Source organism: Pseudomonas neuropathica, from assembly GCF_015461835.1.
Classification (GTDB): domain Bacteria; phylum Pseudomonadota; class Gammaproteobacteria; order Pseudomonadales; family Pseudomonadaceae; genus Aquipseudomonas; species Aquipseudomonas neuropathica.
The window spans coordinates 1-56586 of the sequence record NZ_JACOPX010000027.1; the positions used below are offsets into that span (position 1 = coordinate 1).

The following is a 56586-nucleotide window of genomic DNA, read 5'->3' on the forward strand; positions in this document are numbered from 1 at the left end:
GAACATAGGCGAAAATCGAGTCTGAAAAACCTGATTATTGCTCAGGAAGCAGGCACAGCAAGGGGGAGCAAGCTCCCCCTTCAGTTTTTACCGGACACTAGTGACGCTCTGCGTGGGAATGCCTCAAGGGACGCAGAGCGTCCCCGGCTGCATTCCCACGCAGAGCGTGGGAACGATCCTTCTCTCAGGGTTAAACCCAGCCACTGCTCTGCATCGCCTTGTACACCGCAACAATCGCCAAAATCATGAATGCCGAAGCCGCGAGGCGACGGATCAAGGTCAGTGGCAGTTTGTCTGCGGCGAAGTTACCTGCCAGCACCACCGGCACGTTGGCAATCAACATGCCCGCCGTGGTACCGATAATCACCAGCCACAGATCCGGGTATTGTGCCGCGAGCATCACTGTCGCGACCTGAGTCTTGTCACCCATTTCTGCGAGGAAGAACGCAATCAGCGTGGTCAGGAACGGCCCGAACTTGCGCGCGGTGCTGGTTTCATCGTCATCCATTTTGTCCGGAACCAGTGTCCACAGCGCAGTGGCCGTAAAGCTTGCGGCGAGAATCCAGTGCAGCGTGGCATTCGAGAAGAAACTGCCGAACCAGGCGCCGACCGCACCGGCTGCTGCGTGGTTGGCCAAGGTCGCAGCGACAATACCGGCAATGATCGGCCAGGGTTTGCGAAAGCGAGCGGCGAGAATCAGCGCGAGCAGTTGCGTCTTGTCGCCGATTTCGGCCAAGGCAACGATTGCGGTGGGAACGAGTAACGAGTCCAGCATCAGGATTTCCTAAGGGGCGGGTCGACACGGCTATGACACGTACAGCCTTCCCGCCCCGGGTAAGGTGTGCGTGTCATAGGTCTTGTCAAACCCTGCGATCCGTCTGCTGCGGACGCTTGGGTCGCATACGCCATGATCTGAGGATCAAGTATGTTGACGTATGCCGGACGAGCTTGGCGCTCGTGGGAGACTACTCCCCTAGGACGGAGCGGATTCTGCCTTCGCAAATCCGATTGAGCAAGAACAAATTTTCAGCCGCGCTTGGCCCGGTAGATGCGGAAACCATTGCCTTCAGCCTTGATTGCACAGACGCCCAGATGCTCTTCGATCAGTGGTTGATACTTGAGGAAGCTGTTCGCCACCAAGCGCAGTTCGCCGCCGTTTTTCAGATGTTTCGCTGCTTTTCGCAGCAAGTTCTCGGTGGCGAAGTAATCGGTGTGCACGCCGACATGGAACGGTGGGTTGCTCAGAATTGCGTTCAAACCCATCGGCGCAGCGTCGATACCGTCACCGGTCAGCACTTCAGCTTCCAGACCATTGGCCGCCAATGTCAGGCGACTGCTGGCGGCGGCAAACGCGTCCACATCCAGCAACGTGACCTGATTGTGTGGGTAGCGACGTTTGACCGCAGCCCCCAACACGCCCGCGCCGCAACCGAAGTCGAGCAAATGGCCACTCGGCAGTTTGTCCAGATGCTCCAGCAGCAGGGCGCTGCCGCGATCCAGGCGACCGTGGCTGAACACGCCCGGCAGGCTGATGACTTTCAGCGGACCCTCGGCCAAAGGCAATTCATAGGTCTGCGCCAGGCTTTCCAGGGGTTTCTCTTCAGGGGCGTTGGCCACAGTCACTTGCCACAACTGGCAGTGGCGCGCGCTGTCGAGTTTGCGCGGCTTGCCGAACGGGTTGAGCTGCTTGGATGCGCCTTCGATGCCGCTGCGCTTTTCCCCGACCAGAAATACTTCACGCCCGGCCAGACGCGAAGCCACGGCGTTGAGGATGTAGTCGGTGAGGTCTTTGGACTTGGGCAGAAACACCACGGCGCTGTCGAACTCGCGCTCGGGAATGTTCACGCCGAAATGGCTGCGCCCTTCGAAACGGGCATCCAGTGCGGCCTGGTCGCCGGCATGCCAGCACCAGCCGAATGCGTTGGGCAGGCGTCCGAGCAAATCATCGGCGGGCAAACCGGCCAACAACAACGAACCTTGAAACAACTCGGGCTGACGAAGCAGTACTTCACTGCGCGGATCCATAACTGCTCCTCAAAAAAAAGTGCCGCAGTTTATCAACTGACGACCCGCAGCGCCTTACCGCTGAAGAACGCCTGAGCGTTTTCGGTCAATTGACCGACGATGCGCTGGCGTGCCTCACGGCTGCCCCAGGCGTTGTGTGGCGTAACGATCAGGCGTGGGATGTCCGCCGCGAGCAACGGATTGCCTTGGGTCGGTGGCTCGACGCTCAACACATCGGTAGCCGCGCCGCCGAGGTGGCCATTGCGCAAGGCATCGGCCAGCGCCTGTTCATCGATCAGACCGCCACGCGCGGTGTTGACCACGAACGCACCGGGCTTCATCGACGCCAACTCGCGAGCACCGATGAAGTGGCGGGTGTGCTCGTTGAGCGGGCAGTGCAGGGTGAGGGCGTCGATTTGTGGCAGCAGTTCATCCAGCGGCAAACGATCCGGGCGAGCTGGGCGCCCGGGAATCTGCCCGAGCAACACGCGCATGCCGAACGCTTCGGCCAATCGCGCCACGGCGCCGCCGAGTTCGCCATGACCGAGCAGGCCGAGGGTTTTGCCTTCCAGCTCGACAATCGGATAGTCGAGCAAACAGAACTGTTTCGCCTGCTGCCAGCGACCTTCGCCAACGGCTTTCTGGTAATCGGCCAGACGCGTGGCGAGGTTGAGCAGCAGCATGATCGTGTGCTGCGCCACCGACGGCGTGCCGTAACCCTGACAGTTGCACACGGTGATGCCGTGAGCACGGGCGGCCGCGAGGTCGACGTTGTTGGTGCCGGTGGCGGTGATCAGGATCAGCCTCAGGTCGGGGTTGGCGGCCATGGCGGCGGCGTCGATCAGGATCTTGTTGGTGATCGCTACGGTGGCGCCTTGCAGGCGTTCGGCGACTTGCCCGGGCAACGTTTGGGCGAACAGTTGCAGATCGCTGAAACACTCGCGCAACGGACTGAGGTCGAGGTCGCCGAGATCCAGCGAAGGGTGATCAAGGAATACCGCGCGGTGCGTGTTGGTCATCAACTGTACCTTTCGTGCTGTGAGCGTAGGGCGTAATCTGCCGAGCCTACCAGATGAAACAAATTGATACGCTTGGCCGAAAGGAGCCCCCATGTACTGGACCGAGTTCTTGACCGTTGCACTGATCCACTTGCTGGCTGTCGCCAGCCCCGGCCCGGACTTCGCGGTGGTGGTGCGCGAGAGCGTAACCCACGGTCGTCGCGCCGGTACCTGGACCGCACTGGGCGTGGGCACGGCGATTTTCCTGCACGTTGGTTATTCGCTGCTCGGTATCGGCCTGATCGTGTCGCAATCGATCGTGTTGTTCAACGCGTTGAAATGGGCGGCGGCGGCTTACTTGCTGTACATCGGCTTCAAGGCATTGCGCGCGCAACCCGCCAAAGCCGTGGCCGATGACTTGCACAAAGAGGCCGGCGTACGCACGGCTCGCGGCGCGTTCACGTCGGGCTTCGTCACCAATGGCCTGAATCCGAAAGCCACGCTGTTTTTCCTGTCGCTGTTCACTGTGGTGATCAACCCGCACACGCCACTGGCGGTGCAGGCCGGTTACGGGATTTACCTGGCGGTCGCGACTGCGTTTTGGTTCTGTCTGGTGGCGATGTTGTTCAGTCAGCAGCGGGTGCGTGCCGGTTTCGCCCGCATGGGCCACTGGTTCGACCGCACCATGGGCGCGGTGCTGATCGCTCTCGGCGTGAAAATCGCGTTCACCGAGATGCACTAAGCGCTGAAACGCGATCAACCTGTGGGAGCGAGCTTGCTCGCGAAGGCGTCGGATCAGTCGACATCACAGGTGACTGGAAGATTGCTTTCGCGAGCAAGCTCGCTCCCACAGGGGGTGGGAAATTCCTACACGAGTGCGCTGAGCTTGCTCAGGGTATTCAGGTAATCGCGGGGATTTTCCCCAAGCAAACGGCGAAACATCGCGCTGAACGCCCGCGCGCTGCCGTAACCCAAGTCCTGCGCCACACGCTGCACGCTGTCCCCGGCGAGCAGGCGGGGCAGGGCTTCCATCAGGCGCAGTTGCTGGCGCCAGGCGTTGAAACTCATCTGCACTTGTTGCTGAAACAGCCGCGCCAGCGTGCGTGAGCTGGCGCCGACCTGCTGCGCCCAGTCTTCCAGCGTATTGGTGTGATCGGGGGTGTGCAGCAGTGCCAGACAGATATTTTGCAGACGCCGGTCGGTTGGCATCGGAATGTGCAGCGGCAGGTTTTCCAGACCGGCGAGTTCTTCCAGCATCAACTGCTGAATCAGCGGATTGTCGGCATGCGGCGGCCCTTGCACGGCACGCAGGATCAGCTCGCGCAGCAGCGGTGTCACCGCCAAAACGCAGCACTGTTGCAGGCTGGCGGGTGACAGTTCTGGCGCGATGAACAGCGAGCGCATCTGCACGTCGCCGCTCATGAAAATCTCGTGCGCCACTTCTGGCGGAATCCACACCGCGCGACTAGGCGGAATCACCCATGCACCCGAGTCCGTGACCACGCGCATGATCCCGCTGACCGCATACAACAACTGCGCCTCACGATGCAGGTGCAGCGGCTGGTGCGCGCCATCCAGATAATCCCGGGGGTAGGCGCTCACCGGGCCGTGTTCGAAATGGCTGATCAACATGTCTGATTCGATGACTTGTCTGGCAGGAATGCGCTTTGTGGCCAACTTAGCATAGCGCCACACAACAACGTAAAGCGTGCCGCCATGAATCAATCCAGAAACGTCATTCGCTATATCAACGCCGCCCATGTGATCGATCACATGTTCATGCTGATATTTCCCGCCGCCGTGCTCGGTATGACGCAGGCCTTCGGTCTCGACTACGCCACGCTGATCGGCCTGTCACTGGGCGGCTTCATTGCCTTCGGCGCGTGTTCGCTACCCGCTGGTTGGCTGGGCGACCACTGGAGTCGGCGGCAGATGATGCTGGTGTTTTTCTTCGGTATAGGCGTCTCGGCGATTTTTACCGGCCTGAGTAACAGTCCGACGATGCTGGTGATCGGCCTGACCCTGATCGGTATTTTTGCGGCGATTTATCACCCGGTCGGCACGGCGATGTTGGTCGCTTATGCACAGAATCGCGGCCGGGAAATCGGCATCAACGGTATGTGGGGCAATCTGGGTGTGGCGTTTTCGGCGCTGATCACCGGTTTGCTGGTGGCGCAATTCGGCTGGCGCTCGGCGTTTCTGATACCGGGCGCAGTGGCGATTGTGCTGGGAGTCGGCTTCGCCTTGCAGGTGCGTGAAGAGCCGATTCCGAAGCGTGCACACACGCCACTCAAGGGGGCCGCTGGCCAGCGTATTTCCATGCTCATGGTGTTCGGCGTGCTGGCGCTGGCGACGGCCACTGGCGGCGTGGTGTTCAACGCCACCACCATGACCTATCCGAAGCTGTTTCAGGAGCGTTTGCATGAGCTGTTTGCCTCGCCGCAAACCCTTGGTGTGGTGGTCAGTCTGGCCTATGCCTTCGGTGCGGTTGCACAGTTGAGCATTGGTCGGGTGTTGCATCGGCTCAGCCTGAAATGGCCGTTCATTGTCCTGACGCTGTGCCAGGCACCGCTGTTATTTGCGCTGGCCTATGCCGACGGCTGGGCCGTGATCGCCCTCGGCGCAGCGTTTATGTTCGTGGTGTTTGGTCAGGTCACCGTCAACGATGCGATGGTCGCCAACTTCGTCGCCCCGCAATGGCAATCACGGGTGTTCGCTCTGCGTTACTGTTTATCGTTCGGTGCCAGTGCGACGGCGATTCCGCTGATTTCCTATGTCGAACCGCGCCATGGTTTTGTAGGCCTGTACTTGATTCTTGCGGGTTTCGGCGCTTTGACCTTCCTTGCAGCAGTCGTATTCCCACGGACGCCTTCCGAGGAGGCTGTAGGGCAAACAGCCTGATCAATAGCGAAAACCGGCAAATGCTGGCGCAAAGCTAGCATTTGTACGGCTTTGCAAATCATTCCTTTGGCTGATTTGGCTGGCGTATAAGGGTTCTAGAGTACCGATCTCTACGCCAACACCGTGCAGTCAGAAAAGGGATTCTTATGTTGCAGACTCGCGTCATTCCCCCGGCCGATGGGGCCTACCAGTATCCATTGCTGATCAAACGGCTGCTGATGTCCGGCGCCCGTTACGAGAAAACCCGCGAGATCATCTACCGTGACCAGTTGCGCTATAGCTACCCGACATTGATCGAGCGCGTGGCGCGGTTGGCCAATGTGCTGACGGCCGCCGGTGTGAAAGCCGGTGACACCGTGGCGGTGATGGACTGGGACAGCCATCGTTACCTGGAATGCATGTTTGCGATTCCGATGATTGGCGCGGTGATTCATACCATCAACGTGCGCCTGTCGCCGGAACAGATCCTCTACACCATGAACCACGCCGAGGACCGCTTTGTGCTGGTCAACAGCGAGTTCGTCGGTCTTTACCAGGCAATCGCACCGCACCTGACCACGGTCGAGAAAACCCTGCTGCTGACTGATTTGCCGGAAAAAACCGCCGACCTGCCGAATCTGGTCGGCGAGTACGAACAACTGCTGGCCGCCGCGAGCCCGCAGTACGACTTCCAGGACTTCGACGAAAACTCGGTCGCCACCACGTTCTACACCACCGGCACCACGGGCAATCCGAAAGGCGTGTATTTCACCCATCGGCAACTGGTCCTGCACACCATGGGGGTGTCGACGATCATGGGCGCGATCGACAGCGTGCGCCTGCTCGGCACCAACGACGTGTACATGCCGATCACACCGATGTTCCATGTACACGCCTGGGGCCTGCCGTACGTGGCGACCATGCTTGGCCTCAAACAGGTTTATCCGGGGCGCTACGATCCGGAGTTTCTGGTGGAGTTGTGGCGCAAGGAGAAAGTTACCTTCTCCCACTGCGTACCGACCATTCTGCAGATGCTGCTCAACGCCAAAGGCGCGCAAGGCACCGATTTCGGCGGCTGGAAAATTGTCATCGGCGGCAGCGCGCTCAATCGCACCTTGTATGAAACCGCCAAGGCGCGGGGCATTCAGCTCACCGCTGCGTACGGCATGTCGGAAACCGGGCCGCTTGTATCCTGTGCGCATCTCAATGATGAGTTGATGGCCGGCACTGAAGACGAACGCACCACCTACCGGATCAAGGCCGGCGTGCCGGGGCCGCTGGTGGAAGCGGCGATTGTCGACGCCGAGGGTCACTTTCTCCCGGCCGACGGCGAGACCCAGGGCGAACTGGTGCTGCGTGCGCCATGGCTCACCGAAGGCTATTTCAACGAACCGCAGAAGGGCGCCGAGCTCTGGGCTGGCGGCTGGCTGCACACCGGCGACGTCGCCACGCTCGACAGCATGGGCGTGATCGACATCCGCGATCGCATCAAGGACGTGATCAAGACCGGCGGCGAGTGGATCTCCTCGCTGGACCTCGAAGACCTGATCAGCCGTCACGTCGCGGTACGCGAAGTAGCAGTGGTGGGCATCGCCGATCCGCAGTGGGGCGAGCGTCCATTTGCCTTGCTGGTAATCCGCGAAGGGCATGTGATCGGGGCACGCGAGCTCAAGGAACACCTCAAGCCGTTCGTGGAATTGGGACACCTGAGCAAGTGGGCGATTCCGAGTCAGATCGCCCTTGTTACCGAAATTCCCAAGACCAGTGTCGGCAAGCTCGACAAGAAGCGCATCCGTCTCGACATCACCGAATGGCAGGCCAACAACAGCACCTTCCTCTCGACACTTTGAGTGTCTGCTGGCGCGCCGAAACCGGCGCGCCAGACCCACCAAGCAAGCGCTTGGCTTGTGAAATCGAAAAAATCAGCCATCCTTGCCGTGCCGACATGCGTCGGACTGGCGAAAGGACTGTTCCAGAGTGGCCGGCAGCTGCAAATCACACTTTAGAGGGATCAAGCAGTACCACCTGCTGGCTATAGTCCGCTCAAGGATTTTTAAGAACGGGGCACACGCACAAAACGGGGCGATGCATCTTTGGAGTGATTTCGGGTTGTCTCTGGCACCCGGTCCTTCAGGCGTTTTTAAAAGTACTCACTGCCATAACAATAATGCACATGGAGTAGCGTCGATGACCTCAGTAAACCAGTTCTGGCGCCGGGCGAAACTGCCTCTGGCGGTCAGTCTTGCCTCTTCGCTCGCCGGGCCCGCATTCGGCGTCAGTTTCAACGTCGGTGAAATCGAGGGCCAGTTCGACTCTTCCCTGTCGATCGGTGCCAGTTGGTCTACCCAGAGCCCGAACAAGAACCTCATCGGCGTCAACAACGGCGGCCATGGTCTGTCGCAGACTTCTGACGATGGCCACGCCAACTTCAAGAGCGGCGAAACCTTTTCGAAGATCTTCAAGGGCATCCATGACCTTGAACTGAAATACGGCGACACCGGCGTGTTTGTCCGTGGCAAATACTGGTACGACTTCGAACTCAAGGACGAAAGCCGCGAGTTCAAGGACATCAGCGATTCGGGCCGTAAAGAGGGCGCCAAGTCGTCCGGCGGGCAGATCCTCGACGCCTTCGTCTACCACAACTACGCGATCGCCGATCAGCCAGGTTCCGTGCGTCTGGGCAAACAGGTGGTGAGCTGGGGTGAAAGTACCTTTATCGGTGGCGGCATCAACTCGATCAACCCGATCGACGTTTCCGCGTTCCGTCGTCCGGGCGCCGAGATCAAGGAAGGCCTGATCCCGGTCAACATGTTCTACGTGTCCCAGAGCCTGACCGAAAACCTTTCGGCCGAAGCGTTCTATCAGCTGGAATGGGACCAGACCGTCGTCGATAACTGCGGCACGTTCTTCTCGCAGCCGGACATCGTTGCCGACGGTTGCAACGACAACCTGCGCGTGCTGAACAAGCGTTCGCAAATCCCGGCCATCGCCCTGGGGCCGTTGGCGGCCAACGGTGTCAACGTCAACGAAGAAGGTGTTCTGGTGCGCCGTGGTCCGGACCGCGATGCCCGTGACAGCGGCCAGTGGGGCGCGTCCTTCAAGTACATGTACGAACCGCTGGACACCGAGTTCGGCGCCTACTTCATGAACTACCACAGCCGTGCGCCGATCTTCAGCGCCACCGGTGCTCCGCAATCGGTCTACAACACTGCGCGCGCGCTGCCGGGGCCGTTTGCGGCGCTTGCACCGTTGCTGGTCGCGGGTAACTCGAACTACTTCATTGAATACCCTGAAGACATTCGCCTCTACGGTCTGAGCTTCTCCACCACCCTGCCTACCGGTACCGCGTGGAGCGGTGAGATCAGCTACCGGCCGAACGCCCCGGTACAACTGAACTCCACCGACATTTTGTTCGCCGGTGTGCGTCCGATCGGCGGGGCACTGACCAACGCTTCGATCCTCAATGGCGTGCCGGGTCAGGACCTGCACGGTTACGAGCGTAAGGAAATCACCCAGATCCAGACCACGTTCACGCACTTCTTCGATCAGGTCATGGGCGCCAGCCGGCTGACCCTCGTCGGCGAAGTCGGCGCGACCTACGTCGGCGGTCTGGAAAGCCGTTCCGACAAGCGCTATGGCCGCGATCCGGTATACGGCCCGGGTGAGTTGCCGGCCACTGGCGGTGTGAATACCTGCGCCAATATTCTCAACGCCAGCACCATCAATGGTGCCGGGCCGGGTTCACCGCAGAACAACCGCAGCCGCAACTGCGACAACGACGGCTTCACCACCTCGATGTCGTGGGGCTACCGCGGTCGCGCCATCTGGGAATACAACGACGTCTTCGCCGGTGTGAACCTGAAGCCGAACGTGGCCTGGTCCCACGACGTCAGCGGTTACTCGCCAGGCCCTGGCGGCAACTTCGAGGAAGGTCGCAAAGCGGTCAGCCTGGGCGTCGACGCTGAATACCAGAACACCTACACCGCGAGTCTGGCGTACACCAACTTCTTCGACGGCAAGTACACCACTGTGGATGACCGCGACTTTGTTGCGCTCAGCTTCGGCGTGAACTTCTAAGCACTGCATTTCAGGACGAACGAATTTATGAAAATAACAAAGAGTCTGTTCCACGCCGGTGTTCTGGGCCTGTCGCTGCTGGCGACCGGCGTCATGGCCGCCGTGCCCGCTGCCGAAGCCGACAAACTGGGCAAGAGCCTGACGCCGATGGGCGCGGAAATGGCCGGTAACGCCGACGGTTCGATCCCGGCGTGGAAGCCGCTGCCGAAGAATGCCGGCTCGGTCGACAGCAAGGGTTTCCTGTCCAATCCATACGCCAGTGAGCAACCGCTGTTCACCATCACTGCGAAAGACGTCGACAAGTACAAGGACAAGCTGGCGCCAGGTCAGTACGCGATGTTCAAGCGTTACCCGGACACCTTCAAGATGCCGGTCTACCCGTCCCATCGTGGTGCGACCGTGCCGGATGACGTGTTCGCAGCGATCAGGAAAAACGCCACCACCACCAACTTGGTGTCCGGCGGCAACGGTCTGGAAAACTTCGATACCGCTGTACCGTTCCCGATTCCAAAAACCGGTGTGGAAGTCATCTGGAACCACATCACCCGCTATCGCGGCGGCAGCGTGACCCGTCTGGTGACCCAGGCCACACCTCAGCCGAACGGCTCGTTCAGTCTGGTGTACTTCCAGGATCAGTTCGTGTTCCGCGACAAGATGAAGGACTACGACCCGAAAAACCCGGGCAACATCCTGTTCTACTTCAAGCAGAAAGTGACTGCGCCGGCCCGTCTGGCCGGTGGTGTGCTGCTGGTGCACGAAACTCTCGATCAGGTGAAGGAACCTCGTTCGGCCTGGGTCTACAACGCCGGCCAGCGTCGTGTGCGTCGTGCGCCACAAGTGTCCTATGACGGTCCGGGTACTGCGGCGGATGGCCTGCGTACCTCCGACAACCTCGACATGTTCAACGGTGCTCCGGATCGCTACGACTGGAAGCTCGAAGGCAAGAAAGAGATGTACATCGCCTCCGACAGCTACAAGCTCGACGATCCGAAACTGAAGTACGCCGACATTATCAAGGCCGGTCACATCAACCAGGATCTGGCGCGTTACGAGCTGCGCCGCGTCTGGCATGTGGTTGCCACCCTGAAAGAAGGTCAGCGTCACATCTACGCCAAACGTGACTTCTACATCGACGAAGACACCTGGCAAGCCGCCGTGATCGATCACTACGACGGTCGTGGCCAACTGTGGCGCGTCGCCGAAGCGCATGCCGAGAACTACTACGACAAGCAAGTGCCGTGGTACGCCCTGGAAACCCTCTACGACCTGCAGTCCGGCCGTTATCTGGCACTGGGCATGAAGAACGAAGAGAAGAGTGCGTATGACTTCGGTTTCACCGCCACCACCAGCGACTTCACCCCGGCGGCACTGCGTCAGGACGGTGTTCGCTAAACCGCTGTAAAACCGAGGCCGCATCCTCGTGAAAACGCCCCGACTGGTTCGGGGCGTTTTTTTTGCTTTTTCTGGCGCACTGTTGAACCGCTTTTGTAGGAGTTGCCGCAGGCTGCGATCTTTTGATTTTGACTTTTCAACAACAAAAGCCCGATCAAAAGATCGCAGCCTTCGGCAGCTCCTACAGGGGTGGGTCCAAAGGTGGGTGTAGCCTTTTTGTAGCCATTTGTAGCAGCAACCTTCATAACCGGTTCGTTTAAGGCTAGTCTGCGGACATCTGCAACGCCGCCAACAGCAATTCGAACAAGAGCCGGCCATGACTGATCTGTCCCCACTTCCGGGTCCCGCAAGCGTTGCCATCGCGGCACTGGACGGGCGTTTTTTCCGCCCGCCGCTGCCTGACGGCTACGTCTTGCGACCACGCCTTTGCGAGCGCCTGCAGGCCGGGCTCGGTGGGCGTCTGTTGCTGGTCAGTGCTCCCGCCGGGTTCGGCAAGAGCTCGCTGGCGGTGGAGTTCTGTCAGAGTCTGCCGGCACACTGGCAAAGCCTTTGGCTGGGCCTGAGTCCTCGCGACAGCGACCCGGGGCGCTTCCTCGAACGTCTGCTCGAAGGCTTGCAGGACTACTTTCCGCAACTGGGCAGTCGCGCACTCGGCCTGCTGAAAATGCGCCAACGCCACCAGCCCTTTGCCTTCGAAGAATGGCTCGACGGCTTGCTCGATGAACTGACCCTGCACCTCGATCCCGGCGCGCCACTGCTGTTGGTGCTCGACGATTACCATCTTGCGCAAGGCCCGGTGCTCGATCGCTGCCTGCAGTTTTTCCTCAACCATTTGCCCGATGGCTTGCTGGTCATGGTCACCAGTCGCCAGCGCCCGGACTGGCATCTGGCGCGCTTGCGTCTGTCACGGCAGTTGCTGGAGTTGCATGAAGCGGATCTGCGCCTGACTCACGACGAAGCCATGACCTTGCTCGATCGCCACAGCAGTTCGCTGCGCGGTGAAGCGCTGGAAAACCTGATCCAGCGCAGCGAAGGCTGGGTCGCCGGTTTGCGGTTCTGGCTGCTCGCGGTGTCTGAGGCCGGCAGCGATGCGGCGTTACCGCAAGCGTTGAACGGTGGGGAAGGGCTGATCCGCGACTATCTGCTGGAAGAGGTCATCGATTGCCTGCCGGCCGAAGTGCAGGCCTTTCTCTACGACACCGCACCGCAAGAGCGTTTTTGCAGCGAACTGTGCGACGCCGTTCGCGAAGCCCACGACAGCGCCGAGATCCTGCGTTTCCTGTTGGCCCATCAGGTCTTTCTGGTGCCGCTGGACGAGCACGGTCACTGGTATCGTTATCACCATTTATTTTCGGATTTGTTGCGCAGTCGGCCGATTGCTCAGGCGATGGTGCCGACTGCAACGCTGCACCTGCGTGCCTGTCGCTGGTTCAACGCACAAGGGCTGCTGGATGAAGCCGTGGAGCAGGCGTTGCGCGCCGGTCACCTGGATGTCGCGGCAAATCTGGTACAGAACCTCTCGGAGGAGCAACTGCTGGCCGAGCAAAACGTCGGCATGTTGCTGCGCTGGAAAATGGACCTGCCAGACAGCCTGTTGATCAGCACCCCGCGCTTGATTGTGTTGTACAGCTGGGCACTGGGGCTGGCCTGTCAGCTGGATGCCGCCGAGGAGTTGTCCAGCCACCTGAGCCGCTTCCTGCCGGCGCCTTCCGCTACTGCGCAAAAGTCGATGCTGGCGCAATGGCTGGCACTGAGCGGAATAATTGCCCGAGGGCGTGGCCACCGTGAGCTGACGATCAGATACTGCACCGAGGCCTTGGAAAGCCTGCCGGCCAAACGTTATGGCCAACGGCTGATGTGTCTATCGACCTTGTCCAATCTGGCCATTGCCGATGGCGATCTGTGGCGCGCACGCGGTCTTAACCGCGAATCTCTGGAGCTGGCGCAGCGAGTCGGCAATCCGTTGTTCGAGGCACTGGCGCACTACGATCGCGCGCGGGTGTTGCAGGCTCGCGGCGAAATCCTGCGCGCCCTCGATGAAGTCCATCAGGGGCTGGAGCGCTTGCGTGGTTTGTCGCCACAACGTCTGTACGCGGTGCGCGCACGGCTGACCTTGTACGAAGGCTTTCTTTTGGCCATGCGCTTGCAGCCTCAGGCCGCACGCGTGCGGTTGTCGGCCGGAATCAGCGAGGCACGAGCCTGTCGCGATATCAGCGTATTGATCGGCCATTGCGTCATCGCTCGACTGGATGGCGGCAGCGGCGAGTTCGCCAAGGCCTTTGCCGAACTGGCCGAAGCCGAACGCCTGATGCACATCTGGGACGTGCCGCCGATCTATTATCTGGCGATGATCACTCTGGTCAAATGTGAACTGTGGCTGGCGCAGGGTCGCACCGATCTGGCCGAGGCGTGGCTGGCGCGATTGGGCCAGACCTACACTGGCGAACGCGCCGCTGCGCCGCCGGAGTTTCATCCACAATTGCCGCTGCATGTGGAACTGCAACAGGCTTTGCTCGACCTGAATCAGGGCCAACCGATGCTCGCCGAAGGGCGTTTGAACGTGTTGCATGAAAATGGCCAGCAAACCGGTCGGCAGTTGCTTAGTGTGATGGCGTTGACGCAGAAGGTGGCGCTGTTGCTGGCAGGCAGTCGGGAGACAGAAGCCCGCAAGGCATTGGGGCAGGCGCTGGAAGCAGCCGCCGGAGGCGTGCTGCAGCCGTTCGATGCCTTGATGAAGGGGCACGAGAATTGGCTGCGAAGCCAATTGCAGACTTCGCCGGCGCTCACAGGACAGCAACTGCTTGAACACTTCCCGCCAGCGACGTCTCGCCCGGTTGTGGATTGCGCAGTGGCTGAGCAACTCAGCAGCCGCGAACTGGCGGTACTGCGCCTGATCGCCCAAGGCTGTTCGAATCAGGAGATCAGTGAACAGTTGTTTATCTCTTTGCACACCGTGAAAACCCACGCCAGCCACATCAACAGCAAGTTGGGGGTCGAGCGGCGCACGCAAGCGGTGGCCCGGGCGAAAGAATTGGGGGTGTTGCAGTAACCGTAGCTGGATGCCTCTGGCGCAAGGCGAACCTTGGGCCAGAGGTTGTCGATTACTTCGCTTCGTCAGCGTCCACGCCGTTTATCGACCCCTCACGTTCAAGAATCGACATCAGGCCCAAGGCGCAATCATCGGTAGTTTTGCTGGCGATGGACTGTTGCAGGTTCTCGCTCAGCACAGCCTTGAATTTTTTCCGAGGCAACGTCGCATTCCACCCCAGCAGTGTCTTGACTGCCGGTGCGGGTGCTCCGCTGGATTTTTGATAAAGGCTTTCTGCGCTGCCGTCACTCATGATCGCAAAGCCGGTTGGCGTGTCGATGTGGCCGCGGTACAACCGTAGCTTCGATATCGCTTTAGGGTCAGTCAGAAACCAGGTGGTATTGGCGTATTCACCGTTTTCTGGAGGCGAGAGAGTCTGGAGTTGCCCGTCCGAATCAATGCTTGCGATGACACCATCGCCCAAGTGCCCGGCCATGTAGCGACCCTGCGAGTAAGCAACGAACGACAGGGTGCACGCCAGATCGTTGATGTCGCCGCCGAGCTTGGCGGATTTGCGTCTGAATGCGTCCAGACAGCGATTGACCAGACGCTGGGCTGCCTTCGCATGGATTTTTTCCATATTCTGCCAAAGGCTTTCAAAATTCTTGCAGACGTAGGCGAGTGTCGCGGTGACCGCGACCTGGGCGCCGATGTTCGACCGGGCTCTGGAGCCCGCACCGTCAGCCAGGGCTATGCAGGTCACGCCGTTGGACTCTCTTGCCGCGACATAGTCCTGGCAAGGTGTTTGAGTTTTCAGGTGCGAGCGGCCCGCGACCGACGCGAAAGCGGTTTTACAGGTGAAGTCTGGGAGGTCAGACATGGCTCAGACCTGTCCCCAGGCTTCGATGCCTTTGATATCCAGTGGCACCGCGTCACCGGGTGTCGACTGTGAGGCACGGGAAACACTTTTGCTCAGCCAGGCAAAAAACTCGTTGAAGCGCAGGCCTTTAAGGCGCAGTGGCGGGCGTAACGGCGAGAATCGAGCCAGCGATTGTACGTTCGCGGCTTTACCGATTGCGATGGGGAACACGGTCAGTTTGCGTTTGTTGATCATGTCGCTGACGCGAGTGGCTGCTTCGCTAATGTCATCGGTTGGCTCGCCATCCGTCATGAGAACCATCCACGGCTGAAAGTAATCCACGCCAGCCTGTTGATAATCCTCTTTGCGCGCTTCCAGCAAATCCAGAGCGATGCCCACGGCGTGCCCCATCGGGGTCATGCCGGAAGCGACCAGCGGCGGCACGTCCTGACGGCTGATGGAACCGAAATCCATGACTTTCTGCGCTGTTCCGCCAAAAGTCACGATGCAGATTTCAGCGGCATATTGCGCTATTTCATCGTCCTTGATTGCTTCGAAAAACTGTTGAACGCCCGAGTGCAGTTCTGCAATAGGCTCGCCTTCCATTGATCCGCTGACATCCAGCACGAGGCAGACGGGTACGCGTGTGGTCGGGTTCTCAGCAAGTTCTTCCTGACTGAGGAGATAGTTGTCTGGCATGGAATTGTCCTTGTGGGGTGAGCGTTACAGCCAACGCTTCAAGAGTCGTTTGAACCAGCGCAAAACGATGTTTTGCCGATTGCTCGCGTGCACTGGCAATGGTCGATAGGGTTGCGGTCGAGCGGAAGTCGGTTGCTGCTGCGGCCTTGCCGCTGTCGGGCGGGCGGTCGCAGGTGCAGCCGCGGGCGCAGGACGGTTCGGTGTCTGTGCCACCACTTTGGGAGGCGGGGGCGGCGTTGGTCGAGGCGCGATGGGCGCCGGAGGTGGCGCCGCACGCTGGCCGGCCTGCTCGATTTTCTTTTGGCTCTCACTGGCCAGCCTTTTCAGTTTCGCTGTTTTCTGGCAGTCCGAGCATATGGTCGGCTTGCCTGCCGCCTTCATTTTTTCAAACCAGTCCTTGGCCACCTTGTGGGGCTTTTTGCAACTGCCACAGACGTCTTCAACGGGATCTTTGATATGAAACGCGGCAGGAAACAAATCATCGCAATGTTTGCCTTTGCGTAACCCTTCGCCGTACTGAGTCAGCAGTTTCAGCCAGTCATCGATGGGGCGTCGCTGATTGTCTTCGAAAGTATTGCTGAATGCCTGTTTGAGCGGATACGGCAAATGACTCCAGATATGCTGCCAGACGCCCACCGGCGCGACGCTTGCCCGGCCGATGCCGCTGCCCTTTTTGAATCGGTAGGGGAAGTTCATGTTCTTGATGTTGTCGGAAGCCGTTCCGCCACCCTGTTGAGAATAGGGTGGTTTGCCCGGTAGCAGGATCATGAACAGCATGGTGGCGATGGCGAACAGCTCGTGATTTTTTGTGCGCAGGTAGTCGCCATATTTTTCGTCCTGGATTTCCGGCGCGGTGAACGGCACCGTGCCCACTTCGCAGGGGAAATGTCCAATCTGGAAGCTGTCGGTATCGACCATCCAGACCTTGTTGCTGTCTGCCGTCACGAGCAGGTTCATCGGATTGATGTCGCCCACGATGATGTTCAGCGAGTGCAGATAGTGCACCTGTTTCAAAAAGGCGCTCGCGACATTCACCAGGTCACGCCGCGTCCATTTCGCGAAGGTCTTCAGCAGTACCTGTTTGACGAATACCGTGCTGTGAAGTGTTCTGCCATCCGCGCGAGGCATGACATAACCGACGAACTCCTTTTGCGCATTGAACACCAGCTCGGTCGGCCAGCAAATGCCGGGTTCGACGATTTTACGCGTGACCATCAGGCTGATTTTCTCGCGGCGCCGGGTCGTGAGTTTTTCAATGTGATAGATCTTGCAGACTTCTGCGTTGCCAGCCACGGCATGGATCGTTCCTTCTCCGCCGGCGCTGATGGCTTTATCCAGGGTCAATTGACGACCGCTCGAGGTGATTACCACCGAGCCTTCCGCGACACGTTCACCTTGGTTGCGAATAACCATGTCGGCAGTGAGGAGCGGGGTTGCCGGCATGTCGAAAGGCACGATCGGTGCAGGTGCAGGTGCAGGTGCAGGTGCAGGTGCAGGTGCCGGTCCGGTCCAGCGCTGGGCTCTGGCCTGCGCGGCTTTGCACTGCGCGAGCTGCGATTCGTCGCATGTCAGTAGCAGCAGATCGTAATGGCGGCACAAGTCGACGACTTCTACCGAAGAGCTTTGCTCCAGCGGCGCGGTCGTGCGTTTGAGCGCGAAGATCGCTTGGCCATTGAACGAGCATTCGGCCAGCAGATCGCCGGGATGCAGCGCTGTACCTTTAGGGAGCGCACGGTGCGGCCGAGACGGTTTGCCGATGAAGGACCGAAAAAAATCCCGTGCGTTGCGGTGGACCTGCTCGTTTCCCTCGGTCAGGGACTGAAGCTTCAGAAGATCGGAATGGGCGATAAAAGGCAGACCATTCCTGGCGCGAATGCGGTTGATAATGTCCGGGTCCAGAAAAAGGACGCTTTTATCGACGAGCACGTGTTCCATAGAGTGGGGCATTGGCTTCCTGCCGTCTTGTTCCAAAATTGGCACGGCGCGAGGATACCCCATCAATTTTGCGCATCACAACCGCAGCGGCACGCCTTGGCATCAGGATCAAAACCATGCAAACCCCGAACACAGCGCTCATCCGCGAAACCTTTCCCGTCGGCCCGCTCCAATGCAACTGCACCATCATCGGCGACCCGATCACCAAAAAAGCCATCGTCGTCGACCCGGGTGGCAACCCCGACCTGATCATGGCGCGCCTTGATGCTCACGGGCTGAAAGTGGTCAGCATCATCCACACCCACGCGCACCTCGATCATTTCCTCGCCTCCGGTCAGATGAAGGAAAAAACCGGCGCGACCCTGCATCTGCACAAGGAAGACCAGTTCCTGTGGGACAACCTCGAAATGCAGTGCCAGATGTTCGGTGTGCCGTACACACCGGTGCCATCGCCAGATCGCTGGTTGAGCGACAATGAGGAGCTGGCCTGCGGTTGCGGTGTTGCCCTGCACACGCCGGGCCATACACCCGGTTCCATGAGCTTTTGGTTTTCCGAGGCTAAGCTGTTGATAGCCGGCGACACGTTGTTTCGTCGCGGGGTAGGGCGCACGGATTTATGGGGCGGCGATCAGGCGACCATCGTGCGTTCGATCAAGCAGCGGCTATACACCTTGGACGAGGACGCGACCGTGATTACCGGACACGGGCCGGATACGCGTCTGGGTGATGAAATGCGCGAAAACCCGTTTGTACGCGCCTGAATATTTTGTCACGAGCGCCCGGCGGAATTTTTGTGCATTGTCATGATCCAACGCCCGCGCAGGTCCATTTTACCCAGTGGCCGCTGCACCACAGAATGCGAAAAACCAGGAGCTCTCCATGTTCACCAAGCGTCGTTTGATTATTGTCGCTACTGCCGTGGCCTTGCTGTCCGGCTGCGCCTCGCCTAACCCGTATGACAATCAGGGCCAGGCTGACAGCGGCTCTCAAGGCATGAGCAAAACCGCCAAATACGGCGGCCTCGGTGCACTTGCCGGCGCACTGGCCGGTGCCGCCATCGGTCACGACAACCGTGGCAAAGGCGCATTGATCGGCGCCGCTGTGGTCGGTGCTTCCGCTGCCGGTTACGGTTACTACGCTGACCAGCAAGAAAAGAAACTGCGCGCGAGCATGGCCAACACTGGCGTTGAAGTGCAGCGCCAAGGTGATCAGATCAAGCTGATCATGCCGGGCAATATCACCTTCGCCACCGACTCGGCGAACATCGCTTCCAGCTTCTACCAGCCGCTGAACAACCTCGCGGGCTCGCTGAAGGAATTCAGCCAGAACCAGATCGAAATCGTCGGCTACACCGACAGCACTGGCAGCCGTCAGCACAACATGGACCTGTCCCAGCGTCGTGCGCAGAGCGTGGCGACTTACCTGACTTCGCAAGGTGTCAGCGGCGCCAACCTGTCGGCGCGTGGCGCCGGTCCGGATAACCCGATTGCCAGCAACGGTGATGTGAATGGCCGGGCGCAGAACCGTCGGGTTGAAGTCAACCTGAAGGCGATCCCGGGCCAGCAGTATGGTGGTCAGCAGCAACAGCAGCCGGGTACGGTTCAGCAGTATCCGTAAGCGCTTGTCAGAATGAAAAAAATGCCCGGTCCTGCGATCGGGCATTTTTTTGTCTGGCCTGTGCCGGCCCCTTGGTGAGCAGGCTTGCTCCCACATTTGAAATGCATTCCCCTGTGGGAGCGAGACTGCTCGCGAAGGGGGCGCTACGAACACCGAAGATTACAGACACAAAAAAGCCCCCGGGACACATCACTGTCCGGGGGCTTTTTGTTCGTCAGCGAAGACTGATTACTTCTTCAGACCATAATGCTCATCGAGCATGCCCGGCGAGTTCGGGGTCTTCGGTGCGTAATCACGTGGTGGCTCCTGATCGCGCGGTGGCGTCAGGCGTTCGCGTGGCGCGACTGCCGCGTCAGCGTGCAGGGCAGCGATCAGGCGCTGGCGGGTCTGCTCGTCCAGGGCCAGACGATTGGCACCCTCGGCGAGATGATCCTGCACTTCCTGATAGCTCTGGGTCAGCTTCTTGACCAGCATCGCGGTGCTGTTGAAGTGGGTGACCACTTCGTTTTGATAACTGTCGAAACGCTCCTGGATATCATCCAGTTGACGCTGCGTACGGCTCGGCGCGGCGTTCGGCGCAACGCGCGCGATCAGGAATCCAATGGCGACACCCACAACCAGGGCAAGAGTCGGTAACAACCAAACTAAGAGCGAGTGTTCCACGAGTCCTTCCTCTATAAACGGCTTTGCTTTACGTTAACGGCTCGAACCTGCGCTGTATACCGCGATTCACTCGCAATAGATTGGCACAGACAATTTGCTAGACGAGTCGACCCGATTCGAGGTCACGGAGTTCCTTCCTTGCTGATGCGTGAAACCCCTGTAGTGATTGACGGCCCGGTGGGTCAACTTGAGTCTCTGTACCTGGATAACGAGCAGCCAATCGGCATCGCGCTGATCTGCCATCCGAACCCGGTACAGGGCGGCACCATGCTCAACAAGGTCGTCTCGACCCTGCAGCGCACCGCGCGCGACGCTGGTCTGATTACCTTGCGCTTCAACTATCGCGGCGTCGGCGCCAGTGAAGGCGCGCACGATATGGGCACCGGTGAAGTCGACGACGCCCAGGCGGCGGCCAAGTGGCTGCGGGAAAAACACCCGGATCTGCCGCTGACCCTGTTCGGTTTCTCCTTCGGCGGATTTGTTGCAGCAAGTCTCGGCGGTCGTCTTGAAGCGCAGGGTGTGCCGCTCAAGCACCTGTTCATGGTCGCGCCAGCGGTGATGCGTTTTAGCGAACAGGATCAATTGCCAGATCATGGCGAACTCACCGTGATCCAGCCGGAAACCGACGAAGTCATCGACCCGCAACTGGTCTACGCCTGGTCGGAAAAACTCCAGCGCCCCCATGAGCTGCTGAAAGTGGCAGAATGCGGACACTTTTTTCATGGCAAGCTGACCGATCTCAAGGATCTGATCCTGCCGCGTCTCTCGAATTGATTGCAGTCTGACAAGCGATTACCCATGACGAACCGTACCCGTATCCTCACCGGCATCACCACCACCGGCACGCCGCACCTGGGCAACTACGCCGGCGCCATCCGCCCGGCGATCCTCGCCAGCCGCGACAGCAATGCCGACTCGTTCTACTTTCTGGCCGACTACCACGCCCTGATCAAATGCGATGACCCGCTGCGCATCCAGCGCTCGCGTCTGGAAATCGCCGCGACCTGGCTGGCCGGTGGCCTCGATGTCGACCGCGTGACCTTCTACCGCCAGTCCGACATCCCGGAAATCCCTGAGCTGACCTGGCTGCTGACCTGTGTTGCCGCCAAGGGCCTGCTCAACCGTGCGCACGCTTACAAGGCGTCGGTGGACAAGAACGTCGAAACCGGTGAAGACCCGGACGCCGGCATCACCATGGGCCTCTACAGCTACCCGGTACTGATGGCCGCAGACATCCTGATGTTCAACGCGCACAAGGTCCCGGTCGGTCGCGACCAGATCCAGCACGTGGAAATGGCCCGTGATATCGGCCAGCGTTTCAACCATCTGTTTGGTCAGGGCAAAGAATTCTTCACCATGCCCGAAGCGTTGATCGAAGAAAGCGTGGCGACGTTGCCAGGCCTCGACGGGCGCAAGATGTCGAAGAGCTACGACAACACCATCCCGTTGTTCTCCAGCGCCAAAGAGATGAAGGACGCGATTTCGCGCATCGTCACCGACTCCAAAGCGCCTGGCGAAGCGAAAGACCCGGACAACTCGCACCTGTTCACCCTGTTCCAGGCCTTCGCCACACCGGCGCAGGCTGATGAGTTCCGCAGCGAACTGCTCGGCGGTCTGGGTTGGGGCGAGGCGAAGAATCGCCTGTTCCAGTTGCTCGACAACCAACTCGGCGAGGCTCGCGATAAGTATCACCAGTTGATCGAACGTCCGGCAGACCTGGAAGACATCCTGCAGATCGGCGCCAAGAAAGCCCGTGCCGTGGCAACGCCGTTCCTCAACGAACTGCGTGAAGCCGTGGGCCTGCGTTCCTTCGTCAATCAGGTGCAGGTCGCCGCGACCACGAAGAAGAAAGCTGCGAAAGCCGCGCGTTTCGTCAGCTTCCGTGAAGACGACGGCAGTTTCCGTTTCCGTCTGCTGGCGGCCGATGGCGAGCAACTGCTGTTGTCGCGCAACTTCGCCGACGGTAAAACCGCCGGGCAGGTGACCAAGCAACTGCAATCCGGCCAGCCACTGGACGTGCGCAGCGAAGACCTGAGCTTCAGCGTGTGGCTGGAAGGCGAGTGCGTTGGCGACAGCCCGGCATTCGCCGACGCTGCTGCGCGAGAGGCGGCCATCGAGGCGCTGCGCGTCGCGCTGACCCCGGTTCAGGACTAATCGGCGGCACGGTCCGACCAAGGGCCGATTGCCATTCCCACGGGCCGTCGCTACAGTGACGGCCCGTTTTTGTTGCCTTGCTAACGAATTATGACGCCCCTAGAACGATACCAAGCTGATCTGAAACGCCCGGACTTCTTCCATGACGCCGCGCAGGAAACTGCTGTGCGTCATCTGCAGCGTCTGTACGAGGATCTGATCGCCGCCGATCAGAACAAGCCGGGTCTGCTGAGCAAACTGTTCGGCAAAAAGGATCAGACGCCGGTCAAGGGCCTGTATTTCTGGGGCGGCGTGGGTCGCGGCAAGACTTACCTGGTTGACACCTTCTTCGAAGCGCTGCCGTTCAAGGAAAAGACCCGCACTCACTTCCACCGCTTCATGAAGCGTGTGCACGAAGAAATGAAAACCCTCGGCGGCGAGAAAAACCCGCTGACCATCATCGCCAAGCGCTTTGCGACTGAGTCGCGGGTGATCTGCTTCGATGAATTCTTCGTCTCCGACATCACCGACGCGATGATCCTCGGCACGCTGATGGAAGAACTGTTCAAGAACGGCGTGACCCTGGTCGCGACCTCGAACATCGTTCCGGACGGCCTGTACAAGGACGGTCTGCAACGTGCGCGTTTCCTGCCGGCGATTGCGCTGATCAAGCAGAATACCGAGATCGTCAACGTCGACAGCGGCGTCGACTACCGTCTGCGTCACCTCGAACAAGCCGAGCTGTTCCACTATCCGCTCGACGAAGCTGCTCACGAAAGTCTGCGCAAGAGCTTCAAGGCGCTGACGCCGGAATGCACAGCTGCGGTCGAAAACGATGTGCTGATGATCGAGAACCGCGAAATCCGTGCCCTGCGCACGTGCGACGACGTGGCGTGGTTCGACTTCCGCGAACTGTGCGACGGCCCGCGTAGCCAGAACGACTACATCGAACTGGGCAAGATCTTTCACGCCGTGCTGCTCAGCGGTGTCGAGCAGATGAGCGTCACCACTGACGACATTGCGCGCCGCTTCATCAACATGGTCGACGAGTTCTACGACCGTAACGTGAAGCTGATCATTTCGGCTGAAGTCGAGCTGAAGGATCTATACACCGGAGGCCGTTTGAACTTCGAATTCCAGCGTACGCTGAGCCGTCTGCTGGAGATGCAATCGCACGAATTCCTGTCGCGGGCGCACAAGCCTTAAGCAGAATCGCGAAACAAAAAAAGGGCCTGCAATTGCAGGCCCTTTTTTATGTCCAGAATTCACCGCAATACCCTGTAGGAGTGAGCCTGCTCGCGATAGCGGTGGATCAGTCACATAAATGCTGCATGGACGGACGCAATCGCGAGCAGGCTCACTCCTACATGGGGTTGTGTATGGGCAGAGGGCTAAGCAGCCTGCTGAAACTGCTGCCGATACTGGTTCGGCGACAGCTCGGTGTGCTGGCGGAACAGCCGCGCAAAGAAACTCGCATCATCGTAACCGACCTCATAACTGATGGTCTTGATGCTCTTGCGGCTGCCGGACAGCAAACCTTTCGCGGTTTCGATACGCAGGCGTTGCAGGTAATGCAATGGCTTGTCACCGGTGGCGGTCTGGAAGCGGCGCATGAAGTTGCGGATGCTCATGCCGTGCTCGCGGGCGACGTCTTCGAAGCGGAACTTGTCGGCGAAATGCTCTTCGAGCCAGTGCTGGATCTGCAGGATAATCACGTCCTGATGCAGCTTCTGCCCACCGAAACCGATGCGTCCCGGCGCATAGCTGCGCTGCACTTCATAGAGAATGTCGCGGGCCACGGCTTGCGCAACGTTGGCCCCGCAGAAACGCTCGATCAAGTAGATGTACAGGTCGCAGGCTGACGTGGTGCCGCCGGCGCAATACAAGTTGTCGGCATCGGTCAGGTGTTTGTCCTGATTGAGATAGACCTTGGGAAAGCGCTCGGCGAATGCATTGAAGAAGCGCCAGTAGGTGGTCGCTTCCTTGCCGTTGAGCAGGCCGGCCTCGGCCAGCCAGAACACCCCGGTGGCTTCGCCGCACAACACCGCGCCACGAGCGTGCTGTTCACGCAGCCAGGGCAACACTTGCGGATAACGGCTGCACAGCGTATCGAAATCGTCCCAGAACGCCGGGAGAATAATGACATCGGCGTTTTCCAGGCCACCGTCGACCGGCATTACCACGTCACTGAAACTGTTCACTGGTTTGCCGTCGGGGCTGACCAGGCGTGTTTCGAACGCTGGAGTCAGGCCGTGGCCCAGTTGTTTGCCATAACGCAGGCTGGCCAGATGGAAGAAATCCTTGGCTTGCATGAGAGTGGAGGCGAAAACCCGGTCGATTGCCAGGATGCTGACGCGCCGCAAGGGCGTGGAGACTTGCTTGGACATAATTCAACTTTTGTTTTGTTTTTATAAGGGAAAGTGGTCACCAGACGGCTGGATCGTCTTATTTTTTGTCGGATGTGTCCAGTGTCCTGTGTCAGAGGGGAGGCTTAGTCTCTGAAGGTCATCTCCCTCCAACAACAAAGAAAGGTGCCGCATGATCCCCAGAACCTTGTTCAGCCCCGAGCACGAATTGTTTCGCGACAGCGTACGAACCTTCCTCGAAAAAGAGGCGGTGCCGTTCCATGCGCAATGGGAGAAACAAGGCCATATCGACCGCAAACTGTGGAACAAGGCAGGGGAGGCGGGGATGCTCTGCTCGCACCTGCCGGAAGAATACGGCGGCCTGGGGGCGGACTTTCTCTACAGTGCGGTGGTGATCGAGGAGGTCGGGCGACTGGGTTTGACCGGCATCGGCTTCTCGCTGCATTCGGACATTGTCGCGCCGTACATCCTGCATTACGGCAGCGAGGCGCTGAAGCACAAATACCTGCCGAAACTGGTTTCGGGCGAGATGGTCACGGCCATCGCCATGACCGAGCCGGGGGCGGGTTCCGATCTGCAAGGTGTGAAGACCACCGCTGTGCTGGACGGTGACGAATATGTGATCAACGGTTCGAAAACCTTCATTACCAACGGCTTTCTCGCGGATCTGGTGATCGTGGTGGCCAAGACCGACCCAAAGGCCGGCGCCAAGGGCACCAGCCTGTTTCTGGTGGAAGCGGGTACGCCGGGTTTCGATAAGGGCAAGCGCCTTGAGAAGGTTGGTATGAAGGCGCAGGACACGTCTGAATTGTTTTTCCAGGACGTGCGCGTGCCGAAAGAAAACCTGCTGGGGCAGGCCGGGGCCGGATTCGCTTATCTGATGCAGGAATTGCCTCAGGAACGTCTGACGGTGGCGATCGGTGGCCTGGCTTCAGCTGAAGCAGCGTTGCAATGGACGCTTGATTACACCCGCGATCGCAAGGCGTTCGGCAAAGCCATTGCCGACTTCCAGAACACCCGCTTCAAGCTGGCAGAGATGGCGACTGAAATTCAGATCGGCCGAGTGTTCGTCGATAAATGTCTGGAGCTGCACCTGCAAGGCAAGCTCGACGTGCCGACGGCGGCGATGGCGAAATACTGGGGCACCGATCTGCAATGCAAGGTGCTCGACGAGTGCGTGCAGTTGCATGGCGGTTACGGCTTCATGTGGGAGTACCCAGTGGCCCGGGCGTGGGCGGATGCGCGGGTGCAGCGGATTTATGCCGGCACCAATGAAATCATGAAGGAGATTATTGCGCGCTCGCTCTGAAATTCTGGTGGCTGTCAGACCGCTATCGCGAGCAGGCTCACTCCTACAGGGAAATGCATTCCAGAATGTAGGAGTGAGCCTGCTCGCGATTGGCTCTATGAATCAATCAAGGCGCTGGGTTCGGGTGATCCTTGTGAATCGCCTCGATCCCTGCCAGCACTTCATCGGATAGCTTCAGATCGAAACTGGCAATGTTGCTGTCCAGTTGCTCAAGCGTCGTCGCGCCAATGATGTTACTCGTGACGAATGGTTGCTGAGTGACGAACGCCAATGCCATCTGCGCCGGGTCCAGACCGTGCTCCCGGGCCAGCGCGACATAACGGCTGCACGCTGCTTCCGACTGCGCATTGAAATAGCGGCTGAAGCGACTGTAGAGGCTCAGGCGACCTTTCGGTGGACGAGCGCCACCTTCGTACTTGCCTGACAGGAAACCAAACGCCAGCGGCGAATAGGCGAGCAGGCCGCACTGTTCACGGATGGCGACTTCCGCCAGGCCCACTTCAAAACTGCGGTTGAGCAGGTTGTAGGGGTTCTGGATCGACACCGCGCGCGGCCAGCCACGGGCTTCGGCCAAGGCCAGAAAACGCATCGTGCCCCACGGGGTTTCGTTGGACAGGCCGATGTGGCGAATCTTGCCGGCCTTCACTTGCTCGTCGAGTGCTTCGAGAGTGTCTTCGAGCGGGGTCAGGTTGGCTTCGATCTTGTGCTTGTAACCCAGCTGTCCGAAAAAGTTGGTGCTGCGCTCCGGCCAGTGCAATTGATACAGGTCGATGTAATCGGTCTGCAGGCGCTCGAGGCTGGCGTCCACCGCTGCGGTGATGTGCTGGCGGTTATGGCGCAGGTTTTTGTCGCGGATGTAGTCGATGGTGTTGCCGGGGCCGGCGATCTTGCTGGCGAGGATCCAGTCGGCGCGATCACCGCGACTCTTGAAGTAATTGCCGATGTAGCGCTCGGTGGTGGCGTAGGTTTCGGCTTTCGGCGGCACCGGGTACATCTCAGCGGTGTCGATGAAATTGATCCCGGCTTCTTTGGCCCGTTCAATCTGTGCGAAGGCTTCAGCTTCAGTGTTTTGCTCGCCCCAGGTCATGGTGCCGAGGCAGATTGCACTCACGTTCAGGTCGGTACGGCCTAGCTGGCGATAGTCCATCGGGTGCTCCTTGGGCAAAACAATCATAAAAGCAGGTTGAAATATTTTTCGCAATCTGCATAATTGCCGACCTCTTTCTGCAGTGGAAGTGATGCGCCGCCGCCGAAGAATCTTGCCGTTGAACGGACGCGCCGACCCGAGCCCCCGAAAGCGTCTGTATCCGGCTGCCTTTGACTTGTCAAAGTACGCACTATTCAGTAAGATCCGCCGTCTAATTTACAGGGCGGCCCCTGAGGCTATAAAGAATGAAAACTTTTACTGCTAAACCGGAAACAGTAAAGCGCGACTGGTTTGTCGTCGACGCTGCTGGTCAGACCCTGGGTCGTCTGGCCACCGAAATCGCGAGCCGTCTGCGTGGCAAGCACAAGCCTGAGTACACTCCTCACGTTGACACCGGCGACTACATCGTCGTAATCAACGCCGAGCAGATTCGTGTTACCGGTGCTAAAACCACTGACAAAATGTACTACTCCCACTCCGGTTTCCCGGGCGGCATCAAGTCGATCAACTTTGAAAAGCTGATCGCTAAAGCCCCTGAGCGCGTGATCGAGACCGCGGTTAAAGGCATGCTGCCTAAAAACCCACTGGGTCGCGACATGTACCGTAAGCTGAAAGTCTATGCGGGCGCTGCACACCCACATACTGCTCAGCAGCCCCAAGAACTGAAGTTTTAACGGAATAGTACATTATGTCGGCGACTCAAAATTACGGCACTGGCCGTCGCAAGACCGCAACCGCACGCGTTTTCCTGCGTCCGGGTACTGGTAACATCTCCATCAACAACCGTTCGCTGGAAAACTTCTTCGGCCGTGAAACTGCCCGCATGGTAGTTCGCCAGCCGCTGGAGCTGACTGAGACTGTCGAGAAGTTCGACATCTACGTCACCGTGATCGGCGGTGGTGTAAGTGGTCAAGCTGGCGCAATCCGCCACGGCATCACTCGCGCTCTGATGGACTACGACGAAACCCTGCGTGGCGCTCTGCGCAAAGCTGGCTTCGTTACTCGCGACGCCCGTGAAGTTGAACGTAAGAAAGTTGGTCTGCGTAAAGCGCGTAAGCGTCCGCAGTACTCGAAGCGTTAATTCCGCTTCCGCGTTCAAAAAGAACGCCCGCCTCCTCACGGAAGCGGGCGTTTTTTTATGCCTGCGATTTATCAAAGAATTGCGCTGCGACAACTTGCCACTTCCGTAGACCCCCTATACTGCAAGGCTTGAGGGTAAGAGCTCCGGGTAATTCCCTTGTCAGAATTGGGGCTTTTCATTACCATTCGGCAAAATTTTTATAAGTAACATTGATTTATTTAGTAGATGCCTGATTTAACAGGCCACAAAAGCTGATGGGAGAGGACTGAATGAGCAATGACGGCGTGAATGCAGGCCGGCGTCGCTTCTTGGTAGCAGCCACATCCGTGGTGGGTGCTGCAGGAGCGGTGGGGGCTGCGGTCCCGTTCGTGGGGTCATGGTTTCCCAGTGCCAAGGCGAAAGCCGCTGGTGCACCGGTGAAAGTGAATGTCAGCAAAATCGAGCCAGGACAGCAGATGATTGCTGAGTGGCGCGGCCAGCCGGTGTTCATTGTCCGCCGTACTGCGGAAATCCTGGGGAATCTCAAGAAGATCGAGGGCCAGCTCTCCGATCCGACCTCCAAAAACTCCACGCAACCCACCTATGTCGACCCTGAAGTGCGTTCGATCAAGCCGGAAATTCTGCTGCTGATCGGGATCTGCACGCACCTGGGTTGCTCACCAACCTTCCGTCCCGAAGTGGCACCTGCGGATCTGGGTAAAGACTGGGTCGGTGGCTATTTCTGCCCTTGCCACGGTTCCCACTACGATCTGGCTGGCCGCGTCTACAAGTCGCAACCTGCGCCTTTGAACCTGCCAGTTCCCCCGCATTCCTATGAGACCGATGACCTGATTGTCATTGGCGTCGATACGGAGAAAGCGTGATGAGCAAGTTCATGGATTGGGTTGATGCGCGCTTTCCTGCGACCAAAATGTGGGAAGACCATCTCAGCAAGTATTACGCTCCAAAAAACTTCAACTTCTTCTACTTCTTCGGCTCCCTGGCGCTGCTGGTGCTGGTCAATCAGATCGTTACCGGTGTCTGGCTGACGATGAGCTACACCCCGTCGGCAGAAGAAGCGTTCGCTTCCGTTGAATACATCATGCGCGACGTCGAGTACGGCTCGATCCTGCGTCTGCTGCACTCGACCGGCGCTTCGGCGTTCTTCATCGTGGTCTATCTGCACATGTTCCGTGGTCTGCTTTACGGTTCTTATCAGAAGCCGCGTGAGCTGGTCTGGGTCTTCGGCATGCTGATTTACCTAGCGCTGATGGCCGAAGCTTTCATGGGTTATCTGCTGCCATGGGGCCAGATGTCGTACTGGGGCGCCCAGGTGATTATCTCGCTGTTCGGTGCGATTCCTGTCATCGGCAACGACCTGACGCAGTGGATTCGTGGTGACTACCTGATCTCCGGGATCACCCTGAACCGCTTCTTCGCCTTGCACGTTGTCGCGCTGCCGATCGTGATTCTCGGCCTGGTGGTGTTGCACATTCTGGCGCTGCACGAAGTCGGTTCGAACAACCCTGATGGCGTCGACATCAAGAAGCACAAAGACGAAAACGGCATCCCGCTGGATGGCATTGCCTTCCACCCGTACTACACCGTGAAGGACATTGTCGGTGTCGTAGTGTTCCTGTTTATCTTCTGTTTTATTGTGTTCTTCTTCCCGGAAATGGGCGGTTACTTCCTCGAAAAACCAAACTTCGAGCAAGCCAACCCGTTCAAGACACCTGAGCACATTGCCCCGGTTTGGTACTTCACGCCGTTCTACGCCATCCTGCGTGCGATCCCGGACAAGCTCATGGGCGTGATCGCCATGGGGGCGGCGATTGCGGTGCTGTTCGTACTGCCGTGGCTGGATCGAAGCCCGGTCAAATCGATGCGCTACAAAGGCTGGATGAGCAAGATCTGGCTGCTGGTGTTCTGCATTTCGTTCGTGATTCTCGGCGTTCTTGGTGTGCTTGCGCCGACGCCGGAGCGAACCTTGCTGTCGCAGGTCTGCACCTTCCTGTACTTCGCCTACTTCATTCTGATGCCGTTCTACACCAGGCTCGAGAAGACCAAACCGGTTCCGGAAAGGGTGACTGGCTGATGAAAAAGTTATTTTTTGCTCTGATTTTTGCTGCGTTGCCTGTGCTGTCTTTCGCTGCCGAACACGGTGGTCCGGAGCTGGAAAAAGTCGATATCGACGTGTCCGACAAGGCTGCCCTGCAAGATGGTGCGCGTACCTTTGCCAACTATTGCATGGGTTGCCACAGTGCCAAGTTCCAGCGTTACGAGCGGGTTGCCGATGATTTGGGCATTCCTCACGAAATGATGCTGGAGAAGGTGGTGTTCACCGGCGCCAAGATTGGCGATCACATGAACATCGGCATGCAGCCTGCTGATGCCAAGACCTGGTTCGGCGCGGCACCCCCGGATCTGACTCTGGTCGCTCGTGTGCGTGGCACTGACTGGCTCTACGGTTACCTGAAGTCGTTCTACGAAGATCCTGCACGTCCATGGGGCGTGAACAACAAGGTTTTCCCGAACGTCGGCATGCCTAACGTGCTGGTCGGCCTGCAAGGTCGTCAGGTCGTGGGTTGCAAGCAGGTGCAGATCGTCGAAGACGGCAAGAAGCAATATGATCCGCTGACCGGTACGCCTCTGACTCATGAAGCGTGCGATCAACTGACCATCGTGCCGAAATCCGGTGCTCTGAACGAAGAGCAGTTCGATGAGAAGGTCAAGAATCTGGTAACCTTCCTGGCTTACTCGGCTAACCCGGTTAAGCTGCAACATCAGCGCATCGGTACTTACGTCTTGCTGTACCTGGCGTTCTTCTTTGTGTTCGCCTACCTGCTCAAGCGTGAATACTGGAAAGACGTGCACTGATACGCTTCAAGCATTGCTGTTAATCGCGCGCGCCCAAGGGCGCCTCCGATAGCGCAACGTCTGGTTTGCCAGGTGTTGCGGGAGGCGCCCTCTGGGCGCGCGCGTTTTTCCGGTTCCGATAATTTCAACAAGCGAGGAGGATCGCCATGGGCGTGACCAATCGGTTGGCCTGTTACTCCGACCCCGCCGACCACTATTCCCACCGAGTGCGCATCGTGCTTGCAGAGAAGGGTGTCAGCGCCGAGATCATTTATGTGGAAGCTGGTCGCCAGCCGCCTAAACTGATTGAGGTAAACCCTTACGGCAGTCTGCCGACGCTGGTCGATCGTGACCTGGCGTTGTGGGAGTCGACCGTGGTGATGGAATATCTGGATGAGCGTTACCCGCACCCGCCGTTGATGCCGGTTTATCCGGTGGCGCGTGCCAACAGCCGTTTGCTGATTCATCGAATTCAGCGCGACTGGTGTGGTCTGGTGGATCTGATTCTGGATCCCAAGTCCAAGGAGGCCGCGCGTGTCGTGGCGCGCAAGGAATTGCGTGAAAGCCTGACGGGCGTGTCGCCATTGTTTGCCGACAAGCCGTTTTTCCTCAGTGAGGAACAAAGTCTGGTGGATTGCTGCCTATTGCCAATACTCTGGCGTTTGCCGATTCTGGGTATTGAACTGCCGCGGCCAGCCAAGCCGCTGCTTGATTATATGGAGCGCTCGTTTGCGCGTGAGGCTTTCCAGGCGAGTCTGTCTGGTGTCGAACGCGATATGCGCTAAGGCTTAAGGAGCCGCTATGAACTCCAGTCGACCTTATCTGGTCCGCGCGCTCTACGAGTGGATTGTTGATAACGATTGCACCCCGCACATGCTGGTCAACTCTGAATACCCGGCAGTGCAGGTGCCGCAGGGTTTCGCCAGTGACGGCCAGATTGTCCTGAACATCTCGCCAAGCGCGGTGCGTCATCTGCACATGGACAACGACGTGGTGACCTTCGAGGGTCGCTTCGGTGGCGTTCCGCACAGCTTGTACGTGCCGATCAGCGCGATTCTGGGGATCTACGCCCGGGAGAACGGTCAAGGCATGGTGTTTGATCTCGAGTCGCCGATGGATGACGAAGAAGAGATCGAGGCGGATGACGACTTGCCGCCACCGGACAGCGAGCCGCCGCGCCCTAGTGGTCGGCCAAGCCTGAAGGTGGTGAAGTAATAAAAAAGGCGATCCGGATGGATCGCCTTTTTTATGCGCGCGTTTCGGCTGTCAGTCGATGTATTCGAACAGCTTGACGATTTTCTGTACGCCGGAAACGCCCTGAACCAGATTGGTGGCCTGAGTGGCTTCCTGTTTGGTCAGCAGGCCCAGCAAATAGACGATACCGTTCTCGGTCACGACCTTGATGCGCGAGCCAGGAATGCTGGCATCGGTGAGCATCTGGGTCTTGATCTTGGACGTCAGCCAAGTGTCATTCTGGCGAGCCAGGAAACCGGACGGCGGTATGACCTGCAGTTCGTTGTGAACGGTTTTTACCCGTTGCACGGCGGCTGCCGCTTGTTCGGCTTTGGCTTTCAAGTCTGCGCGAGGCGTTTGACCGGCCAGCAAGACAACGCCGTTGAAACTGGTGACGACGATGTGCGAGTCGTTGTCCAGGGCCGGGTCGGCTTTGGCCACGTTTACGCCCACTTTGGTTTCGATCAACGAGTCATCGATCTTGCTGCCGAAGGTGCGGGTACCGCGGTCGTCATCGATCGGCGCTTCACGGCTGGCGTTCACCACCGAGGTGCAGCCGCTGATGCCGAGGCACAGGGTCAAGGCCAGAAGGCCAAGGCGATTAGGGGTCATTCTTCACTCCCGAACAGTTGGCTGTCGATCAGATCGCAGAGGCAATGGATCGCCAGCAAGTGGACTTCTTGAATACGTGCAGTGACATTGGCCGGTACGCGGATCTCGACGTCTTCGGGCAGCAGCAGTGACGCCATGCCGCCACCATCGCGTCCGGTCATAGCTACGACAATCATTTCGCGATCATGTGCGGCCTGGATCGCTTGAATAATGTTCGCCGAGTTACCGCTGGTCGAAATCGCCAGCAGCACATCGCCCGACTGACCGAGGGCGCGGATCTGCTTGGAGAACACTTCGTTGTAGCTGTAGTCGTTGGCGATTGAGGTGATCGTCGAAGTATCGGTGGTCAGCGCAATCGCCGGCAGGCTCGGACGCTCGCGCTCGAAGCGGTTGAGCAGCTCCGAGGAAAAATGCTGAGCGTCGCCGGCCGACCCACCGTTGCCGCACGAGAGCATTTTGCCTCCGTTGAGCAGGGTGTTGACCATGATCTGGCTGGCTTGCTCGATGTGCGGTGCAAGTACGTCCATCGCCTGTTGCTTGGTGTCGATACTGGCCTGGAAAAGCTGGCGAATTCGGGATTGCATGTCCATCTGTGTGACCTTAAGTAGCGCGGCTGTCCGGCACATGAATGTGCAGCCCGCAAAGCAAAGAGCAAAATTTGTCGGTGGGATTGTCCGGGTCGCAACGCCGACGATCAACTGTCGAAAGCATTCTGCAACCAGTTCAGCTGACTCGGATGGCTGTCGATGGCCACCACGTCGAAGCGGCAAGGGGAATTGGCCCAACGCGATTCGCGCTGAAGAAAATACTGTGCAGCGAAAATCAGTTTCTGCTGCTTGCGCCCATCGATGCTAGCGAGCGCGCCACCCCATTGAGTGTTTTTTCTGTAGCGAACTTCAACGAATACTACTGTATCGCCATCAAGCATGACCAGATCAAGCTCGCCGCGTTTGCATAACCAGTTCTGCGCCAGCAGGCGCAGACCTTGTTGTAACAGATGCTCGAGCGCCTGGCGCTCGGCATCCTTGCCGCTTTGCGAGCGTGACCTGTCGGGCATCAGCGCGGGGTGTCCGGCAGGCGCTGTACCTGCCCGCTGACGAATTGCGCCCAAGGCAATTGACGCACGACGCGTTGGGTCTGGGTCATGCCGAGGCTGCCCGACTCACCGTCGATGCGACTGTCTGGCAGGGCCTTGAGTTGACCCAGGCGCGGTGCCAGGCGGTAGGCATCCACACCCATCGCGTACAGGCGACCGAGGCTGCCGGCGGCTTGCGGCCACTGCGCAACCACTTGCTGACGCAGTGGATCGCTGTTGTCCAGCAACCATGGGGTTTCGCAGAAGCGGATGCCGTTCATGTCGTTGTACTGGTTGACGTCGCCGCTGGCGCTGTAAACGTGCGAAGTCGCGTACACCGGAACGTCACCCGCGTACTGGAAGTTCAGGGTTGGCTTGATCTGCTGCGCCTGTTGAGGGGTTGCGGCGAGGAAGATGAATTCGATGTCCTGACGACGCGAAGGCTGCGCGGCGACGTTGGTGCCGGCGGCATTCTGCAGGCTCTTGGCGCGCGCTTCGCTTTGACGCAGCTGGAACATGTCGGCGATCTGCTGGGCAAGTTGTACTGGCTGATCAACACGCTCGGTGGCGACGATGCTGCCACCGTTGGCCTGCCAGTCTTGGCTGAAAGCACGCAGTACGCGGTCGCCCCATTCGCCTTTCGGCACCATGATCGCGGCGCGGTGCAGGCCATCGGCGCGGGCGCGGCGCGAGACTTCGCGGGCTTCGTCTTCAGCTGCCAGACCAAACTGGAACAGTTGTGCCGGACCTTGATCGCCTTCGCTGTAGTTCAGCGCGAGGGTGGTGATCGGCAGTTGCGGGCGAGTGCTCAATTGTTTGACCAGTGGTTTTTCCAGCGGGCCAACGACCAGTTGCACGCCGTCAGCCTGAGCCTTGCGGTAGAACTCGTCCATCGAAGTCAGCTTGGAACTGTCGTAGAACTCGATCGCTGGCGGCTTTTGCCCGGCCTGTTGAGCCTGGTAGTGCGCAGCCATGAAACCTTCACGCAGTGCCTTGCCAACAGCGGCCAGTGGGCCGTCCTGTGGCAGCAGCAGGGCGATCTTGCTCAGTGGCTGGCTGGCCAGTTCCTTGAGTTTGGTCAGCGGCAACGGCAGGTTGATCGCCGCCGGGTGCTTTGGATTCTGCGCGCGCCAGGTGTCGATCGCCGCTTGCTGCTGTTCCAGGGTGCCAGCGGATTTCACTGCCATGGCCAGCCCCATCCAGCCGCCGAGGTCGTCGGTGCTGTTCGGTTGCAGTTGATCAGTTGGCAGCGAGCCGATCAGAGTCCAGATCGCTTCGTGGTTCTTGCTCGCGGCTTCGCCTTGCAGCATCGGTGCGATGAACACGCGCTCGCGGGCAGCGGCCAGGGTCTGGCCATCGGCCTCAAGGGCGCGGGCATGCACGGTGCCGGTGCGCACTTGCTGTTCTTCAGGCATCTCGCCCAAGTGCTGCAGGCTTGGATGGCTCAGGGCGGTCAGCGCGGCTTTCGGCTGATTGCGTGTCATCGCCAGTTCAGCGTTCAAGGTGCTGGCGAAAATCTGCTGGCCGGGCTTGAGTTGCTCCATCGGCACTTGTTGCAGGATTTGCGCGGACTGTCCGGCATTGCCCTGGCGGTAGGCCAGGTCTGCGGCGCTCAGGCGCAACAGGGCGGCTTTTTCCGGGGTTTTCGCCTGGGTCGCCTGTTCGAGCAGTTGCTCGATGCTGGCATCCGGGGTCCGTGGAAGTTCGCCAAGGCTGGAGGAAGGGGAGCTGGCGCAAGCCGCCAACAGGGCAGCGAGGCAGAAGGCAGTGAACAGCCGCAGGCAAGCGATCATGTAAGTGTTCCTGATACTCGATCAAATTAGCGTCGAATTGTACCCAAGCACTGGCCGGGGCGCGATGTTACTGGCGTGAATCGGACGATTTAGCTGAAGTAAATGTTGCAGTGCTGCATAACCACGGACAAAACCGTGGTGGCTCGAAGCGCGTCGCAAGCCTCGTGTCGCGCTACAATGGCCGCTTTTACCGATCACGAGGTGTGCGCTTTGACTGCTCCAGGTTCCCTGAATTCCGCTGCTGGCTCGCTTTATGTGGTGGCGACGCCCATCGGCAACCTGGACGACATCAGCGCCCGGGCCCTGAAGATCCTCCGCGAAGTGGCCTTGATCGCAGCCGAAGACACACGTCATTCGGCGCGTCTGATGCAACACTTCGGGATCGGCACGCCGCTGGCCGCGTGTCACGAACACAATGAACGAGATGAAGGTAGCCGCTTTATTACCCGCTTGCTGGCGGGTGATAACGTCGCGTTGATTTCCGATGCGGGGACGCCGCTGATTTCCGATCCGGGGTATCACTTGGTGCGTCAGGCCCGCGCGGCCGGGATCAATGTCGTGCCAGTGCCGGGTGCCTGTGCGCTTATTGCCGCGCTGTCGGCGGCCGGTCTGCCGTCTGACCGTTTCATCTTCGAAGGTTTTCTGCCGGCCAAGTCGGTCGGACGCAAGGCGCGACTGGAAGCCGTCAAAGAAGAGCCGCGCACGTTGATCTTCTATGAAGCACCGCACCGCATTCTTGAATGTCTGCAGGATATGGAAGCCGTGTTTGGCGGTGAGCGCCAGGCATTGCTCGCCCGCGAGATCACCAAGACCTTCGAAACGCTCAAAGGTCTGCCATTGGCCGAGTTGCGCGCGTTCGTCGAATCCGACAGCAATCAGCAGCGCGGCGAATGCGTAGTGCTGGTGGCGGGCTGGACGGCACCGGAGTCCGAGGATGCCGTCAGCAGCGAGGCGATGCGTATTCTTGATCTGTTGCTCGAAGAGATGCCGCTCAAGCGTGCCGCCGCGTTGGCAGCACAAATCACTGGCGAGCGCAAAAACGTGCTGTATCAGGTCGCGCTGGAGAAACAGAAAGGCGTGTAAGCCGTCACCCATAGCGGTCTTGAGGCTTTTAGCGCTTGTTCTTCAGGCGCTCTGCCGTTAACCTTCGCGGCGGAGAGTCGATCGGACAGTCGCTGCCCTCTATGAAAATTAGGGGGGGGAGGAAAGTCCGGGCTCCATAGGGCGAAGTGCCAGGTAATGCCTGGGAGGCGTGAGCCTACGGAAAGTGCCACAGAAAATAACCGCCTAAGCGCTTCGGCGCCGGTAAGGGTGAAAAGGTGCGGTAAGAGCGCACCGCGCGTCTGGCAACAGTTCGTGGCTAGGTAAACCCCACTTGGAGCAAGACCAAATAGGGTCCCAAGGCGTGGCCCGCGCTGGGACCGGGTAGGTTGCTAAAGATGTCCAGTGATGGCCATCGTAGACGAATGACTGTTCAAGACAGAACCCGGCTTACAGATCGACTCTCCACCTTTTTCTTTCCCTGCTTGAATCATTGGCAACAGGGCTGTGTAATATCAGCAGGCCTGCTCTGAAAGTCCGGCAGCGGCAAACGCAGTAATAGCCATTTCCCACCTTGCTTCAATCAACAGCAGAAGCGCTTTTGTAATACCGAAAAAATCTTACTCTTAACAAATTACTTTAACTTTCGAGCGCAGCTTTCAGTGCTGCATCAAGTTATTGGTCAAAAGTATCCGCCAGATTCTCGTTGCACCTCCTTTTATGCTCCTAAATCTCCGTTCTGTAAGGGTTTTCCTTTAATCCGCGCCTTGACGGTGTGGTGGGCGCATTCCTATAGTGTGCGCAAGTGGCGGAAAGTGGCATGAAGTGGGTTTTTTGAGCTCAAAACGATAAAAATTGGAGAAACGCAGACGTGTTTCGCGGAGCTAACGCTATCAGTCTCGATGCAAAGGGCCGTCTCGCCATGCCGAGCCGGTACCGTGACGAGCTCGATTCGCGTAGTTCTGGCCAATTGATCGTGACCATTGATGCCGTTGATCCGTGTCTGTGTGTCTATCCGCTCGACGAGTGGGAAATTATTGAAACCAAGTTGCGCGCGCTTCCTTCGCTTCGCGAAGAGAACCGTCGCCTGCAACGTTTGCTGATTGGTAATGCCGTCGACCTTGAACTCGATGGCAGTGGTCGTTTTCTGGTTCCACCGCGTCTGCGCGAATACGCCAAGCTCGATAAGCGCGCGATGCTGGTAGGCCAACTGAACAAGTTCCAATTGTGGGACGAGGATGCATGGAACGCGGTATCTGCCGCTGACCTTGCTGCTATTCAACAACCGGGCGCGATGCCTGATGAACTGCGTGATTTGATCCTGTGACTATTGATAGCGGCTTTAACCACATCACCGTACTGCTTGACGAAGCCGTCGAGGCTCTCGCCGTACGTCCTGATGGCTGCTATCTGGACGGCACGTTCGGGCGCGGCGGACACAGCCGGTTGATCCTCAGCCAGCTAGGCACGGACGGCCGGCTCATCGGATTCGACAAAGATCCACAAGCGATTGCCACCGGGCAAACGCTAGCGGCCGAAGACGGCCGCTTTGTCGTTGTGCAGCGCAGCTTTGCCGAACTGGGTTCGGTGGTTGCCGAGCAAGGTCTGGCCGGCAAGGTCAGCGGCATTCTGCTTGACCTCGGCGTGTCTTCGCCGCAGCTCGACGACGCTGAGCGCGGCTTCAGTTTCCTCAATGACGGCCCGCTCGACATGCGCATGGACCCGTCCCGTGGCATCAGCGCTGCCGAATTCGTCAACACCGCACCGGCTGAGGAAATCGCCCGGGTGTTCAAGGAATACGGTGAAGAACGTTTCTCCGGTCGTATGGCCCGCGCCGTCGCCGAGCGTCGCGATATCAAGCCGTTCGAGCGCACTGCCGATCTGGCCGAAGTATTGAAAGTCGCCAACCCGGCATGGGAAAAGGGCAAGAACCCGGCCACCCGTGCATTCCAGGGTTTGCGCATTCACGTCAACAACGAACTGGGTGATCTGGAAGCCGGCCTCGAAGCCGCGCTGGACGCGCTGGAAATTGGCGGCCGTCTGGTCGTGATCAGCTTCCACTCGCTGGAAGACCGCATCGTCAAACTGTTCATGCGCAAACTGGTGAAAGGCGAAGCAGACAACCTGCCGCGCAACCTGCCGGTTCGCCATGTTGCGTTCGAACCGAAAATCAAAGTCCATGGCAAAGCGCAGACGGCCTCCGACGCCGAACTCAAAGCCAACCCACGTTCCCGTAGCGCCGTCATGCGCGTCGCGGAGAAGCTGCGGTGAGCAAGCTTTTCGCCAAGCCACTGCCCGGCGGCAGCTTTCTGATGCTGCTGCTGTTTATCGGCGTGCTCGTCTCGGCCATCGCCGTGTCGTACAGCGCGCACTGGAACCGGCAGTTGCTCAACACCCTTTATAACGAACTCAGCGTGCGCGACAAGGCGCAGGCCGAGTGGGGCCGTCTGATTCTCGAGCAGAGCACCTGGACCGCGCACAGCCGCATCGAAGTGCTGGCCACCGAACAACTGAAAATGCACATTCCGGGCGCGGCTGACGTGAAGATGGTGGCGCCATGATGAAACTCGAAGGCGCACTGTTCCCATGGCGCTTCCGCCTGATGGTGGCGCTGCTCGGCGTGATGGTCGCGGCGATCTGCTGGCGCATCATCGACTTGCAAGTGGTTGACCGTGACTTCCTCAAAGGTCAGGGCGATGCGCGCAGCCTGCGTCATATTCCGATTCCGGCTCACCGTGGTCTGATCACCGACCGTAACGGCGAGCCTTTGGCCGTAAGTACCCCAGTGACCACGCTGTGGGCCAACGCCAAGGAAATGCAAACGGCCAAAGAGAAGTGGCCGGCACTTGCTGCCGCGCTGGGTCAGGATCCGAAAGCCCTGACCGAACGCCTCGAAGCCCAGGCCAACAAAGAATTCATTTATCTGGTGCGCGGGCTGACCCCCGAGCAAGGCCAGGCTGTGCTTGATCTGAAAGTCCCAGGTGTCTACGGCATCGAAGAATTCCGCCGGTTCTACCCGGCCGGTGAAGTCACCGCGCACATGGTCGGTTTTACCGACATCGATGACCACGGTCGTGAAGGTGTCGAGCTGGCTTATGACGAATGGCTCGCCGGGGTGCCGGGCAAGCGACAAGTCATCAAGGATCGGCGCGGTCGGCTGATCAAGGATGTTCAGGTCACCAAAAACGCCAAGGCCGGCAAGCCCTTGGCGTTGTCCATTGACCTGCGTCTGCAATATCTGGCCAACCGCGAACTGCGTAACGCGATCATCGAGAACGGCGCCAAGGCCGGCAGTCTGGTGATCATGGACGTCAAGACCGGCGAGATTCTCGCCATGGTCAACCAGCCGACCTACAACCCGAACAACCGTCGCAACCTGCAACCGGCGATGATGCGTAACCGCGCAATGATCGACGTGTTCGAGCCGGGTTCGACCATGAAAGCCATTTCGATGAGCGCCGCAATCGAGTCCGGTCGCTGGAAACCGAGCGACACTGTCGAGGTGTATCCGGGCACTCTGCAGATCGGCAAATACACGATCAAGGACGTTTCCAAGAGCGAAGGTCCGGTGCTGGACATGACCGGTATTCTGATCAATTCCAGTAACGTCGGCATGAGTAAGGTCGCGTTCGATATCGGCGGTGAAACGATTTACCGGCTGGCACAGAAAGTTGGCCTCGGCCAGGACACCGGCCTTGGCTTCCCGGGCGAACGTGTCGGCAACCTGCCGAACTACCGCGATTGGCGCAAGGCTGAAACTGCGACCCTGTCCTACGGCTACGGTATTTCCGTGACCGCGATCCAGCTGGTTCACGCGTTCTCGGCATTGGCCAACAATGGTCGCCTCGCACCGCTGACGCTGATCAAAACCGACAAGCCGCCGCAGACCACACAGGTGCTGCCGGAAGCCGTCGCGAAAACCATGCAAGGCATGCTCACTCAGGTGATCGAAGCGCCGCGCGGCGTGTTCCGTGCGCAGGTGCCGGCGTATCACGTGGCGGGCAAGTCGGGTACTGCGCGTAAGACCTCGGTGGGTACCAAGGGCTACGCGGAAAACTCTTATCGCTCGCTGTTTGCCGGTTTCGGCCCGATGAGCGATCCGCGTTATGCGATTGTTGTGGTGATCGATGAACCGTCCAAGGCCGGTTACTTCGGTGGTCTGGTCTCCGCGCCGGTGTTCAGCCGTGTGATGTCCGGCACCCTGCGCCTGATGAACGTGACCCCGGACAACCTGCCGAACACCCAGCAGGCGAACGCCACTCCCGTCATTCCGCTGAAAGCCAATGGAGGGCGCGGCTGATGTCATTAAGTCTGAACAAGATATTCCCCCACGCCGGCCACGATCTGTTGATCCGTGAATTGGCGCTGGACAGCCGCAACGTACGCGCGGGCGATCTGTTCCTCGCCGTGCCCGGCGGCAAATTCGATGGCCGTGCACACATTGCCGATGCTCTGGCGCGCGGCGCTGCCGCTGTGGCCTATGAAGTGGAAGGCGCCACCGTGCTGCCGATCACTGACGTGCCGCTGATTCCGGTCAAAGGCCTGGCAGCGCAACTGTCGGACATCGCCGGGCGTTTTTACGGTGAGCCAAGCCATCACCTGAACCTGATTGGCGTGACCGGCACCAACGGCAAAACCAGCGTGACTCAATTGGTTGCGCAGGCACTGGATCTGCTCGGCCAGCATTGCGGCATCGTCGGGACCTTGGGTTCCGGCTTCTATGGCGCACTGCAAAGCGGTCTGCACACCACGCCGAATCCGATCGCCGTGCAAGCGACCCTGGGCGACCTGAAAAAGGCCGGCGCCAAAGCCGTGGCTATGGAAGTGTCGTCCCACGGTCTGGATCAGGGCCGCGTGACGGCGCTGGCGTTCGACGTCGCGGTGATGACCAACCTGTCCCGCGATCATCTGGACTATCACGGCACTATGGAGGCGTACGCCGAGGCCAAGGCCAAGCTGTTCGCCTGGAATGATCTGAAGTGCCGCGTGGTCAACCTCGACGACGATTTCGGCCGGCAACTGGCCGCGGAAAAACGTGAGTCGCGCTTGATCACCTACAGCCTGCTCGACAGCAGTGCCTATCTGTTCTGTCGTGAAGCGCAGTTCGACGACCATGGCGTGCGCGCCACGCTGGTCACGCCGCAGGGCGAACATCATCTGCGCAGCACCTTGCTCGGTCGTTTCAACCTGAGCAACGTACTGGCAGCAGTCGGTGCCTTGCTCGGTCTGGATTACGCGCTCGACGAAATCCTCAAAGTACTGCCGAAACTCGAAGGTCCGGCCGGGCGCATGCAGCGTCTGGGTGGTGGCACTCAGCCGTTGGTGGTGGTCGATTACGCGCACACCCCGGATGCGCTGGAAAAGGTTCTGACCGCTTTGCGCCCGCACGTCAAAGGTCAACTGCTGTGCCTGTTCGGCTGCGGCGGTGACCGTGACCGCGGCAAGCGTCCGTTGATGGCCGAAGTGGTCGAGCGTCTGGCCGATCAGGTACTGGTCACCGACGACAACCCGCGCACTGAAGATCCGGCAGTGATTTTCGATGACATCCGCGCCGGTTTCACGGCTGTGGATAAAGTCACCTTCGTCGCCGGCCGTGGTCAGGCGATTGCACAACTGATTGCCGGCGCTTCGGCGGATGACGTGATTGTCTTGGCCGGTAAAGGTCATGAGGACTATCAGGAAATCAATGGCGAGCGCCACGCTTTCTCCGATCTGGTCGAGGCCGATCACGCCCTGACCGCGTGGGAGGTGGCCCATGCTTAAGGCCCTGAAACTCAGCGAACTGACCAACGCGCTCGACGCACGTTTGATCGCCGCCGATGCCAGTTTCGATGGCGTCAGCATCGACAGCCGTGCGATCCAGCCGGGTCAACTGTTTATAGCGTTGACCGGCCCGCGTTTCGACGGTCATGACTACTTGAACGATGTCGCCGCCAAAGGTGCCGTCGCTGCGCTGGTCGAGCGCGAAGTCGCCGACAGCACCTTGCCGCAACTGCTGGTCAAAGACACCCGTCAGGCCCTCGGCCAATTGGGCGCGTTGAACCGTGCGGCTTTCACTCAGCCAGTCGCTGCCATCACTGGCTCCAGCGGCAAGACCACCGTCAAGGAAATGCTCGCGAGCATCCTGCGCACGCGCGGACCGGTGCTGGCGACCCGTGGCAATCTGAACAACGATCTCGGCGCGCCGCTGACCCTGCTCGAACTGGCCCCGGAACACACTTCGGCGGTGATCGAACTGGGCGCCTCGCGTCTGGGCGAAATCGCTTACACCGTTGGCCTGACCAAGCCGCACGTGGCGATCCTGAACAATGCCGGCACCGCGCACGTTGGTGAGTTTGGCGGCCCGGAAAAAATCGTCGAAGCCAAAGGCGAAATCATCGACGGGCTGGCGGCTGATGGTGTCGCCGTGCTCAACCTCGATGACAAAGCCTTCGGTATCTGGAAGGCCCGTGCAGGCGCGCGCAAAGTGCTGACTTTCGCCCTGAGCAACACTCAGGCGGATTTCTACGCCAGTGACTTGAGCACCGATGCTCGTGGTTGCCCGGCTTTCAATCTGCACACACCTGAAGGTGTCGAGCACGTTCAACTGAACCTGCTCGGCACCCATAACGTTGCCAATTCCATGGCTGCCGCCGCTGCCGCGCACGCCTTGGGCGTGTCGCTGTTCGGCATCGCCACCGGGCTGGGCGCCGTGCAACCGGTCAAGGGTCGCACCGTCGCGCAACTGGCGAAGAACGGTATGCGCGTGATTGATGACACTTACAACGCAAACCCCACCTCGATGTGCGCGGCCGTTGATATACTCGCCGGCTTTTCCGGCCGCACCGTCCTGGTGCTCGGAGATATCGGCGAGTTGGGCGATTGGGCGGAGCAGGGGCACCGCGACGTGGGCGAGTACGCCCGGGGCAAGGTTTCCGCGCTTTATGCCGTTGGGCCAAACATGGTTCACGCCGTAAACGCTTTCGGTGAACAGGCGTATCACTTCGGCAGCCAAGCCGAACTGATTCAGGCCCTCGACGCCGAGCAGGACACAAACACCACCATTTTGATCAAGGGTTCGCGCAGTGCAGCGATGGAAAACATCGTTGCGGCTCTGTGCGGGTCCAGTCTGGAGAAACATTAATGCTGCTGCTGCTAGCGGAGTATCTGCAACAGTTCTACAAAGGCTTCGCGGTCTTTCAGTACCTGACCCTGCGCGGGATCCTCGGTGTGCTGACCGCGCTGGTTTTGTCGCTGTGCTATGGCCCGTGGATGATCCGCACTTTGCAGAACCGTCAGATCGGTCAGTCCGTGCGTAATGATGGCCCGCAATCGCACCTGTCCAAGTCGGGTACACCGACCATGGGCGGCGCACTGATTCTGTCTTCGATTGGCGTCAGCACACTGCTTTGGGCTGACCTGAGCAACCGTTACGTCTGGACTGTTTTGCTGGTGACTCTGCTGTTCGGCGCCATCGGTTGGGTCGACGATTACCGCAAGGTCATCGAGAAGAACTCCCGTGGCTTGCCGAGCCGCTGGAAGTATTTCTGGCAGTCGGTGTTCGGCCTCGGCGCGGCGATCTTCCTTTATATGACCGCCTCCACCCCGGTGGAAACCACGCTGATCCTGCCGATGCTCAAGGACTACAGCATTCCGCTGGGCCTCGGTTTCATCGTGCTGACTTATTTCGTGATCGTTGGCTCGAGCAACGCGGTCAACCTGACTGACGGCCTCGACGGTCTGGCGATCATGCCGACCGTGATGGTCGGTGGTGGCCTCGGCATCTTCTGCTACCTGTCGGGTAACGTGAAATTCGCTGAATACCTGTTGATCCCTTACGTGCCGGGCGCGGGTGAACTGATCGTGTTCTGCGGCGCGCTGATCGGTGCCGGCCTTGGCTTTCTGTGGTTCAACACCTATCCGGCGCAAGTGTTCATGGGCGACGTCGGTGCCCTGGCACTCGGCGCGGCACTGGGCACCATCGCGGTGATCGTCCGTCAGGAAATCGTCCTGTTCATCATGGGCGGCGTGTTCGTGATGGAAACCCTGTCAGTCGTCATTCAGGTTGCGTCCTTTAAGCTGACCGGTCGCCGTGTGTTCCGCATGGCACCGATCCACCACCATTTTGAACTCAAGGGCTGGCCCGAGCCGCGTGTGATTGTCCGTTTCTGGATCATCACCGTGATTCTCGTGCTGATCGGCCTTGCCACCCTGAAGCTGAGGTAGAACGAGTGTCTCTGATCGCTTCTGACCACTTCCGCATCGTTGTCGGCCTCGGCAAGAGCGGCATGTCCCTGGTTCGCTTCCTGGCGAACCGGGGCACGTCGTTTGCCGTGGCGGACACGCGGGAAAATCCACCGGAACTGGCCACGCTCAAGCGTGACTATCCGCACGTGGAAGTGCGTTGTGGCGAGCTGGACGTCGAATTCCTGTGCCGTGCCGACGAGCTCTACGTGAGCCCCGGACTGGCGCTGGCGACCCCGGCCCTGCAAGCCGCTGCGGCCCGTGGCGTGAAACTGTCCGGTGACATCGAGCTGTTCGCGCGTAACGCGCAGGCGCCGATCGTGGCCATCAGCGGTTCCAACGCGAAAAGCACCGTCACCACTCTGGTCGGCGAGATGGCGGCTGCGGCCGGCAAGCGCGTTGCCGTCGGCGGTAACCTTGGCACTCCGGCGCTGGATCTGCTCAGCGACGACGTCGAGCTGTACGTGATGGAGCTGTCGAGTTTTCAACTGGAAACCACTGACCAGCTCAACGCCGAAGTGGCCACCGTGCTGAACATCAGCGAAGACCACATGGATCGCTACAGCGGTCTGCCGGCATACCACTTGGCCAAGCACCGGATCTTCCGTGGCGCGAAGCAGTTCGTGGTCAACCGTCAGGATGCGCTGAGTCGTCCGCTGATGGGCGAGGGCCAACCATGCTGGACCTTCGGTTTGACCAAGCCGGATTTCAAGGCATTCGGTATCCGCGAAGAAGACGGCGAGAAGTATCTGGCCTTCGAATTCCAGAACCTGATGCCGGTGCGTGAGCTGAAAATTCGCGGCGCACACAATCAGTCCAACGCCCTCGCGGCGCTGGCGCTGGGTCATGCCGTGGGCCTGCCGTTCGACGCCATGCTCTCGGCGCTGCGTACATTTGCCGGCCTTGAGCATCGCTGCCAGTGGGTCCGCGATCTCGACGGCGTGGCGTATTACAACGACTCCAAAGCGACCAACGTTGGTGCCGCACTGGCCGCCATCGAAGGCCTCGGTGCGGACATCGACGGCAAGGTCATCCTGATTGCCGGTGGCGATGGCAAGGGTGCCGAATTCAACGATCTGCGTGATCCGGTGGCGGCCAACTGCCGCGCCGTGATCCTGATGGGCCGTGACTCCGACAAGATCGGCGCGGCCATCGGCGAGGCCGTGCCACTGATTCGCGCGACCTCGCTGGTCGACGCCGTTGCGCAATGCCGCGCCGCCGCCCAACCGGGTGACGTCGTGCTGCTGTCGCCGGCCTGCGCCAGTTTCGACATGTTCAAGAATTACGAAGACCGTGGTCACCAGTTCGTCCGCGCCGTGGAGGAATTGGCATGAGCCTGCGCAATATCATCAAGCCGTATCCGTCGCCGATCATCACCGGGCGCGGTATCGACCTCGATTTCCCGATGCTCGCCGGTTGCCTGGCATTGCTCGGTCTCGGTTTGATCATGATCGCCTCGGCGTCCACTGAAGTGGCGGCAGCGCAGTCGGGCAGTCCGCTGTATTACATGATTCGCCACCTTATTTATGTGGTGCTGGGTCTGGGCGCGTGCATCGTCACCATGATGATTCCAATCGCCACCTGGCAACGCCTTGGCTGGTTGATGTTGATCGGTGCGTTCGGCTTGCTGGTGATGGTGATCATTCCCGGCATCGGGCGAGAAGTGAACGGTTCGATGCGCTGGATCGGGTTCAGCTTCTTCAACGTGCAGCCGTCCGAGATCGCCAAAGTGTTCGTGGTGATCTACCTCGCCGGTTATCTGGTGCGGCGTCAGAAGGAAGTGCGCGAAAGCTGGATGGGCTTTTTCAAGCCGTTCATCGTGCTGCTGCCGATGGCGGGCCTGTTGCTGATGGAACCGGACTTCGGTGCCACAGTGGTGATGATGGGCGCTGCAGCGGCGATGCTGTTCCTCGGCGGGGTCGGGCTGTTCCGCTTCTCGCTGATGGTGGTGTTGGCGGTCGGGGCGGTGGTCTTGCTGATTCAAATGCAGCCGTACCGTATGGCGCGTCTGACCAACTTCGCTGACCCGTGGGCCGACCAGTTCGGTGCCGGTTATCAGTTGTCGCAAGCCTTGATCGCGTTCGGTCGCGGTGAATGGCTCGGCGTCGGTCTGGGCAACAGCGTGCAGAAGCAGTTCTACCTGCCGGAAGCGCACACCGACTTCGTGTTCTCGGTACTGGCCGAAGAGCTCGGCGCCGTTGGTTCGTTGTGCACTGTCGCGCTGTTCGTGTTCGTGTGTATTCGCGGTATGTACATCGGTTTGTGGGCAGAGAAGGCTAAACAGTTCTTCGCCGCTTACGTGGCTTACGGTTTGTCGTTCCTGTGGATTGGTCAGTTCCTGATCAACATCGGCGTGAACGTCGGCCTGCTGCCAACCAAAGGTCTGACCTTGCCGTTCCTCAGTTACGGCGGCAGTTCGTTGGTGATCTGCTGTGCCTGCCTTGGCTTGCTGCTGCGGATCGAGTGGGAGAGTCGAACCCATTTGGGCAGTGAAGAGATGGAATTCCATGAGAGCGACTTCGCCGAGGAGCCGAATCATGGGCGCTAACGTATTGATCATGGCCGGCGGTACCGGCGGCCACGTGTTCCCGGCGCTGGCCTGTGCCCGCGAGTTTCAGGCGCGCGGCTACACCGTGCACTGGCTCGGCACACCGCGCGGGATCGAAAATGAACTGGTCCCGGCCGCCGGGCTGGAACTGCACCGCATCAACGCCACCGGCCTGCGCGGCAAGGGCAAGCTGTCGCTGCTCAAGGCGCCGTTCATGCTGCTGAAATCGGTATGGCAGGCGCGGGCAATCATTCGTCGCTTGCAGCCGGTGTGTGTGGTCGGCTTCGGTGGTTATGTGACCGGTCCTGGTGGCCTCGCTGCAAAACTGGCCGGTGTGCCGGTGATCGTTCACGAGCAGAACGCTGTGGCCGGCACCGCCAATCGGTTGCTGGTGCCGTTCGCCGCCCGGGTGTGTGAAGCGTTCCCCGACACCTTTACTCTGTCGGACACCCGCCGTACCACCGGAAACCCGGTGCGCAGCGAGCTGTTCCTCGACACATCGCGACCTGCCCTGGCCGGTCGCAAAGCGCGTTTGCTGATCCTCGGCGGAAGCCTGGGCGCAGAACCGTTGAACAAATTGCTGCCTGAAGCCCTGGCCCAAGTCGCTGCCGATTTGCGCCCGGAAGTGTTTCATCAGGCCGGCAAAAACCACGATGAAGTGACTGCAGAGCGCTACCGCGCCGCCGGCGTGGATGCGCAGGTGCAGCCGTTCATCAAAGACATGGCCCAGGCCTATGGCTGGGCTGACCTGGTGGTGTGCCGCGCAGGCGCGTTGACCATCAGTGAGCTGGCTGCCGCCGGTCTGCCCTCGATGCTGGTGCCTTTGCCCCACGCGATCGACGATCACCAGACCCGCAACGCCGATTATTTGGCCCGTGAAGGCGCAGCCTTCCTGATGCCGCAAAGAACGACTGGTGCCGCGGACCTTGCCGCGCGCCTGACAGAGGTCTTGATGCAACCGCAACGACTCGAAGATATGGCCCAAGCGGCCCGCCGTCTGGCGAAACCCGATGCCACCCGTAGCGTGGTCGATACCTGTCTGGAGGTGGCCCATGGTTGAGAATCAGAAAGCCATGCCACAACCGGAAATGCGCCGCATCCGTCGCATCCACTTCGTCGGCATCGGCGGCGTGGGCATGTGCGGCATTGCCGAAGTGTTGTTGAACCTGGGCTATGAAGTCTCCGGTTCCGACCTGAAAGCGTCGCCGGTGACCGAGCGTCTGGAATCTTTCGGCGCGCACATCTTCATTGGCCACCGTGCCGAGAACGCAGCTGCTGCCGATGTGCTGGTGGTGTCGAGCGCTGTGAACACCTCTAACCCGGAAGTGGCGAACGCGCTTGAGCGTCGTATTCCGGTGGTGCCGCGTGCCGAGATGCTCGCTGAGCTGATGCGCTATCGCCACGGCATCGCCGTCGCCGGTACACACGGCAAAACCACCACCACCAGCCTGATCGCTTCGGTGTTCGCCGCCGGTGGTCTGGACCCGACATTCGTCATCGGTGGTCGTCTGAACGCGGCGGGCACCAATGCCCAGCTCGGCACCAGCCGTTACCTGATCGCCGAAGCCGATGAAAGCGATGCAAGTTTCCTGCACCTGCAACCGCTGGTGGCCGTGGTCACCAACATCGACGCCGACCACATGGCGACCTACGACGGTGACTTCAACAAACTGAAGAAAACCTTCGTCGAGTTCCTGCACAACCTGCCGTTCTACGGTTTGGCGGTGATGTGCCTGGACGATCCGGTGGTGCGTGAAATCCTCCCGCTGGTGAAGCGTCCGACCGTGACCTACGGCTTCAGCGAAGACGCTGACGTGCGCGCGATCAATATTCGCCAGCAAGGCATGCAGACGTTCTTCACCGTGCTGCGCCCGGATCGTGAACCGCTGGACGTGTCGGTGAACATGCCCGGCAACCACAACGTACTCAATTCGCTGGCGACCATTTGCATCGCCACCGACGAAGGCGTCAGCGATGAAGCCATCGTTCAGGGCCTCTCTGGCTTCCAGGGCGTTGGCCGACGCTTCCAGGTCTATGGCGAACTGCCGGTGGACGGCGGCAACGTAATGCTGGTCGACGACTACGGTCACCACCCGACCGAAGTCGCCGCGGTCATCAAAGCCGTGCGCGGTGGCTGGCCGGAGCGCCGTCTGGTGATGGTTTACCAGCCGCACCGTTATAGCCGCACCCGTGACCTGTACGACGACTTCGTCAATGTACTGGCCGACGCCAACGTCCTGCTGCTGATGGAAGTCTATCCGGCCGGCGAAGAGCCGATTCCGGGCGCCGACAGCCGCAAGCTGTGCAACAGCATCCGCCAGCGCGGTCAGCTCGACCCGATCTACATCGAGCGTGGCGTCGATCTGGCGCCGCTGGTCAAGCCGCTGCTGCGTGCCGGCGACATCCTGCTGTGCCAGGGCGCCGGTGATATCGGTGGTCTCGCGCCGAAGCTGTTGAAAAGTGAATTGTTCGCTGGCGCCGTGGCGGCGTCGGTCGAGGGGAAGTTGAAATGACTGCTGCCTACGCCAAGCTGTTTTCTACTATGGCGCCGAAAGACTTCGGCCGTGTCGCCGTGCTCTTCGGTGGCCTGAGTGCCGAGCGTGAGGTTTCGCTGAAATCCGGTAACGCCGTACTCGACGCGCTGCAAAGTGCTGGCGTGGACGCGTTCGGCATCGACGTTGGCGACGACATTCTGCAACGTCTGCTGAGTGAAAAAATCGACCGCGCCTTCATCATTCTTCACGGCCGTGGCGGTGAAGACGGCTCGATGCAGGGTCTGCTCGAAGTGGCGGGCATTCCCTACACCGGCAGCGGCATTCTGGCTTCGGCACTGGCGATGGACAAATTGCGCACCAAGCAGGTCTGGCACAGCCTCGGGATTCCGACGCCACGTCACGCCGTGCTGTGCAGCGAAGCCGATTGTATTTCGGCGGCGACGGAACTGGGCTTCCCTTTGATCGTCAAACCGGCGCATGAAGGTTCAAGTATCGGGATGGCCAAAGTGAGTTCTGCGTCCGAGTTGATCGACGCATGGAAAGCGGCCAGTACCTATGATTCGCAAGTCTTGGTTGAGCAATGGATTCAAGGTCCGGAGTTCACCATCGCCACCCTGCGTGACCAGGTGTTGCCTCCAATCGCCCTGGGTACACCGCACACGTTCTACGACTACGACGCCAAGTACATCGCCAACGATACCCAGTACCGCATTCCGTGCGGGCTGGATGCCGCCAAGGAACAGGAACTCATGGATCTCACGGCCAAGGCCTGTGAGGCGCTGGGTATTGCCGGTTGGGGCAGGGCGGACGTGATGCAGGACGCCGACGGGCAGTTCTGGTTCCTGGAAGTGAACACCGCTCCGGGCATGACCGATCACAGTCTGGTACCGATGGCGGCCCGTGCGGCCGGCCTGGATTTCCAGCAACTGGTTCTGGCCATTCTGGCCGCCAGTGTTGAAGACGCTCGAGGTTAAGACGATGCAAGGCGCTCAGCTCCGACATCAGCCTCCCGCACCCGGCCGCAAGCCGGTGCCACGGGGTGCCAGCCGAATGGTGGCGAAAGAGCCGATGTCCGCGCGCCTGCCGAAAGCCAATTTCGGCTTTCTGAAGAGTCTGTTCTGGCCAGTGCTGCTGGTGGTGCTGGGCTTTGGTACTTACGAAGGTGCAACGCGTTTGCTGCCGTACGCCGACCGGCCGATCACCAAGATCGCCGTGCAAGGCGACCTGAGCTACATCAGCCAGCAAGCGGTGCAGCAGCGGATCGCCCCGTACGTGGCGTCGAGCTTCTTCACCATCGACCTGGCCGGTATGCGTACCGAGCTTGAGCAGATGCCGTGGATCGCCCACGCCGAAGTCCGTCGCGTGTGGCCGGACCAGGTGGTGATCCGCCTCGAAGAGCAACTGCCGGTGGCGCGTTGGGGTGATGAGTCGTTGCTGAACAACCAGGGCCAGGCGTTTACGCCCAAGGAACTGGCGAACTACGAACATCTGCCACAGCTGTTCGGCCCACAACGGGCCCAGCAGCAAGTGATGCAGCAGTATCAGGTGCTGAGCCAGATGCTGCGGCCGTTGGGCTTCTCGATTGCGCGCCTGGAACTGCGTGAACGCGGGAGTTGGTTTCTGACCACCGGTGCCGGCAGTTCCGGCCCCGGCATCGAGTTGTTGCTGGGACGCGGCAACCTGGTGGAAAAGATGCGCCGCTTTATCGCCATCTATGACAAGACGCTTAAAGACCAGATTACGAACATTGCGCGCATCGATCTGCGCTACGCCAACGGCCTCGCTGTTGGCTGGCGGGAACCTGTAGCGCCGACGACAGCCCAACCCGCTGTCGCAAAGAATTAAGAAGAGGCAGGACCCATGGCAAACGTGCAAAGCGGCAAAATGATCGTCGGTCTCGATATCGGCACCTCCAAGGTGGTGGCGCTGGTCGGCGAGGTTTCCGACGACGGCTCGCTGGAAATCGTCGGGATCGGTACCCATCCGTCCCGTGGCCTGAAGAAGGGCGTGGTGGTCAACATCGAGTCCACCGTGCAATCGATCCAGCGCGCGATCGAAGAAGCCCAACTGATGGCGGGCTGCCGCATTCACTCGGCGTTCGTCGGTGTGGCGGGCAATCACATCCGCAGCCTGAACTCCCACGGCATCGTCGCGATCCGCGATCGTGAAGTCAGCTCGGCCGACCTTGAGCGCGTGCTCGACGCTGCTCAGGCCGTGGCGATTCCGGCTGACCAGCGCGTGCTGCACACCCTGCCGCAAGATTACGTGATCGATAACCAGGAAGGCGTTCGTGAGCCTCTGGGCATGTCCGGCGTACGTCTGGAAGCCAAGGTTCACGTAGTCACCTGCGCCGTCAACGCCGCACAGAACATTGAAAAATGCGTGCGTCGCTGCGGTCTGGAAATCGACGACATCATTCTCGAGCAACTGGCCTCGGCCTACTCGGTCCTGACCGACGACGAGAAAGAACTGGGCGTGTGCCTGGTCGACATTGGCGGCGGTACCACCGACATCGCGATCTTCACCGAAGGCGCGATCCGTCACACCGCAGTGATCCCGATTGCCGGTGATCAGGTGACCAACGACATCGCCATGGCGTTGCGCACCCCGACCCAGTACGCCGAAGAAATCAAGATCCGCTACGCCTGCGCCCTGGCCAAACTGGCCGGTGCCGGTGAAACCATCAAGGTGCCGAGCGTCGGCGACCGTCCACCGCGCGAACTGTCGCGTCAGGCCCTGGCCGAAGTGGTCGAGCCGCGTTACGACGAACTGTTCACGCTGATTCAGGCCGAGCTGCGTCGCAGCGGCTACGAAGACCTGATCCCGGCCGGCATCGTCCTGACCGGCGGTACTTCGAAGATGGAAGGCGCCACTGAACTGGCCGAAGAGATCTTCCACATGCCGGTCCGTCTGGGCGTGCCGCATGGCGTGAAAGGCCTGGATGACGTGGTGCGCAACCCGATTTATTCCACTGGCGTTGGCTTGTTGATGTACGGCCTGCAAAAGCAGTCCGACGGGGTCTCGTTCTCCGGCATCGGCAGCCGCGACAGCTACAGCAACGAAGAGCCACAGGCGCCGTTGCTGGACCGATTGAAGAAGTGGGTTCAAGGCAACTTCTAAAGCTTTACCGCAACACCGCAACAAACAGCAGTAGGCGAAAAAACTAGAGAATGTAAGGAGAGGGAAAATGTTCGAACTCGTAGACAACATCCCCGCAAGCCCGGTAATCAAAGTTATCGGTGTTGGCGGTGGCGGCGGCAACGCTGTCAATCACATGGTCAAGAGCAACATCGAAGGCGTTGAATTCATCTGCGCCAACACTGATGCTCAAGCGCTGAAAAACATCGGCGCGCGTACCATTCTGCAACTGGGCACCGGCGTGACCAAAGGTCTGGGCGCTGGCGCCAACCCTGAAGTAGGTCGTCAGGCCGCTCTCGAAGACCGTGAGCGCATTGCCGAAGTCCTGCAGGGCACCAACATGGTGTTCATCACCACTGGCATGGGCGGCGGTACCGGTACCGGTGCTGCGCCGATCATCGCCGAAGTGGCCAAGGAAATGGGCATTCTGACCGTTGCTGTCGTAACGCGTCCGTTCCCGTTCGAAGGCCGCAAGCGTATGCAGATCGCCGATGAAGGCATCCGCATGCTCTCCGAAAGCGTCGACTCGTTGATCACCATTCCCAACGAGAAGTTGCTGACCATCCTCGGTAAAGACGCCAGCCTGCTGTCGGCTTTCGCCAAGGCAGACGATGTACTGGCCGGTGCCGTTCGCGGTATCTCCGACATCATCAAGCGTCCGGGCATGATCAACGTCGACTTCGCCGACGTGCGTACCGTGATGAGCGAAATGGGCATGGCGATGATGGGCACTGGCTGCGCCAGCGGTCCGAACCGTGCACGTGAAGCCACTGAAGCGGCGATCCGCAACCCGCTGCTGGAAGACGTGAACCTGCAAGGCGCACGCGGCATCCTGGTGAACATCACCGCCGGTCCTGACCTGTCCCTGGGTGAGTACTCCGACGTGGGTAGCATCATCGAAGCCTTCGCTTCCGAACACGCGATGGTCAAGGTCGGTACCGTTATCGATCCGGACATGCGCGACGAACTGCACGTGACCGTGGTTGCCACTGGTCTGGGCGCGAAAATCGAGAAGCCTGTGAAGGTCATCGACAACACCGTTCATACCTCCATGGCTTCTGCCCAGGTACAACAACCGGCTCCGGCCCGTCAGGAAGCGCCTGCGGTTAACTACCGTGATCTGGACCGTCCGACCGTCATGCGCAACCAGGCTCAGGCCGGTGCTGCGGCTGCCGCGAAGATGAATCCGCAAGATGATCTGGACTACCTGGACATCCCGGCTTTCCTGCGTCGTCAGGCCGATTGATGGAATGTATCAGGGCTATGAAGGTGATTGGTGTTCAGCAAAGGCATGGTCTGCTATCATCGCCAGCCTTTGTTGATACCAGTTCGCAATTTGCGCTGAAGCGGCCCAAGCCATGATTAAACAACGCACACTGAAAAATATTATCCGTGCCACAGGTGTAGGCCTGCACTCCGGTGAGAAGGTCTATCTGACCCTCAAGCCTGCGCCTGTCGACACTGGCATTGTGTTTTGTCGCGCTGACCTCGACCCTGTGGTGCAGATTCCTGCCCGCGCGGAAAACGTCGGTGAAACCACTATGTCGACGACGCTGATTAACGGCGACGTCAAAGTGGACACGGTAGAGCACTTGCTCTCGGCCATGGCTGGCCTGGGCATCGATAACGCCTACGTCGAGCTCTCCGCGTCCGAAGTCCCGATCATGGATGGCAGCGCTGGACCCTTCGTATTCCTGATTCAATCGGCAGGCCTGGAAGAACAGGACGCCGCCAAGAAATTCATCCGCATCCTGCGTGAAGTGACAGTGGAAGACGGCGACAAGCGCGCCACTTTCGTCCCTTTCGAAGGATTCAAGGTGAGCTTCGAGATCGATTTCGATCACCCGGTATTCCGGGACCGCACCCAAAGTGCAAGCGTGGATTTTTCCAGCACTTCGTTCGTAAAAGAAGTCAGCCGCGCCCGTACCTTTGGTTTCATGAGTGATATCGAGTACCTGCGCAAGCACAACCTCGCACTCGGCGGCAGCGTTGAAAACGCAATCGTGGTCGATGCCGATGGCGTGTTGAACGAAGACGGCCTTCGCTATGAAGACGAATTCGTGAAGCACAAGATCCTCGACGCGATTGGCGACCTGTACCTGCTGGGTAACAGCCTGATTGGTGAGTTCAAAGGCTTCAAGTCCGGTCATGCACTGAACAACCAGCTGCTGCGCAAGTTGATTGAGCAGACAGACGCTTGGGAAGTAGTGACGTTCGAAGACGCCAGCACCGCACCAATCTCTTACATGCGCCCGGTTGCGGCGGTGTAAGTAAAAAACCTCTCTAGTTTTTTGAAGGCCATCCTCGGATGGCCTTTTTTTATGCCCTTTTAAAATCAAAAGATCGCAGCCTTCGGCAGCTCCTACAGGGTGATCGCATTCTCATGTAGGAGCTGCCGAAGGCTGCGATCTTTTGATCTTAATAGCTGACGACGCGGTTACGCCCACCTTCCTTGGCCTGATATAGCGCCTTGTCCGCCGCAAACAACAGCTGCTCCAGCGTCATCTCACTTGCCGCGGTCCAGCTCGCAATGCCGATGCTCACGGTCATCGGCCGCTCGGCCCCGTCGACCAACGGCAACTGCTCCACCGCCTGACGAATATGCTCCGCTATCTGCTGTGCGCCATGGCCATCGGTCTCGGCGAGAATCACCGAAAACTCTTCACCTCCGTAACGCGCCACCAGATCCGTCGGTCGCCGCACATTTTCCGTGATGACCCTGGCCAGCGTCTTCAGCGCCAGGTCGCCGCCCTGATGACCATGCCGGTCATTGAAAGCTTTGAAGTGATCGGCATCGATCATCATCACCGACATCGGTTTGCCTGAGCGCTGTGCGCGAAACCACTCGTGACGCAGGGCCTGATCAAGCATGCGCCGATTGGCCACGCCCGTCAGCGCATCGGTGGCGGCCAGTTGTGCCAGCTCGCGCTCGGCCCGTTGGCGCAGGCGCAACTCGCGGGCCAGCAACCAGGTCAGCCACAGCAAACCCATACACAACACGCCCGTGGCACCACTGATCAGCATCGCGGTGCGTCGCCAGGTGCCGAACACTTCATCGCTGGACAGCGCGACCATCACCGTCAGTGGCAGATTGCCGACCCGCGAATAGGTATAGAGGCGTTGTTGATGGTCCATGCTCGAGGTGCTGGTAAAACTGCCATTGCCATCCTTGTCATCCAGAATACGCACGACATTCGGTCGGTTGCCGTAGCTCTTGCCGATGGAATCGCTTTGCAGGTAGGGCTTCTGCGCGAGCAGGACGCCGTCACTGTTGATGATGTTCAGCGTGCTGTCTTTGCCAATGTCGAGGCTGTTGAACAACTGATCGAAGTAATCGAGCTTCATCGAGGCCACGGCTACCCCGGCGAACTCACCGGTTTGCGAGGAAATCCGTCGACTGAAGCT

At 59.5% G+C, this 56586-nt stretch carries 52 protein-coding genes, 1 other RNA gene and 1 riboswitch (1 of these 54 only partly in view); of the genes, 37 read left to right on the forward strand and 16 right to left on the reverse strand.

Going from position 1 to position 56586, the window contains the following annotated elements:
* Positions 1 to 190: 190 nt before the first annotated feature.
* The 3 genes from H8F23_RS27700 to H8F23_RS27710 form a co-directional block, all read right to left on the reverse strand.
* Positions 191 to 775 carry a TMEM165/GDT1 family protein gene (locus tag H8F23_RS27700; RefSeq protein ID WP_007912813.1) on the reverse strand — a complete coding sequence of 195 codons (585 nt, stop codon included), beginning with the start codon at positions 773 to 775 and terminating at the stop codon, positions 191 to 193.
* An 87-nt stretch (positions 776 to 862) separates the two neighbouring features.
* Positions 863 to 987, reverse strand: a riboswitch (yybP-ykoY riboswitch).
* A 39-nt stretch (positions 988 to 1026) separates the two neighbouring features.
* Positions 1027 to 2025: a class I SAM-dependent methyltransferase gene (locus H8F23_RS27705; RefSeq protein WP_194936472.1), complete on the reverse strand. Its 999-nt coding sequence runs from the start codon at positions 2023 to 2025 to the stop codon at positions 1027 to 1029.
* A 32-nt stretch (positions 2026 to 2057) separates the two neighbouring features.
* Positions 2058 to 3023, reverse strand: coding sequence for a 2-hydroxyacid dehydrogenase (locus H8F23_RS27710; RefSeq protein WP_194936473.1), 966 nt, complete (start codon positions 3021 to 3023; stop codon positions 2058 to 2060).
* A gap of 91 nt (positions 3024 to 3114) precedes the next feature.
* On the opposite strand from H8F23_RS27710, the gene H8F23_RS27715 reads away from it, so the two are divergent.
* Entirely contained in the window at positions 3115 to 3744 is a 630-nt protein-coding gene (locus tag H8F23_RS27715; RefSeq protein WP_093441294.1) for a LysE family translocator, read from the forward strand.
* Positions 3745 to 3869: 125 nt separating this feature from the next.
* On the opposite strand, the gene H8F23_RS27720 is transcribed toward H8F23_RS27715, so the two are convergent.
* Positions 3870 to 4634 (reverse strand): AraC family transcriptional regulator, encoded by a 765-nt coding sequence (locus H8F23_RS27720; protein WP_194936474.1) that lies wholly within the window; start codon positions 4632 to 4634, stop codon positions 3870 to 3872.
* An 84-nt stretch (positions 4635 to 4718) separates the two neighbouring features.
* Between H8F23_RS27720 and H8F23_RS27725 the strand changes: the two genes are divergently transcribed.
* The 4 genes from H8F23_RS27725 to H8F23_RS27740 all read left to right on the forward strand — a co-directional run bounded on the left by H8F23_RS27725 (position 4719) and on the right by H8F23_RS27740 (position 11351).
* Positions 4719 to 5903, forward strand: a complete 1185-nt coding sequence (locus tag H8F23_RS27725; protein ID WP_194936475.1) for an MFS transporter — start codon at positions 4719 to 4721, stop codon at positions 5901 to 5903.
* A 146-nt stretch (positions 5904 to 6049) separates the two neighbouring features.
* Positions 6050 to 7732 (forward strand): fatty acid--CoA ligase, encoded by a 1683-nt coding sequence (locus H8F23_RS27730; RefSeq protein WP_194936476.1) that lies wholly within the window; start codon positions 6050 to 6052, stop codon positions 7730 to 7732.
* A gap of 337 nt (positions 7733 to 8069) precedes the next feature.
* Entirely contained in the window at positions 8070 to 9959 is a 1890-nt protein-coding gene (locus H8F23_RS27735) for a DUF1302 domain-containing protein (protein WP_016985157.1), read from the forward strand.
* A 27-nt stretch (positions 9960 to 9986) separates the two neighbouring features.
* On the forward strand, positions 9987 to 11351 hold the full coding sequence (locus H8F23_RS27740; protein WP_034154350.1) for a DUF1329 domain-containing protein: 1365 nt from the start codon (positions 9987 to 9989) through the stop codon (positions 11349 to 11351).
* Here H8F23_RS27740 and H8F23_RS27745 read toward each other — a convergent pair.
* Positions 11348 to 11596 (reverse strand): hypothetical protein, encoded by a 249-nt coding sequence (locus H8F23_RS27745; protein WP_194936477.1) that lies wholly within the window; start codon positions 11594 to 11596, stop codon positions 11348 to 11350. The two genes, H8F23_RS27740 and H8F23_RS27745, sit on opposite strands and share 4 nt — an antisense overlap.
* Before the next feature lie 71 nt (positions 11597 to 11667).
* On the opposite strand from H8F23_RS27745, the gene H8F23_RS27750 reads away from it, so the two are divergent.
* Complete coding sequence (locus H8F23_RS27750; RefSeq protein ID WP_194936478.1) at positions 11668 to 14400, forward strand: LuxR C-terminal-related transcriptional regulator; 2733 nt, start codon at positions 11668 to 11670, stop codon at positions 14398 to 14400.
* 52 nt (positions 14401 to 14452) lie between these two features.
* Here H8F23_RS27750 and H8F23_RS27755 read toward each other — a convergent pair whose 3' ends face one another.
* The 3 genes from H8F23_RS27755 to H8F23_RS27765 are packed head-to-tail and all read right to left on the reverse strand — an operon-like array spanning position 14453 to position 17872.
* Positions 14453 to 15259, reverse strand: a complete 807-nt coding sequence (locus tag H8F23_RS27755; RefSeq protein ID WP_194936479.1) for a PP2C family serine/threonine-protein phosphatase — start codon at positions 15257 to 15259, stop codon at positions 14453 to 14455.
* A gap of 3 nt (positions 15260 to 15262) precedes the next feature.
* Complete coding sequence (locus H8F23_RS27760) at positions 15263 to 15937, reverse strand: vWA domain-containing protein (protein ID WP_194936480.1); 675 nt, start codon at positions 15935 to 15937, stop codon at positions 15263 to 15265.
* 24 nt (positions 15938 to 15961) lie between these two features.
* Positions 15962 to 17872, reverse strand: a complete 1911-nt coding sequence (locus tag H8F23_RS27765) for a protein kinase domain-containing protein (protein ID WP_194936481.1) — start codon at positions 17870 to 17872, stop codon at positions 15962 to 15964.
* A gap of 116 nt (positions 17873 to 17988) precedes the next feature.
* Between H8F23_RS27765 and H8F23_RS27770 the strand changes: the two genes are divergently transcribed.
* The gene (locus H8F23_RS27770; protein ID WP_194936482.1) at positions 17989 to 18633 is read left to right on the forward strand and encodes an MBL fold metallo-hydrolase; all 645 of its coding nucleotides are present in this window, start codon (positions 17989 to 17991) and stop codon (positions 18631 to 18633) included.
* Between the two features lie 118 nt (positions 18634 to 18751).
* Complete coding sequence (locus H8F23_RS27775) at positions 18752 to 19489, forward strand: OmpA family protein (RefSeq protein WP_077574486.1); 738 nt, start codon at positions 18752 to 18754, stop codon at positions 19487 to 19489.
* 228 nt (positions 19490 to 19717) lie between these two features.
* Here the strand turns inward: H8F23_RS27775 and H8F23_RS27780 are convergent, their stop codons facing one another.
* Positions 19718 to 20152 (reverse strand): YhcB family protein, encoded by a 435-nt coding sequence (locus H8F23_RS27780; protein WP_007917055.1) that lies wholly within the window; start codon positions 20150 to 20152, stop codon positions 19718 to 19720.
* A 144-nt stretch (positions 20153 to 20296) separates the two neighbouring features.
* On the opposite strand from H8F23_RS27780, the gene H8F23_RS27785 reads away from it, so the two are divergent.
* The 3 genes from H8F23_RS27785 (at position 20297) to zapE (ending at position 23491) form a co-directional block, all read left to right on the forward strand.
* The gene (locus tag H8F23_RS27785; RefSeq protein ID WP_194936483.1) at positions 20297 to 20926 is read left to right on the forward strand and encodes an alpha/beta hydrolase; all 630 of its coding nucleotides are present in this window, start codon (positions 20297 to 20299) and stop codon (positions 20924 to 20926) included.
* Between the two features lie 24 nt (positions 20927 to 20950).
* Positions 20951 to 22306 carry a tryptophan--tRNA ligase gene (locus tag H8F23_RS27790; protein ID WP_194936484.1) on the forward strand — a complete coding sequence of 452 codons (1356 nt, stop codon included), beginning with the start codon at positions 20951 to 20953 and terminating at the stop codon, positions 22304 to 22306.
* A gap of 90 nt (positions 22307 to 22396) precedes the next feature.
* The gene (zapE, locus tag H8F23_RS27795) at positions 22397 to 23491 is read left to right on the forward strand and encodes a cell division protein ZapE (RefSeq protein WP_034156483.1); all 1095 of its coding nucleotides are present in this window, start codon (positions 22397 to 22399) and stop codon (positions 23489 to 23491) included.
* A 185-nt stretch (positions 23492 to 23676) separates the two neighbouring features.
* Here the strand turns inward: zapE and H8F23_RS27800 are convergent, their stop codons facing one another.
* Positions 23677 to 24573: a GlxA family transcriptional regulator gene (locus H8F23_RS27800; RefSeq protein WP_176091778.1), complete on the reverse strand. Its 897-nt coding sequence runs from the start codon at positions 24571 to 24573 to the stop codon at positions 23677 to 23679.
* 250 nt (positions 24574 to 24823) lie between these two features.
* Here H8F23_RS27800 and H8F23_RS27805 point away from each other — a divergent pair, with 250 nt between their 5' ends.
* Entirely contained in the window at positions 24824 to 25960 is a 1137-nt protein-coding gene (locus tag H8F23_RS27805; protein WP_194936485.1) for an acyl-CoA dehydrogenase family protein, read from the forward strand.
* A 106-nt stretch (positions 25961 to 26066) separates the two neighbouring features.
* Here H8F23_RS27805 and H8F23_RS27810 read toward each other — a convergent pair whose 3' ends face one another.
* A complete protein-coding gene (locus tag H8F23_RS27810) occupies positions 26067 to 27107 on the reverse strand; it encodes an NADP(H)-dependent aldo-keto reductase (RefSeq protein ID WP_194936486.1) in 1041 nt (346 codons plus the stop codon).
* A 245-nt stretch (positions 27108 to 27352) separates the two neighbouring features.
* Here H8F23_RS27810 and rplM point away from each other — a divergent pair, with 245 nt between their 5' ends.
* The 7 genes from rplM (at position 27353) to H8F23_RS27845 (ending at position 32238) form a co-directional block, all read left to right on the forward strand.
* Complete coding sequence (gene rplM, locus H8F23_RS27815; protein ID WP_007917032.1) at positions 27353 to 27781, forward strand: 50S ribosomal protein L13; 429 nt, start codon at positions 27353 to 27355, stop codon at positions 27779 to 27781.
* 14 nt (positions 27782 to 27795) lie between these two features.
* On the forward strand, positions 27796 to 28188 hold the full coding sequence (gene rpsI / locus H8F23_RS27820) for a 30S ribosomal protein S9 (RefSeq protein ID WP_008080273.1): 393 nt from the start codon (positions 27796 to 27798) through the stop codon (positions 28186 to 28188).
* Positions 28189 to 28457: 269 nt separating this feature from the next.
* Positions 28458 to 29051 carry a ubiquinol-cytochrome c reductase iron-sulfur subunit gene (gene petA, locus H8F23_RS27825; protein WP_003228055.1) on the forward strand — a complete coding sequence of 198 codons (594 nt, stop codon included), beginning with the start codon at positions 28458 to 28460 and terminating at the stop codon, positions 29049 to 29051.
* Positions 29051 to 30262, forward strand: a complete 1212-nt coding sequence (locus H8F23_RS27830) for a cytochrome b (protein ID WP_186624761.1) — start codon at positions 29051 to 29053, stop codon at positions 30260 to 30262. The genes petA and H8F23_RS27830 overlap by 1 nt, the downstream gene beginning before the upstream one ends.
* The gene (locus H8F23_RS27835) at positions 30262 to 31044 is read left to right on the forward strand and encodes a cytochrome c1 (protein WP_194936487.1); all 783 of its coding nucleotides are present in this window, start codon (positions 30262 to 30264) and stop codon (positions 31042 to 31044) included. Before H8F23_RS27830 ends, H8F23_RS27835 begins: the two co-directional genes overlap by 1 nt.
* Before the next feature lie 146 nt (positions 31045 to 31190).
* Positions 31191 to 31808, forward strand: coding sequence for a glutathione S-transferase N-terminal domain-containing protein (locus H8F23_RS27840; protein WP_007917025.1), 618 nt, complete (start codon positions 31191 to 31193; stop codon positions 31806 to 31808).
* Between the two features lie 16 nt (positions 31809 to 31824).
* Positions 31825 to 32238, forward strand: a complete 414-nt coding sequence (locus tag H8F23_RS27845; protein ID WP_064120489.1) for a ClpXP protease specificity-enhancing factor — start codon at positions 31825 to 31827, stop codon at positions 32236 to 32238.
* A gap of 51 nt (positions 32239 to 32289) precedes the next feature.
* Here the strand turns inward: H8F23_RS27845 and H8F23_RS27850 are convergent, their stop codons facing one another.
* The 4 genes from H8F23_RS27850 to H8F23_RS27865 all read right to left on the reverse strand — a co-directional run bounded on the left by H8F23_RS27850 (position 32290) and on the right by H8F23_RS27865 (position 35736).
* A complete protein-coding gene (locus H8F23_RS27850) occupies positions 32290 to 32868 on the reverse strand; it encodes a BON domain-containing protein (RefSeq protein ID WP_007917023.1) in 579 nt (192 codons plus the stop codon).
* Complete coding sequence (locus H8F23_RS27855) at positions 32865 to 33458, reverse strand: phosphoheptose isomerase (RefSeq protein WP_093430691.1); 594 nt, start codon at positions 33456 to 33458, stop codon at positions 32865 to 32867. The genes H8F23_RS27850 and H8F23_RS27855 overlap by 4 nt, the downstream gene beginning before the upstream one ends.
* 104 nt (positions 33459 to 33562) lie before the next feature.
* Positions 33563 to 33925 (reverse strand): YraN family protein, encoded by a 363-nt coding sequence (locus H8F23_RS27860; RefSeq protein WP_194936488.1) that lies wholly within the window; start codon positions 33923 to 33925, stop codon positions 33563 to 33565.
* On the reverse strand, positions 33925 to 35736 hold the full coding sequence (locus tag H8F23_RS27865) for a penicillin-binding protein activator (protein WP_194936489.1): 1812 nt from the start codon (positions 35734 to 35736) through the stop codon (positions 33925 to 33927). Before H8F23_RS27865 ends, H8F23_RS27860 begins: the two co-directional genes overlap by 1 nt.
* Before the next feature lie 177 nt (positions 35737 to 35913).
* On the opposite strand from H8F23_RS27865, the gene rsmI reads away from it, so the two are divergent.
* From rsmI to lpxC, 18 genes are all read left to right on the forward strand, one after another.
* Entirely contained in the window at positions 35914 to 36819 is a 906-nt protein-coding gene (rsmI, locus tag H8F23_RS27870; RefSeq protein WP_093430688.1) for a 16S rRNA (cytidine(1402)-2'-O)-methyltransferase, read from the forward strand.
* Between the two features lie 73 nt (positions 36820 to 36892).
* Positions 36893 to 37246, forward strand: an RNA gene (gene rnpB, locus H8F23_RS27875) — RNase P RNA component class A.
* A 402-nt stretch (positions 37247 to 37648) separates the two neighbouring features.
* Positions 37649 to 38104, forward strand: coding sequence for a division/cell wall cluster transcriptional repressor MraZ (gene mraZ / locus H8F23_RS27880; RefSeq protein ID WP_007917012.1), 456 nt, complete (start codon positions 37649 to 37651; stop codon positions 38102 to 38104).
* Positions 38101 to 39048, forward strand: coding sequence for a 16S rRNA (cytosine(1402)-N(4))-methyltransferase RsmH (gene rsmH / locus H8F23_RS27885; RefSeq protein ID WP_371748248.1), 948 nt, complete (start codon positions 38101 to 38103; stop codon positions 39046 to 39048). The genes mraZ and rsmH overlap by 4 nt, the downstream gene beginning before the upstream one ends.
* A complete protein-coding gene (ftsL, locus tag H8F23_RS27890) occupies positions 39045 to 39338 on the forward strand; it encodes a cell division protein FtsL (protein WP_007917008.1) in 294 nt (97 codons plus the stop codon). The genes rsmH and ftsL overlap by 4 nt, the downstream gene beginning before the upstream one ends.
* Positions 39338 to 41077 (forward strand): peptidoglycan D,D-transpeptidase FtsI family protein, encoded by a 1740-nt coding sequence (locus H8F23_RS27895; protein ID WP_194936496.1) that lies wholly within the window; start codon positions 39338 to 39340, stop codon positions 41075 to 41077. Before ftsL ends, H8F23_RS27895 begins: the two co-directional genes overlap by 1 nt.
* Positions 41077 to 42540, forward strand: a complete 1464-nt coding sequence (locus H8F23_RS27900; RefSeq protein ID WP_093430687.1) for a UDP-N-acetylmuramoyl-L-alanyl-D-glutamate--2,6-diaminopimelate ligase — start codon at positions 41077 to 41079, stop codon at positions 42538 to 42540. Before H8F23_RS27895 ends, H8F23_RS27900 begins: the two co-directional genes overlap by 1 nt.
* A complete protein-coding gene (locus H8F23_RS27905) occupies positions 42533 to 43900 on the forward strand; it encodes a UDP-N-acetylmuramoyl-tripeptide--D-alanyl-D-alanine ligase (protein ID WP_194936490.1) in 1368 nt (455 codons plus the stop codon). The genes H8F23_RS27900 and H8F23_RS27905 overlap by 8 nt, the downstream gene beginning before the upstream one ends.
* Positions 43900 to 44982, forward strand: coding sequence for a phospho-N-acetylmuramoyl-pentapeptide-transferase (gene mraY / locus H8F23_RS27910; protein WP_007917000.1), 1083 nt, complete (start codon positions 43900 to 43902; stop codon positions 44980 to 44982). The genes H8F23_RS27905 and mraY overlap by 1 nt, the downstream gene beginning before the upstream one ends.
* 5 nt (positions 44983 to 44987) lie before the next feature.
* A complete protein-coding gene (gene murD / locus H8F23_RS27915) occupies positions 44988 to 46334 on the forward strand; it encodes a UDP-N-acetylmuramoyl-L-alanine--D-glutamate ligase (protein WP_194936491.1) in 1347 nt (448 codons plus the stop codon).
* A complete protein-coding gene (gene ftsW, locus H8F23_RS27920; RefSeq protein WP_007916996.1) occupies positions 46331 to 47548 on the forward strand; it encodes a putative lipid II flippase FtsW in 1218 nt (405 codons plus the stop codon). Before murD ends, ftsW begins: the two co-directional genes overlap by 4 nt.
* The gene (gene murG / locus H8F23_RS27925) at positions 47538 to 48608 is read left to right on the forward strand and encodes an undecaprenyldiphospho-muramoylpentapeptide beta-N-acetylglucosaminyltransferase (RefSeq protein WP_064120497.1); all 1071 of its coding nucleotides are present in this window, start codon (positions 47538 to 47540) and stop codon (positions 48606 to 48608) included. The genes ftsW and murG overlap by 11 nt, the downstream gene beginning before the upstream one ends.
* Positions 48601 to 50061 (forward strand): UDP-N-acetylmuramate--L-alanine ligase, encoded by a 1461-nt coding sequence (murC, locus tag H8F23_RS27930; protein ID WP_016987574.1) that lies wholly within the window; start codon positions 48601 to 48603, stop codon positions 50059 to 50061. Before murG ends, murC begins: the two co-directional genes overlap by 8 nt.
* Positions 50058 to 51017 carry a D-alanine--D-alanine ligase gene (locus H8F23_RS27935; RefSeq protein ID WP_194936492.1) on the forward strand — a complete coding sequence of 320 codons (960 nt, stop codon included), beginning with the start codon at positions 50058 to 50060 and terminating at the stop codon, positions 51015 to 51017. The genes murC and H8F23_RS27935 overlap by 4 nt, the downstream gene beginning before the upstream one ends.
* 4 nt (positions 51018 to 51021) lie before the next feature.
* On the forward strand, positions 51022 to 51888 hold the full coding sequence (locus tag H8F23_RS27940; protein ID WP_053123632.1) for a cell division protein FtsQ/DivIB: 867 nt from the start codon (positions 51022 to 51024) through the stop codon (positions 51886 to 51888).
* Positions 51889 to 51903: 15 nt separating this feature from the next.
* Complete coding sequence (gene ftsA, locus H8F23_RS27945) at positions 51904 to 53163, forward strand: cell division protein FtsA (protein WP_007916987.1); 1260 nt, start codon at positions 51904 to 51906, stop codon at positions 53161 to 53163.
* A gap of 67 nt (positions 53164 to 53230) precedes the next feature.
* A complete protein-coding gene (gene ftsZ / locus H8F23_RS27950) occupies positions 53231 to 54427 on the forward strand; it encodes a cell division protein FtsZ (protein ID WP_016986475.1) in 1197 nt (398 codons plus the stop codon).
* A gap of 112 nt (positions 54428 to 54539) precedes the next feature.
* Entirely contained in the window at positions 54540 to 55451 is a 912-nt protein-coding gene (lpxC, locus tag H8F23_RS27955; protein WP_007916984.1) for a UDP-3-O-acyl-N-acetylglucosamine deacetylase, read from the forward strand.
* A gap of 148 nt (positions 55452 to 55599) precedes the next feature.
* Here lpxC and H8F23_RS27960 read toward each other — a convergent pair whose 3' ends face one another.
* Positions 55600 to 56586 carry the 3' portion of a sensor domain-containing diguanylate cyclase gene (locus H8F23_RS27960; RefSeq protein ID WP_194936493.1) on the reverse strand. 519 nt of this gene lie beyond the right edge of the window, so 987 of the gene's 1506 nt are visible here — the last part of the coding sequence; its start codon lies off the right edge, out of view; it ends in the stop codon at positions 55600 to 55602.

What these genes read in the sequence shown, in the direction of transcription:
- H8F23_RS27700 (WP_007912813.1), bottom strand. Translation starts at nt 775, where the DNA reads ATGCTGGACTCGTTACTCGTTCCCACCGCAATCGTTGCCTTGGCCGAA.
- H8F23_RS27705 (WP_194936472.1), bottom strand. Translation starts at nt 2,025, where the DNA reads ATGGATCCGCGCAGTGAAGTACTGCTTCGTCAGCCCGAGTTGTTTCAA.
- H8F23_RS27710 (WP_194936473.1), bottom strand. Translation starts at nt 3,023, where the DNA reads ATGACCAACACGCACCGCGCGGTATTCCTTGATCACCCTTCGCTGGAT.
- H8F23_RS27715 (WP_093441294.1), top strand. Translation starts at nt 3,115, where the DNA reads ATGTACTGGACCGAGTTCTTGACCGTTGCACTGATCCACTTGCTGGCT.
- H8F23_RS27720 (WP_194936474.1), bottom strand. Translation starts at nt 4,634, where the DNA reads ATGTTGATCAGCCATTTCGAACACGGCCCGGTGAGCGCCTACCCCCGG.
- H8F23_RS27725 (WP_194936475.1), top strand. Translation starts at nt 4,719, where the DNA reads ATGAATCAATCCAGAAACGTCATTCGCTATATCAACGCCGCCCATGTG.
- H8F23_RS27730 (WP_194936476.1), top strand. Translation starts at nt 6,050, where the DNA reads ATGTTGCAGACTCGCGTCATTCCCCCGGCCGATGGGGCCTACCAGTAT.
- H8F23_RS27735 (WP_016985157.1), top strand. Translation starts at nt 8,070, where the DNA reads ATGACCTCAGTAAACCAGTTCTGGCGCCGGGCGAAACTGCCTCTGGCG.
- H8F23_RS27740 (WP_034154350.1), top strand. Translation starts at nt 9,987, where the DNA reads ATGAAAATAACAAAGAGTCTGTTCCACGCCGGTGTTCTGGGCCTGTCG.
- H8F23_RS27745 (WP_194936477.1), bottom strand. Translation starts at nt 11,596, where the DNA reads ATGAAGGTTGCTGCTACAAATGGCTACAAAAAGGCTACACCCACCTTT.
- H8F23_RS27750 (WP_194936478.1), top strand. Translation starts at nt 11,668, where the DNA reads ATGACTGATCTGTCCCCACTTCCGGGTCCCGCAAGCGTTGCCATCGCG.
- H8F23_RS27755 (WP_194936479.1), bottom strand. Translation starts at nt 15,259, where the DNA reads ATGTCTGACCTCCCAGACTTCACCTGTAAAACCGCTTTCGCGTCGGTC.
- H8F23_RS27760 (WP_194936480.1), bottom strand. Translation starts at nt 15,937, where the DNA reads ATGCCAGACAACTATCTCCTCAGTCAGGAAGAACTTGCTGAGAACCCG.
- H8F23_RS27765 (WP_194936481.1), bottom strand. Translation starts at nt 17,872, where the DNA reads ATGGAACACGTGCTCGTCGATAAAAGCGTCCTTTTTCTGGACCCGGAC.
- H8F23_RS27770 (WP_194936482.1), top strand. Translation starts at nt 17,989, where the DNA reads ATGCAAACCCCGAACACAGCGCTCATCCGCGAAACCTTTCCCGTCGGC.
- H8F23_RS27775 (WP_077574486.1), top strand. Translation starts at nt 18,752, where the DNA reads ATGTTCACCAAGCGTCGTTTGATTATTGTCGCTACTGCCGTGGCCTTG.
- H8F23_RS27785 (WP_194936483.1), top strand. Translation starts at nt 20,297, where the DNA reads ATGCGTGAAACCCCTGTAGTGATTGACGGCCCGGTGGGTCAACTTGAG.
- H8F23_RS27790 (WP_194936484.1), top strand. Translation starts at nt 20,951, where the DNA reads ATGACGAACCGTACCCGTATCCTCACCGGCATCACCACCACCGGCACG.
- zapE (WP_034156483.1), top strand. Translation starts at nt 22,397, where the DNA reads ATGACGCCCCTAGAACGATACCAAGCTGATCTGAAACGCCCGGACTTC.
- H8F23_RS27805 (WP_194936485.1), top strand. Translation starts at nt 24,824, where the DNA reads ATGATCCCCAGAACCTTGTTCAGCCCCGAGCACGAATTGTTTCGCGAC.
- H8F23_RS27810 (WP_194936486.1), bottom strand. Translation starts at nt 27,107, where the DNA reads ATGGACTATCGCCAGCTAGGCCGTACCGACCTGAACGTGAGTGCAATC.
- rplM (WP_007917032.1), top strand. Translation starts at nt 27,353, where the DNA reads ATGAAAACTTTTACTGCTAAACCGGAAACAGTAAAGCGCGACTGGTTT.
- rpsI (WP_008080273.1), top strand. Translation starts at nt 27,796, where the DNA reads ATGTCGGCGACTCAAAATTACGGCACTGGCCGTCGCAAGACCGCAACC.
- petA (WP_003228055.1), top strand. Translation starts at nt 28,458, where the DNA reads ATGAGCAATGACGGCGTGAATGCAGGCCGGCGTCGCTTCTTGGTAGCA.
- H8F23_RS27830 (WP_186624761.1), top strand. Translation starts at nt 29,051, where the DNA reads ATGAGCAAGTTCATGGATTGGGTTGATGCGCGCTTTCCTGCGACCAAA.
- H8F23_RS27835 (WP_194936487.1), top strand. Translation starts at nt 30,262, where the DNA reads ATGAAAAAGTTATTTTTTGCTCTGATTTTTGCTGCGTTGCCTGTGCTG.
- H8F23_RS27840 (WP_007917025.1), top strand. Translation starts at nt 31,191, where the DNA reads ATGGGCGTGACCAATCGGTTGGCCTGTTACTCCGACCCCGCCGACCAC.
- H8F23_RS27845 (WP_064120489.1), top strand. Translation starts at nt 31,825, where the DNA reads ATGAACTCCAGTCGACCTTATCTGGTCCGCGCGCTCTACGAGTGGATT.
- H8F23_RS27850 (WP_007917023.1), bottom strand. Translation starts at nt 32,868, where the DNA reads ATGACCCCTAATCGCCTTGGCCTTCTGGCCTTGACCCTGTGCCTCGGC.
- H8F23_RS27855 (WP_093430691.1), bottom strand. Translation starts at nt 33,458, where the DNA reads ATGGACATGCAATCCCGAATTCGCCAGCTTTTCCAGGCCAGTATCGAC.
- H8F23_RS27860 (WP_194936488.1), bottom strand. Translation starts at nt 33,925, where the DNA reads ATGCCCGACAGGTCACGCTCGCAAAGCGGCAAGGATGCCGAGCGCCAG.
- H8F23_RS27865 (WP_194936489.1), bottom strand. Translation starts at nt 35,736, where the DNA reads ATGATCGCTTGCCTGCGGCTGTTCACTGCCTTCTGCCTCGCTGCCCTG.
- rsmI (WP_093430688.1), top strand. Translation starts at nt 35,914, where the DNA reads ATGGCCGCTTTTACCGATCACGAGGTGTGCGCTTTGACTGCTCCAGGT.
- H8F23_RS27895 (WP_194936496.1), top strand. Translation starts at nt 39,338, where the DNA reads ATGAAACTCGAAGGCGCACTGTTCCCATGGCGCTTCCGCCTGATGGTG.
- H8F23_RS27900 (WP_093430687.1), top strand. Translation starts at nt 41,077, where the DNA reads ATGTCATTAAGTCTGAACAAGATATTCCCCCACGCCGGCCACGATCTG.
- H8F23_RS27905 (WP_194936490.1), top strand. Translation starts at nt 42,533, where the DNA reads ATGCTTAAGGCCCTGAAACTCAGCGAACTGACCAACGCGCTCGACGCA.
- mraY (WP_007917000.1), top strand. Translation starts at nt 43,900, where the DNA reads ATGCTGCTGCTGCTAGCGGAGTATCTGCAACAGTTCTACAAAGGCTTC.
- ftsW (WP_007916996.1), top strand. Translation starts at nt 46,331, where the DNA reads ATGAGCCTGCGCAATATCATCAAGCCGTATCCGTCGCCGATCATCACC.
- murG (WP_064120497.1), top strand. Translation starts at nt 47,538, where the DNA reads ATGGGCGCTAACGTATTGATCATGGCCGGCGGTACCGGCGGCCACGTG.
- murC (WP_016987574.1), top strand. Translation starts at nt 48,601, where the DNA reads ATGGTTGAGAATCAGAAAGCCATGCCACAACCGGAAATGCGCCGCATC.
- H8F23_RS27935 (WP_194936492.1), top strand. Translation starts at nt 50,058, where the DNA reads ATGACTGCTGCCTACGCCAAGCTGTTTTCTACTATGGCGCCGAAAGAC.
- H8F23_RS27940 (WP_053123632.1), top strand. Translation starts at nt 51,022, where the DNA reads ATGCAAGGCGCTCAGCTCCGACATCAGCCTCCCGCACCCGGCCGCAAG.
- ftsA (WP_007916987.1), top strand. Translation starts at nt 51,904, where the DNA reads ATGGCAAACGTGCAAAGCGGCAAAATGATCGTCGGTCTCGATATCGGC.
- ftsZ (WP_016986475.1), top strand. Translation starts at nt 53,231, where the DNA reads ATGTTCGAACTCGTAGACAACATCCCCGCAAGCCCGGTAATCAAAGTT.
- lpxC (WP_007916984.1), top strand. Translation starts at nt 54,540, where the DNA reads ATGATTAAACAACGCACACTGAAAAATATTATCCGTGCCACAGGTGTA.